The sequence below is a fragment of the Halomonas salipaludis genome (assembly GCF_002286975.1).
Lineage (GTDB): Bacteria > Pseudomonadota > Gammaproteobacteria > Pseudomonadales > Halomonadaceae > Franzmannia > Franzmannia salipaludis.
Genome location: NZ_NSKB01000008.1, coordinates 113,643 through 168,996, shown reverse-complemented (window position 1 = coordinate 168,996; position 55,354 = coordinate 113,643). Strand labels below are relative to the sequence as shown.

Annotated in this window: 57 protein-coding genes (2 of these 57 only partly in view); 44 read left to right on the top strand and 13 right to left on the bottom strand. The window is 63.1% G+C overall.

Going from position 1 to position 55,354, the window contains the following annotated elements:
- A protein-coding gene (locus tag CK498_RS20305; RefSeq protein ID WP_095622690.1) for a tripartite tricarboxylate transporter substrate binding protein crosses the window boundary here: on the bottom strand, window positions 1-1,007 show its 5' portion. It extends 1 nt beyond the left edge of the window; only the first 1,007 of its 1,008 coding nucleotides appear in the window; the start codon lies at window positions 1,005-1,007; the stop codon is cut by the window's left edge — 2 of its three bases fall inside, at window positions 1-2.
- A 248-nt stretch (window positions 1,008-1,255) separates the two neighbouring features.
- Here CK498_RS20305 and CK498_RS20300 point away from each other — a divergent pair, with 248 nt between their 5' ends.
- The 9 genes from CK498_RS20300 to CK498_RS20260 all read left to right on the top strand — a co-directional run bounded on the left by CK498_RS20300 (window position 1,256) and on the right by CK498_RS20260 (window position 9,289).
- Window positions 1,256-3,100 (top strand): bifunctional sugar phosphate isomerase/epimerase/4-hydroxyphenylpyruvate dioxygenase family protein, encoded by a 1,845-nt coding sequence (locus CK498_RS20300; protein ID WP_095622689.1) that lies wholly within the window; start codon window positions 1,256-1,258, stop codon window positions 3,098-3,100.
- A gap of 22 nt (window positions 3,101-3,122) precedes the next feature.
- Window positions 3,123-3,986 (top strand): shikimate dehydrogenase family protein, encoded by an 864-nt coding sequence (locus CK498_RS20295; RefSeq protein WP_095622688.1) that lies wholly within the window; start codon window positions 3,123-3,125, stop codon window positions 3,984-3,986.
- A complete protein-coding gene (gene aroQ, locus CK498_RS20290; protein ID WP_095622687.1) occupies window positions 3,986-4,432 on the top strand; it encodes a type II 3-dehydroquinate dehydratase in 447 nt (148 codons plus the stop codon). Before CK498_RS20295 ends, aroQ begins: the two co-directional genes overlap by 1 nt.
- A gap of 181 nt (window positions 4,433-4,613) precedes the next feature.
- Window positions 4,614-4,787, top strand: coding sequence for a periplasmic nitrate reductase, NapE protein (gene napE / locus CK498_RS20285; protein WP_095622686.1), 174 nt, complete (start codon window positions 4,614-4,616; stop codon window positions 4,785-4,787).
- Window positions 4,788-4,799: 12 nt separating this feature from the next.
- Window positions 4,800-5,318 carry a ferredoxin-type protein NapF gene (gene napF / locus CK498_RS20280; protein WP_095622685.1) on the top strand — a complete coding sequence of 173 codons (519 nt, stop codon included), beginning with the start codon at window positions 4,800-4,802 and terminating at the stop codon, window positions 5,316-5,318.
- Entirely contained in the window at window positions 5,315-5,593 is a 279-nt protein-coding gene (locus CK498_RS20275) for a chaperone NapD (RefSeq protein WP_095622684.1), read from the top strand. The genes napF and CK498_RS20275 overlap by 4 nt, the downstream gene beginning before the upstream one ends.
- On the top strand, window positions 5,593-8,097 hold the full coding sequence (napA, locus tag CK498_RS20270) for a nitrate reductase catalytic subunit NapA (protein WP_095622683.1): 2,505 nt from the start codon (window positions 5,593-5,595) through the stop codon (window positions 8,095-8,097). The genes CK498_RS20275 and napA overlap by 1 nt, the downstream gene beginning before the upstream one ends.
- Window positions 8,098-8,120: 23 nt before the next feature.
- Window positions 8,121-8,609, top strand: a complete 489-nt coding sequence (locus tag CK498_RS20265) for a nitrate reductase cytochrome c-type subunit (RefSeq protein ID WP_095622682.1) — start codon at window positions 8,121-8,123, stop codon at window positions 8,607-8,609.
- Window positions 8,606-9,289: a NapC/NirT family cytochrome c gene (locus CK498_RS20260; RefSeq protein ID WP_095622681.1), complete on the top strand. Its 684-nt coding sequence runs from the start codon at window positions 8,606-8,608 to the stop codon at window positions 9,287-9,289. Before CK498_RS20265 ends, CK498_RS20260 begins: the two co-directional genes overlap by 4 nt.
- A gap of 7 nt (window positions 9,290-9,296) precedes the next feature.
- On the opposite strand, the gene CK498_RS20255 is transcribed toward CK498_RS20260, so the two are convergent.
- The 4 genes from CK498_RS20255 to CK498_RS20240 form a co-directional block, all read right to left on the bottom strand.
- Window positions 9,297-10,187, bottom strand: a complete 891-nt coding sequence (locus CK498_RS20255) for a DMT family transporter (protein ID WP_095622680.1) — start codon at window positions 10,185-10,187, stop codon at window positions 9,297-9,299.
- 190 nt (window positions 10,188-10,377) lie between these two features.
- Complete coding sequence (locus CK498_RS20250) at window positions 10,378-11,328, bottom strand: AEC family transporter (protein WP_095622679.1); 951 nt, start codon at window positions 11,326-11,328, stop codon at window positions 10,378-10,380.
- Window positions 11,329-11,351: 23 nt separating this feature from the next.
- Window positions 11,352-12,131 carry an IclR family transcriptional regulator gene (locus tag CK498_RS20245; protein WP_095622678.1) on the bottom strand — a complete coding sequence of 260 codons (780 nt, stop codon included), beginning with the start codon at window positions 12,129-12,131 and terminating at the stop codon, window positions 11,352-11,354.
- A 34-nt stretch (window positions 12,132-12,165) separates the two neighbouring features.
- Window positions 12,166-12,957 carry an IclR family transcriptional regulator domain-containing protein gene (locus tag CK498_RS20240; protein ID WP_176475853.1) on the bottom strand — a complete coding sequence of 264 codons (792 nt, stop codon included), beginning with the start codon at window positions 12,955-12,957 and terminating at the stop codon, window positions 12,166-12,168.
- Between the two features lie 122 nt (window positions 12,958-13,079).
- On the opposite strand from CK498_RS20240, the gene CK498_RS20235 reads away from it, so the two are divergent.
- The 9 genes from CK498_RS20235 to CK498_RS25905 all read left to right on the top strand — a co-directional run bounded on the left by CK498_RS20235 (window position 13,080) and on the right by CK498_RS25905 (window position 22,106).
- Window positions 13,080-14,423, top strand: coding sequence for a lyase family protein (locus CK498_RS20235; protein ID WP_095622677.1), 1,344 nt, complete (start codon window positions 13,080-13,082; stop codon window positions 14,421-14,423).
- Window positions 14,424-14,596: 173 nt separating this feature from the next.
- Window positions 14,597-15,415 (top strand): CoA transferase subunit A, encoded by an 819-nt coding sequence (locus CK498_RS20230; protein WP_095622676.1) that lies wholly within the window; start codon window positions 14,597-14,599, stop codon window positions 15,413-15,415.
- Window positions 15,415-16,188 (top strand): CoA-transferase subunit beta, encoded by a 774-nt coding sequence (locus CK498_RS20225; protein ID WP_095622675.1) that lies wholly within the window; start codon window positions 15,415-15,417, stop codon window positions 16,186-16,188. Before CK498_RS20230 ends, CK498_RS20225 begins: the two co-directional genes overlap by 1 nt.
- 22 nt (window positions 16,189-16,210) lie before the next feature.
- Window positions 16,211-17,413, top strand: coding sequence for a 3-oxoadipyl-CoA thiolase (gene pcaF, locus CK498_RS20220; RefSeq protein WP_095622674.1), 1,203 nt, complete (start codon window positions 16,211-16,213; stop codon window positions 17,411-17,413).
- 162 nt (window positions 17,414-17,575) lie between these two features.
- Entirely contained in the window at window positions 17,576-18,769 is a 1,194-nt protein-coding gene (locus CK498_RS20215; RefSeq protein WP_095622673.1) for an alpha/beta fold hydrolase, read from the top strand.
- 172 nt (window positions 18,770-18,941) lie between these two features.
- Window positions 18,942-19,568, top strand: a complete 627-nt coding sequence (locus tag CK498_RS20210) for a glutathione S-transferase family protein (RefSeq protein WP_095622672.1) — start codon at window positions 18,942-18,944, stop codon at window positions 19,566-19,568.
- A gap of 458 nt (window positions 19,569-20,026) precedes the next feature.
- On the top strand, window positions 20,027-20,287 hold the full coding sequence (locus tag CK498_RS20205) for a hypothetical protein (RefSeq protein ID WP_095622671.1): 261 nt from the start codon (window positions 20,027-20,029) through the stop codon (window positions 20,285-20,287).
- Between the two features lie 249 nt (window positions 20,288-20,536).
- Entirely contained in the window at window positions 20,537-20,785 is a 249-nt protein-coding gene (locus CK498_RS25910) for a hypothetical protein (RefSeq protein WP_141246986.1), read from the top strand.
- 235 nt (window positions 20,786-21,020) lie between these two features.
- Window positions 21,021-22,106, top strand: a complete 1,086-nt coding sequence (locus CK498_RS25905) for a hypothetical protein (protein ID WP_141246985.1) — start codon at window positions 21,021-21,023, stop codon at window positions 22,104-22,106.
- A gap of 149 nt (window positions 22,107-22,255) precedes the next feature.
- Here the strand turns inward: CK498_RS25905 and CK498_RS20200 are convergent, their stop codons facing one another.
- Together CK498_RS20200 and CK498_RS20195 are read right to left on the bottom strand one after the other, a co-directional pair.
- Window positions 22,256-22,645, bottom strand: a complete 390-nt coding sequence (locus CK498_RS20200; RefSeq protein WP_095622670.1) for an ester cyclase — start codon at window positions 22,643-22,645, stop codon at window positions 22,256-22,258.
- Between the two features lie 185 nt (window positions 22,646-22,830).
- Window positions 22,831-23,733, bottom strand: coding sequence for a LysR substrate-binding domain-containing protein (locus CK498_RS20195; protein ID WP_095622669.1), 903 nt, complete (start codon window positions 23,731-23,733; stop codon window positions 22,831-22,833).
- A 111-nt stretch (window positions 23,734-23,844) separates the two neighbouring features.
- Here CK498_RS20195 and CK498_RS20190 point away from each other — a divergent pair, with 111 nt between their 5' ends.
- From CK498_RS20190 to CK498_RS20160, 7 genes are all read left to right on the top strand, one after another.
- Window positions 23,845-24,603 (top strand): 5-oxoprolinase subunit PxpA, encoded by a 759-nt coding sequence (locus tag CK498_RS20190; protein WP_095622668.1) that lies wholly within the window; start codon window positions 23,845-23,847, stop codon window positions 24,601-24,603.
- A gap of 73 nt (window positions 24,604-24,676) precedes the next feature.
- Entirely contained in the window at window positions 24,677-24,925 is a 249-nt protein-coding gene (locus CK498_RS20185) for an acetyl-CoA carboxylase (protein ID WP_095622667.1), read from the top strand.
- The gene (locus CK498_RS20180; protein WP_095622666.1) at window positions 24,922-26,310 is read left to right on the top strand and encodes an acetyl-CoA carboxylase biotin carboxylase subunit; all 1,389 of its coding nucleotides are present in this window, start codon (window positions 24,922-24,924) and stop codon (window positions 26,308-26,310) included. Before CK498_RS20185 ends, CK498_RS20180 begins: the two co-directional genes overlap by 4 nt.
- On the top strand, window positions 26,300-27,196 hold the full coding sequence (locus tag CK498_RS20175) for a 5-oxoprolinase subunit B family protein (RefSeq protein ID WP_095622665.1): 897 nt from the start codon (window positions 26,300-26,302) through the stop codon (window positions 27,194-27,196). The genes CK498_RS20180 and CK498_RS20175 overlap by 11 nt, the downstream gene beginning before the upstream one ends.
- Entirely contained in the window at window positions 27,186-28,157 is a 972-nt protein-coding gene (locus tag CK498_RS20170) for a 5-oxoprolinase subunit C family protein (protein ID WP_095622664.1), read from the top strand. The genes CK498_RS20175 and CK498_RS20170 overlap by 11 nt, the downstream gene beginning before the upstream one ends.
- A gap of 243 nt (window positions 28,158-28,400) precedes the next feature.
- The gene (locus CK498_RS20165; RefSeq protein WP_095622663.1) at window positions 28,401-29,753 is read left to right on the top strand and encodes a purine-cytosine permease family protein; all 1,353 of its coding nucleotides are present in this window, start codon (window positions 28,401-28,403) and stop codon (window positions 29,751-29,753) included.
- Window positions 29,754-30,122: 369 nt separating this feature from the next.
- A complete protein-coding gene (locus CK498_RS20160; RefSeq protein ID WP_095622662.1) occupies window positions 30,123-30,407 on the top strand; it encodes a cupin domain-containing protein in 285 nt (94 codons plus the stop codon).
- Between the two features lie 75 nt (window positions 30,408-30,482).
- On the opposite strand, the gene CK498_RS20155 is transcribed toward CK498_RS20160, so the two are convergent.
- Window positions 30,483-30,980 carry a type II toxin-antitoxin system YhaV family toxin gene (locus CK498_RS20155; protein ID WP_095622661.1) on the bottom strand — a complete coding sequence of 166 codons (498 nt, stop codon included), beginning with the start codon at window positions 30,978-30,980 and terminating at the stop codon, window positions 30,483-30,485.
- The gene (locus CK498_RS20150; protein WP_095622660.1) at window positions 30,977-31,312 is read right to left on the bottom strand and encodes a type II toxin-antitoxin system PrlF family antitoxin; all 336 of its coding nucleotides are present in this window, start codon (window positions 31,310-31,312) and stop codon (window positions 30,977-30,979) included. The genes CK498_RS20155 and CK498_RS20150 overlap by 4 nt, the downstream gene beginning before the upstream one ends.
- Window positions 31,313-31,552: 240 nt before the next feature.
- Between CK498_RS20150 and CK498_RS20145 the strand changes: the two genes are divergently transcribed.
- A complete protein-coding gene (locus CK498_RS20145) occupies window positions 31,553-32,179 on the top strand; it encodes a glutathione S-transferase family protein (protein ID WP_095622659.1) in 627 nt (208 codons plus the stop codon).
- A gap of 99 nt (window positions 32,180-32,278) precedes the next feature.
- Here the strand turns inward: CK498_RS20145 and CK498_RS26995 are convergent, their stop codons facing one another.
- Entirely contained in the window at window positions 32,279-32,389 is a 111-nt protein-coding gene (locus tag CK498_RS26995; RefSeq protein WP_456064531.1) for a JAB domain-containing protein, read from the bottom strand.
- 245 nt (window positions 32,390-32,634) lie between these two features.
- Here CK498_RS26995 and CK498_RS20135 point away from each other — a divergent pair, with 245 nt between their 5' ends.
- Together CK498_RS20135 and CK498_RS20130 are read left to right on the top strand one after the other, a co-directional pair.
- On the top strand, window positions 32,635-33,048 hold the full coding sequence (locus CK498_RS20135) for a phasin family protein (protein ID WP_095622658.1): 414 nt from the start codon (window positions 32,635-32,637) through the stop codon (window positions 33,046-33,048).
- 173 nt (window positions 33,049-33,221) lie between these two features.
- Window positions 33,222-35,072 carry a sensor domain-containing diguanylate cyclase gene (locus tag CK498_RS20130; protein ID WP_217987819.1) on the top strand — a complete coding sequence of 617 codons (1,851 nt, stop codon included), beginning with the start codon at window positions 33,222-33,224 and terminating at the stop codon, window positions 35,070-35,072.
- Window positions 35,073-35,307: 235 nt separating this feature from the next.
- On the opposite strand, the gene CK498_RS20125 is transcribed toward CK498_RS20130, so the two are convergent.
- Window positions 35,308-36,246 carry a LysR family transcriptional regulator gene (locus CK498_RS20125; protein ID WP_095622799.1) on the bottom strand — a complete coding sequence of 313 codons (939 nt, stop codon included), beginning with the start codon at window positions 36,244-36,246 and terminating at the stop codon, window positions 35,308-35,310.
- 144 nt (window positions 36,247-36,390) lie between these two features.
- Here CK498_RS20125 and CK498_RS20120 point away from each other — a divergent pair, with 144 nt between their 5' ends.
- Window positions 36,391-37,449, top strand: coding sequence for an SDR family oxidoreductase (locus tag CK498_RS20120; RefSeq protein WP_095622656.1), 1,059 nt, complete (start codon window positions 36,391-36,393; stop codon window positions 37,447-37,449).
- 19 nt (window positions 37,450-37,468) lie between these two features.
- On the opposite strand, the gene CK498_RS20115 is transcribed toward CK498_RS20120, so the two are convergent.
- Window positions 37,469-38,368: a LysR family transcriptional regulator gene (locus CK498_RS20115; RefSeq protein WP_095622655.1), complete on the bottom strand. Its 900-nt coding sequence runs from the start codon at window positions 38,366-38,368 to the stop codon at window positions 37,469-37,471.
- Window positions 38,369-38,494: 126 nt separating this feature from the next.
- Between CK498_RS20115 and mdlC the strand changes: the two genes are divergently transcribed.
- The 12 genes from mdlC (at window position 38,495) to ilvD (ending at window position 50,878) form a co-directional block, all read left to right on the top strand.
- Window positions 38,495-40,075 (top strand): benzoylformate decarboxylase, encoded by a 1,581-nt coding sequence (mdlC, locus tag CK498_RS20110; RefSeq protein ID WP_095622654.1) that lies wholly within the window; start codon window positions 38,495-38,497, stop codon window positions 40,073-40,075.
- A 70-nt stretch (window positions 40,076-40,145) separates the two neighbouring features.
- Window positions 40,146-41,162, top strand: a complete 1,017-nt coding sequence (locus CK498_RS20105) for a TRAP transporter substrate-binding protein (protein ID WP_095622653.1) — start codon at window positions 40,146-40,148, stop codon at window positions 41,160-41,162.
- A 141-nt stretch (window positions 41,163-41,303) separates the two neighbouring features.
- Complete coding sequence (locus CK498_RS20100; RefSeq protein WP_095622652.1) at window positions 41,304-41,561, top strand: type II toxin-antitoxin system Phd/YefM family antitoxin; 258 nt, start codon at window positions 41,304-41,306, stop codon at window positions 41,559-41,561.
- Window positions 41,549-41,851: a type II toxin-antitoxin system RelE/ParE family toxin gene (locus CK498_RS20095; protein ID WP_095622651.1), complete on the top strand. Its 303-nt coding sequence runs from the start codon at window positions 41,549-41,551 to the stop codon at window positions 41,849-41,851. Before CK498_RS20100 ends, CK498_RS20095 begins: the two co-directional genes overlap by 13 nt.
- Window positions 41,852-42,161: 310 nt before the next feature.
- Window positions 42,162-43,079, top strand: coding sequence for a pca operon transcription factor PcaQ (gene pcaQ / locus CK498_RS20090; protein ID WP_095622650.1), 918 nt, complete (start codon window positions 42,162-42,164; stop codon window positions 43,077-43,079).
- Window positions 43,080-43,247: 168 nt separating this feature from the next.
- Window positions 43,248-44,312, top strand: a complete 1,065-nt coding sequence (locus CK498_RS20085; protein ID WP_095622649.1) for an XRE family transcriptional regulator — start codon at window positions 43,248-43,250, stop codon at window positions 44,310-44,312.
- Window positions 44,296-44,790: a PIN domain-containing protein gene (locus tag CK498_RS20080; RefSeq protein ID WP_095622648.1), complete on the top strand. Its 495-nt coding sequence runs from the start codon at window positions 44,296-44,298 to the stop codon at window positions 44,788-44,790. Before CK498_RS20085 ends, CK498_RS20080 begins: the two co-directional genes overlap by 17 nt.
- A 109-nt stretch (window positions 44,791-44,899) precedes the next feature.
- Window positions 44,900-45,625 (top strand): protocatechuate 3,4-dioxygenase subunit beta, encoded by a 726-nt coding sequence (gene pcaH, locus CK498_RS20075; protein WP_095622647.1) that lies wholly within the window; start codon window positions 44,900-44,902, stop codon window positions 45,623-45,625.
- A 14-nt stretch (window positions 45,626-45,639) separates the two neighbouring features.
- Window positions 45,640-46,272, top strand: a complete 633-nt coding sequence (gene pcaG, locus CK498_RS20070) for a protocatechuate 3,4-dioxygenase subunit alpha (RefSeq protein WP_095622646.1) — start codon at window positions 45,640-45,642, stop codon at window positions 46,270-46,272.
- A gap of 217 nt (window positions 46,273-46,489) precedes the next feature.
- The gene (locus CK498_RS20065) at window positions 46,490-47,836 is read left to right on the top strand and encodes an FAD-dependent oxidoreductase (protein WP_095622645.1); all 1,347 of its coding nucleotides are present in this window, start codon (window positions 46,490-46,492) and stop codon (window positions 47,834-47,836) included.
- 69 nt (window positions 47,837-47,905) lie between these two features.
- Entirely contained in the window at window positions 47,906-49,129 is a 1,224-nt protein-coding gene (locus tag CK498_RS20060) for a TAXI family TRAP transporter solute-binding subunit (RefSeq protein WP_176475852.1), read from the top strand.
- A 51-nt stretch (window positions 49,130-49,180) separates the two neighbouring features.
- On the top strand, window positions 49,181-50,878 hold the full coding sequence (gene ilvD / locus CK498_RS20055) for a dihydroxy-acid dehydratase (RefSeq protein WP_095622643.1): 1,698 nt from the start codon (window positions 49,181-49,183) through the stop codon (window positions 50,876-50,878).
- A gap of 51 nt (window positions 50,879-50,929) precedes the next feature.
- Here the strand turns inward: ilvD and CK498_RS20050 are convergent, their stop codons facing one another.
- A complete protein-coding gene (locus tag CK498_RS20050) occupies window positions 50,930-51,862 on the bottom strand; it encodes a LysR family transcriptional regulator (RefSeq protein WP_095622642.1) in 933 nt (310 codons plus the stop codon).
- Between the two features lie 167 nt (window positions 51,863-52,029).
- Here CK498_RS20050 and CK498_RS20045 point away from each other — a divergent pair, with 167 nt between their 5' ends.
- The 3 genes in view from CK498_RS20045 to CK498_RS20035 are tightly spaced (at most 47 nt apart) and all read left to right on the top strand, a layout consistent with a single transcriptional unit that may run on beyond the window.
- Entirely contained in the window at window positions 52,030-53,301 is a 1,272-nt protein-coding gene (locus CK498_RS20045; RefSeq protein ID WP_095622641.1) for an aconitase X, read from the top strand.
- A 1-nt stretch (window position 53,302) separates the two neighbouring features.
- Entirely contained in the window at window positions 53,303-53,749 is a 447-nt protein-coding gene (locus tag CK498_RS20040; RefSeq protein ID WP_095622640.1) for an aconitase X swivel domain-containing protein, read from the top strand.
- 47 nt (window positions 53,750-53,796) lie between these two features.
- Window positions 53,797-55,354: the 5' portion of a TRAP transporter permease gene (locus CK498_RS20035; protein WP_095622639.1), read on the top strand. It continues 416 nt past the right edge of the window; the window shows 1,558 of its 1,974 coding nt (coding positions 1-1,558); the start codon lies at window positions 53,797-53,799; its stop codon lies beyond the right edge, outside the window.

The following is a 55,354-nucleotide window of genomic DNA, read 5'->3' as shown; positions in this document are numbered from 1 at the left end:
TACGGGTGCGGGATACCGAGCTCCTCCGGAGAGACCTCGATGGTTTCCGCTTCGGCGTCGTACATCGACCAGGCGGTCACCGACTGCCAATTGTCGAGGTACTGCAGGGCTTCATCGCCTGACAGGTTGAGTGGGGCGCCGCCGAAGTCGTCGAGGAACTGCTGGAACTCGTCCGAGGCCACGGCATTGTAGTAGGCATCCTCGAGCACTGCCTTGATGTCATCCGGTGTGTCCTGGTGGACGAACACGCCCCAGAACGGCCCCCACGGCAGGAACGACTCGATCCCCGGCAGCGCCGCGGTGATTGGCGGTACGCCCGGCAGGTCCTCGACCTCCTGGTCGGAGAGCACCGCGAGGCCTTTGAGGCGACCGCCGCGGATCTGCTCGGCCACCGCCGACAGGCTCAGCGGCATGAAGTCGATATGCTCGCCGAGCAGCGCCGTGACACCGGGGCCATCGCCGCCGAAGGTCACGTCGCGGATATCGAGTTCGTCTACCGCATTGATCATGGCGTGTACGGTGCTCGGCAGGCCGCCGGCGCCGGTGCCGCCCATGCGCAGCTCGCCGGGATTCTCCTTGGCGTACTCGAGCAGCTCGCCGAAGTCCTCGAAGGGGCTGTCGGGGTGGGTGGCGATCACTACCAGGCCCTGGCCGATGATATTGACGGCGTGCATGTCGTCATAGGTGAAGTCGGCCAGGCCCATCAGCGGGTAGAGCTGCGGGTTCTCGGCGCCGAACAGCAGGTTATAGCCGTCCGGGCGCTGGTTCATGACGTGGTTCATGCCGATCACGCCGGTGCCGCCGGCGCGGTTGGTCAGCACGATGGTGGTGCCCAGCGCCTCCTCGACGTGGGGCGTGAGGCTGCGGATCACGTTGTCGGTGGCGCCACCTGCGCCCCACTGGATGGTGCCCTGGATATTGCGTTCGGGGTAGTCGGCGATGGCGGCAGCGGCGATGCCGAGGGTGCCGATGGCAACGGCGAGGGCGCTAAGCGTAGGTCTGAACATGGTGTCCTCCGGATACATCTGTTTGTTGTGTTGATGTGTCGAGTTGTTCGGTTGTCGAACTTGCGTGCTAATAGCGAACAAACTAGAATTCCTTTCCAGAACTGTCAATGCATGATGAGGGCGATGCGACTAAGGTCTTAGGCCGGCAAATGGCCACGCCGGGTTCGTGTCGCCCTGCCAAGAGTGCCATATCGACAATCGCCGCAGGGGATGGGCAGTGCTCCGCCACCCGCGGCCCGGAGGACAGCATGCGCGCCATTGCCACCGTCTGCCTTAGCGGCGACCTGAGAACCAAGCTGGAAGCCATTGCCCGCGCCGGCTTCGAGGGCGTGGAGATCTTCGAGAACGATCTGCTCTCCTTCGACGGCTCCCCTGCCGAGCTGCGCGGGCTGTGTACGTCGCTGGGGCTGGTGATCGTCGCCTTCCAGCCATTTCGCGATTTCGAGGCCATGCCCGAGCCGCAGCGCAGCCGCAACATGCAGCGCGCTGAGCGCAAGTTCGACCTGATGGAAGAACTCGGCACCGACTTCCTACTGGTCTGCAGCAACGTCTCGCCGCAGTGCCAGGACGACCTCGGCCAGGCCGCGGCCGACCTGCGCGAGCTGGCCGAGCGGGCCGCCAAGCGCGGCATCCGCATCGGCTTCGAGGCACTCGCCTGGGGGCGCCATATCTCCGACTACCGCGACGCCTGGGAGGTGGTACGCCGCGCCGATCATCCGGCGCTGGGTATCGTGCTCGACAGCTTCCACATCCTCTCCCGCGGCCACGATCTCGCGGCCATCGCGCGTATTCCCCGCGACAAGATCTTCTTCGTGCAGGTGGCCGATGCGCCCCAGCTGGACATGGACGTGCTGCAGTGGAGCCGTCACTTCCGCTGCTTCCCCGGCCAGGGCCGCCTGCCGCTGCGCGACTTCATGGCCGTGCTGGCCAAGACCGGCTACGCCGGCCCGCTATCGCTGGAGATCTTCAACGACGCCTTCCGCGCCGGGCCCACCGAGGCCACCGCCCGCGATGGTCTGCGCTCGCTGATCCTGCTCGAGAACCTGGTCGAGGAGGGCCCCTGGGCCAGTCGCATCCCGCCGGCGCCACAGTATAACGGCATTCATTTCATCGAGTTCACCCTCGACGAGGAAAGCGCCGCGCCGCTCGGCGAGTTTATCGATGCGTTGGGTTTTCGCCACGTGGGACGCCACCGTTCGAAGAACGTCGAACTGTGGAAGCAGGGCGATATGCATCTGGTGCTCAACTTCGAGACCGACAGTTTTGCCCACACCTTTCGCCTGCTGCACGGCACCGCGGTGTGTGCGGTGGGCTTCCGGGTCGACGATGTGGAAAAGGCGCTGGCGCGGGCCAAGGCCTTCCAGGCCCAGACCTTCCGCAGCCAGGTCGGCGAAGGCGAGATGGAGATTCCCGCGCTGCGCGGCATCGAGGGTAGCCTGGTGTATCTGGTCGACGACCAGGCCGCCAGCGACCTGCAGTGGCGCACCGACTTCGAACTGTTCGACCAGGACAGCCGAGATGAAGCCGGCCTGACCCGGGTCGACCACCTCTCCTACGTGCTACCGGCGACCCAACTGCTCGGCTGGCAGCTATTCTATCGCACCGTGTTCGGCTTCGACGCCGAGACCGAGCACGAGATCGTCGACCCCCATGGGTTGATGCTCAGCCAGGCGGTGACCAGCCCCGAGGGCTCGATCCGCCTGCCGCTGACCGTCTCCCAGGCCAGCGAGACACTGCCGGGACGCTTCCTGAGTCAGTTCCAGGGTGGCGTGCAGCAGATCGCCTTCGCCAGTCGCGATATTTTCGCCAGCGTCGATGCGCTCAAGGCGCGCGGCCTGCCGCTGCTGCGCATCCCGCAGAACTACTATGACGACCTCGAGGCCCGCTACGACCTCGATGCGGCGCTGCTCGAGGCCATGCAGTCGCGCAATATCCTCTACGACCGCAGCGACGAGGGCGAATTCTTCCACGCCTATACCGAGACCTTCTCGGGACGCTTCTTCTTCGAGATCGTCGAGCGCCGCGGCGGCTATCACCAGTTCGGTGCCGCCAATGCCGGTATCCGGCTCGCCGCTCAATCCGCCCAGCGCTAGCGCTGCTATCAGGAGATCAGCTATGAAACTGGGTTTGATCGGCAAGGCCATCATGAACTCCAGCTCGCCGGACCTGCACGTACGACTCGGCCAGCTGACCGGGATTCCCGCCAGCTATGACTTGTTCGACGCCAACGAGCAACCCATCGACTCCCTGGCCAGCCAGGTCGACGAGGTGCGCGCCGCCGGCTACCGCGGGGTCAACGTCACCTTCCCCTGGAAAGAGGAGGCAGTGCGCCTGGCCACTCGCCCGACTGAGGGGGCACGCATGATCGGCGCGGCCAATACTCTGGTCTTCGATGCCGGTGAGATCGTCGCCGAAAATACCGACTTCACCGGCTTTATCAGCGGCTACCGCGCTACCCTCGGCGAGCGGGCGCCGGGGCGGGTGCTGCTGCTGGGCACCGGCGGGGTGGGCAAGGCGGCGGCCTTTGCGCTGGGCAAGCTCGGCGCCAGCGAGGTGATCCTGATGGACCTCGACGCGGCCAAGTCGCGCCAGCTCGCCGACGAACTCGCTGCCCAGGGCTTCAACGCCTCGATCATCGGTCGCGATGAGCTCGCTGCCACCGTGCCGCGCTGCGATGGGCTGGTCAACTGCACCCCCATCGGCCACGAGAAGAGCCCCGGCTGCCCGCTGCCCAAGGCGCTGGTGGCGGCGCACCACTGGATCTTCGATGCGGTCTACGTGCCGGCGGTGACCGAGTTCGTCGCCGCCGCCCAGGCCGCCGGTGCCAGCGTAATGAGCGGCGTCAGCCTGTTCGTGTTCCAGGGCGTCGACGCCTTCAAGCTGTTCTGCGAGGATGAAGCCAAGCGCGCCGCCGCCGACGCCCAGGCGCTGACCCTTTTCGCCCACTATCGGCGTGAACTGCTCAAGGAGAGCGACTGATGAGCCAAGCCAAGGTGCTGGTGCTGCATGGCCCCAACCTCAACCTGCTGGGCACTCGCGAGCCGGAGATCTACGGCCACGAGACCCTCGACGATATCAACAACAGCCTGTATGAGAAGGCCGCCTTCAACGGCTGGGAGGTCAAGGCGCTGCAGAGCAACCACGAGGGCGCGCTGATCGATGCCATCCACGCTGCCAGGCTCGACGGCACCGCGGCGATCATCATCAACCCCGCCGCCTTCACCCACACCTCGGTGGCGATCCTCGACGCCCTCAACGCCTTCGACGGCAAGGTCATCGAGGTGCATCTCTCCAACGTCCACAAGCGCGAGAGCTTCCGCCACCACTCCTACGTCTCGCTGCGTGCCGACGGGGTGATCGCCGGCCTCGGCAGCCAGGGCTACCTGGCCGCCCTGGACGCGCTGATCAAGGCCGCCGACGCCTGAATCCAGGCTAGCTTGATGCCCGACCGCGAGCCCGCCCTATGGCGGGCTCGCGGCGTTTCAGGCTGTCTGATAAAAGCTTGATCTGCGTCAACTGGCATAGGGGGCTGTCTTCGCTAGGCTGACAAGGGTATGCGGTGGTTTGTCACATCCGGCCAGGCCCACACCCAGCGAGGAAAGTGCCATGAGCGACCCCGACAGCGCCGCGCCGTCGGTGCGCAAGCGACAAGAGCTGAAGCTGTTTCTGTTCATCTGCGTGTTGCTGTTCCCGATCCTCGCCGTGGCGGTGGTCGGCAGCTACGGCTTCGCGGTGTGGATCTACCAGATGATCGCCGGCCCACCCGGCCCTCCCGGTTGAGTCGGTGACGTCATGACCCATAACAACAAGGCTCACCGCCATTCGGATCGCCGCCAGTTCTTCCGCACCTTGAGCGGCCGCCCCTCTGTGCGCCGGCCACCATGGACTGCCGATGACCTGACCCAGCGCTGCACCGGCTGCGATGCCTGCATCGACGCCTGCCCGGAGGGCGTGCTGGTACGCGGCGGCGGCGGTTTCCCCGAGATCCGCTTCGATACCGACGGCTGCTCGCTGTGCGGCGACTGCGCTGCGGTGTGCGAAGCGGACGTCTTCGATACCCAGCGCCAGGCGTTTGCCTGGCACGCGCAGCTCGAGGCCAACTGCCTGGCGCTGGCACAGATTCACTGCCAGGCCTGCCAGGACGCCTGCGAGTGGCGCGCCATCCGCTTTCCGCCGGCGCTGGGTCGTCCGCCGCAGCCGCATATCGACAGCGAGGCCTGCCGCGGCTGTGGGGCCTGCCTGGCGGTGTGCCCTAACGATGCCATCACCCTGGCCGACAACGGCCCAGTGCAACCCGGAGCGCGCCGATGAGCCAAGAGACGCTGCATATCGCCAGTTTCATCGTCCATGTCCGGCCGCCGCGGCTGGCGGAGGTGGCCGCCTGGCTGAATGCCGCCGGCGGCTGCGAGGTCCGTGGCGAGGACGCTGCGGGCAAGCTGGTGGCGGTGGTGGAGAGTCTTCAGGAGAGTCGTGCGCTCGACCTGATCGATGCCGTACAGACACGGCCCGGCGTGCTCGGCGCGGCGCTGGTCTACCACCAGCTGCTCGACCCGGCCAGTGCCGATGAACCGCATGAGGGGGCATGATGAAACTGACACGTCGCGAATTCGTAAAGGCCAATGCGGCCGCCGTGGCCGCCGCCAGCGCGGGGATCGCGATCCCCGCCGGGGCCACCAACCTGATCACCAACGCCGAGCTGACCCGGCTCAACTGGAACAAGGCGCCGTGCCGCTTCTGCGGGGTCGGCTGCAGCGTCATGGTCGCCACCCAGAACGACCGCATCGTCGCCACCCACGGCGATATCCACTCCGAGGTCAACCGCGGGCTGAACTGCGTCAAGGGCTACTTTCTGTCGAAGATCCTCTACGGCGAGGACCGCCTGACCCAGCCGCTGCTGCGCAAGCGCAACGGCGCCTATGCCAAGGACGGTGACTTCGAGGCGGTGTCCTGGGACGAGGCGCTGGACGTGATGGCCGACAAGTTCAAGCAGGCGATCCGCGAGCACGGTCCGGATAGCGTGGCGATGTTCGGCTCCGGGCAGTGGACGATCTGGGAAGGCTATGCCGCCAGCAAGCTGTTCAAGGCCGGCCTGCGCACCAACAACATCGATCCCAACGCCCGCCACTGCATGGCCTCGGCGGTGTTCGGCTTCATGCGCAGCTTCGGCTCCGACGAGCCGATGGGCGTCTACGACGATATCGAGCATGCCGACGCCTTCGTGCTGTGGGGCTCGAACATGGCCGAGATGCACCCGGTGCTGTGGACCCGGGTCACCGACCGCCGGCTCTCCTACCCGGATACCCGGGTGGCGGTGCTCTCGACCTATGAGCATCGCAGCTTCGACCTGGCCGACATCCCCATGGTGATGACGCCCAACGCCGATATCGTGATCCTCAACTACATCGCCAACCACATCATCCAGAGCGGCAACGTCGATCGCGACTTCGTCGCTAGCCACGTCGGCTTCGCCCGGGGGGTGGACGACATCGGCTACGGCCTGCGCGACGAGCATCCGCTGCAGCAGGCCGCGGCCAACGCCGACAATGCCAACTCCTGGTCGGAGATGAGCTTCGATGAGTTCGCCGACTACGTCGCCGACTACACCCTCGAGCGCGCCGCGCGGGAGTCCGGCGTGTCGGAGAATCGCCTGCAGCAGCTCGCCGAGCTCTACGCCGACCCCGACACCAAGGTCATGACCTTCTGGACCATGGGCGTCAACCAGCACACCCGCGGGGTGTGGGTGAACAATCTGATCTACAACCTGCACCTGCTCACCGGCAAGATCTCCGAGCCCGGCAACAGCCCCTTCTCGCTCACCGGCCAGCCCTCGGCCTGCGGCACCGCCCGCGAAGTGGGCACCTTTGCCCACCGCCTGCCCGCCGACCGCGTGGTCACCAACCCCGAGCATCGCCGCGACGCCGAGGAGATCTGGCTGCTGCCCGAGGGCACCATCCCCGAGCGGGTCGGCTTTCATGCCGTGGAGCAGAGCCGCAAGCTCAAGGACGGCGAGATCAAGGTCTACTGGACCCAGGTATGCAACAACATGCACGCCGGCCCCAACACCATGCAGGAGATCCTGCCTGGCTGGCGCAACCCCGAGGCCTTCGTGATCGTCTCGGACATCTATCCCACCGCCTCGGCGCAGTCCGCCGACCTGATCCTGCCGGCCGCCAGCTGGGTCGAGAAGGAGGGCGCCTTCGGCAACTCCGAGCGACGCACCCAGTTCTTCCACCAGCTGGTCAACGCCCCCGGCGAGGCGCGCTCCGACCTGTGGCAGACCCTGGCGCTGGCCAAGCGCATCCGCGTCGACGAGGTGTGGCCGGAGGAGCTGCTTGAAGCGGCCCCCGAGCTGCGCGACAAGACGCTGTTCGAGCTGCTCTACGCCAACGGCCAGGTCGACCGCTACCCGCTCTCCGACATGGAGGAGGGCTACGCCAACCAGGAGGCCGAGGAGCTGGGCTTCTACGTCCAGAAGGGACTGTTCGAGGAGTATGCCCGCTTCGGGCGCGGCAAGGGCAAGGACCTCGACGACTTCGACGTCTACCACCAGACCCGCGGCAAGCGCTGGCCGGTAGTCGGCGGCCAGGAGACCCTGTGGCGCTACCGCGAGGGCTACGACCCCTACGTCGAGGAGGGCCGCGGCGTGCAGTTCTACGCCAAGCCCGACGACCGCGCGCTGATCTTCGCGGTGCCCGACGAGCCGGCCCCGGAGCGCCCCGACGACGACTTCCCCTACTGGCTGTGCACCGGTCGGGTGCTGGAGCACTGGCACACCGGCTCGATGACCCGCCGGGTGCCGGAGCTGCACCGCGCGGTGCCCGAGGCGCTGCTCTATATGCACCCCGAGGACGCTCGCGCCGAGGGTGTGCGGCGCGGCAGCGAGGTCAAGGTCACCAGCCGCCGTGGCGAGATCCGCCTGCGGGTCGAGACGCGCGGCCGGGTGCGGCCGCCCCAGGGGCTGGTCTATGTACCGTTCTTCGACGCCAACCGGCTGATCAACAAGCTGGTGCTGGACGCCACCGACCCGATCTCCAAGCAGACCGACTTCAAGAAGTGTGCGGTGCGCCTGGAGCTGCTCAACCTGGCCTGAGGCCGCCAGCAAGGAGACATGCGATGAAAAGGCTTACCGCTCTATGCCTCTCCGCCACCTTGGCTTGGGCAGGCGTGACACTCGCCGAGGAGCACTATCGGGCCTCGGCACCGGACGGCCTGCGCCAGGGCGGCACGGTGGCCGAGACCCAGCCGGCGCCGCCGATGGCCGGCCAGTCCCGCGAGTCGGGGCGCGAGGTGCTCAACTACCCCGAGCAGCCGCCGGTGGTGCCGCACAATATTCGCGACTACCAGGTCGACCTGCGCCACAACCAGTGTCTGACCTGCCACAGCCGCGAGAACGCGGTGAGCGCCGGGGCGCCGATGGTCAGCGTCACCCACTTTATGGACCGCCACAAGCAGGTGCTGGCGGCGGTTTCCCCCGACCGCTACTTCTGCACCCAGTGCCACGTGCCCCAGACCGACGCCGCGCCGCTGGTAGAAAACCGCTTCCAGACCGTCGACCAGGTGCTCGGTGAGATGCTCCGCGAAAGCCAGGGAGGTGAGCCATGAAGCGCTGGCTGGGCCGCTACTGGCGGCTGCTCACCCGCCCCAGCGTGCACTTCAGCCTGGGGTTCCTGACCCTGGGCGGCTTTATCGCCGGGATCATCTTCTGGGGCGGCTTCAACACCGCCATGGAGGCCACCAATACCCAGCAGTTCTGCGTGGCGTGCCACGAGATGGAGCGCAATCCGCTGCGCGAGATGCAGGACACCATCCACTACACCAACCGCTCCGGGGTCAGGGCGCAGTGTGCCGACTGCCATGTGCCCCACGGCTGGACCCACAAGATCGCGCGCAAGATGGAGGCCTCCAAGGAGGTGTGGGGCTGGGTGTTCGGCAGCATCCGCACCGAGGAGCAGTTCGAGGAGAAACGCCTGGAGCTGGCCCAGCGCGAATGGGCGCGGCTCGAGGCCAACGACTCGCTGGAGTGCCGCAACTGTCATGAGTTCGAGCACATGGACTTCACCGCCCAGAGCAGCCGCGCGGCCCGCGCCCACTCCACCTCGTTGGCCAGCGGCGAAGCGACCTGCATCGACTGTCACAAGGGCATCGCCCACGACCTGCCCGCCGGGCATCACGGCGGCTACGAGGCGGCCGCCCTGGAAGCGGGCATTCCCGACGTGATCTCCTGGGTGACGCATCTGGGTCGCGCCGAGGCGGCCAAGCCCAGTCAACTGACAGCGCCTTAGGCTTCGCTCAAGTCCGCCGCGTAGCGAGAAATATCCCGGCGCCGATGATCAGCACGGCGCCGAGGTAGACCTGCAGTAGCGGCACGTCGCCGAACACCAGGTAGCCGAACAGCGAGGCCCATACGATCTGGGTGTAGAGGAACGGCGAGACCAGCGAGGCCGGCGCGCAGCGCATGGCCAGGATCAGCGCCAGCTGGCTGACCGCGCCGAGCAGCCCGACCATCAGGAACAGCGGCAGGTCGCCCAGCGCGATGGGCGTCCAGAACAGCGGCACCACGGCGCTGCTGACCAGGGCGCCGGCCAGGCCGGCGTAGAACAGCGAGGTCAGCGGGTGGTCGTGGCGGCCGAAGCGCCGTGTGGTCAGCTGGTAGAGCGCGAAGCACAGCGTCATGCCGAACGGCAGCAGTGCCGCGGGCTGGGCGCGCCAGTCGACAGGCCCCACGGCGATGATCACACCGATGAAGCCCACCACCACCGCTGCGCCCCGAGCGAGCGTCACGCGCTCCTTGAGCAGCGGAATCGCCAGCAGGGTCACCAGCAGCGGCGCGCTGAAATTGACCACATAGACCTGCAACAGCGGCAGGTCGCGCAGCGCCAGGTAGGCGAAGGTGCTGGCGCCGAACAGCAGCAGGCCGCGCAGCACCTGCCCGAGTAGCGACTCGGTGTGCATCAGCGCGCGGCAGCGCGGCCACCCCAGCCAGATGAGATAGCCGCCCAGCACCAGCATGTGTCCGGCGTAGCGTGCCCACACCACTTGGATAGGCGAGTAGTCCTGGCCGAGCAGCTTGACGCCGGTATCGAGCAGCACGAACAGCAGCCCGGCGGCGAGCATAAAGCCGATGCCGCGTAGCGGGCGGTCGCCGGGCAGTTGTACGGTGAGGCTGGGGGGTGTCGCCATGGGGCTCCCGGATCGTGATGAACCATTATGTTAGCAGGCTATCTTGATCAGCGCTGAGCATGGCCCGATGCAGCGGTGAGAACACGCGCCAATAAAAATACTGGAACTTGGTTCCAGTAGGCTAAGCTAGCCATGCGGTGTTTGCAAGGCGCACAAAAGTTCGCAAGCTGGCAATGAAGTGGTCGCTGCCCTAGCCAGGCAGCAGGCCCGCCAGGCTTAGCAGCCAGATCGCCAGGCTGAGGGTAATAAAGGAAGCCAGGGTGGTGACCATCATCGCCGCGGCGGTGATATCGCCGACCCCGTAGCGCTGGCCGAACAGCGGATAGACGCTGATCATCGGCGCGCAGGCGAACAACAGGGCGCCGGCCATCAGCAGCGGGTCCATGGGCGGCAGCAGCAGGATCATTGCCAGCACCGCCAGCGGATGCAGGACCAGCTTGCCGAGCACGATCTGGCCGATGTCGCGGCCCATGCCCTTGGGCTTGAGGCCGTAGAGGGCGCCGCCGATCACGAACAGCGCCGCCGGTGCCGCCGCAGTGGCCAGCATGTCAACCACGCGGTAGAGCGGGCCGGGTAGCGACGCTCCGCTGGCCGAAAGCATGACACCCAGGGCCAGGCCGATCAGGATCGGGTTGCGCACCAGGCGCTGGGCGGTCTGGCGCAGCGCGGCACCCAGGCTGGCGCCGCGCTGGCTGCCCAGTTCGGCGAGGATCAGCGCGGCGGGGATCACCAGCAAATTCTCGATCAGCATGTTCAGCGCCAGGAACACCGCCGCCGGCGAGCCGAGCACCATCAGCGCCACCGGGAAACCGATGAAGCCGCTGTTGGAGGCGGTCATGCCCAGCGCATGCAAGGCACTGGTGGTCAGCGGCTGGCGCTGCCAGCGCCACGTCAGCAGCAGGGCGAACAGGAAGATCAGCGCCGAGCCGAGGCCGTAGGCCAGCAGGTAGCCGAGATGCACCACCTCCTCCAGCGGATACTCGGTGAGCGCGCGGATCACCAGCGCCGGCAGCGCGAAGTAGAGTACGAAGGTGCTCACGCCCTGCATCTGCTCGCGGCTGGTGATGCGCAGGCGCATGGCCAGGTAGCCGAGGCCGATGAGCAGGAAGATCGGTGTGGTGATACCCAGGATCGCGAGCATTCAGGCCTCCTTGCCAGCGAGCGTTAACTGAAGACGTTGGACGCCTGACTGGTCTGCGACAGCTCCTCGGCGGCCTTGAGCAGCTTGGGCGCCAGGGCGTGCATCTGCGACTCGGTGAGGCGCACGCTGGGGCCGGCGATGCTCAGCACGCCGATCACGTGGCCGTCGCGGGGGTGGCGCACCACGGCCGCCAGCGCCGAGGTGCCGGCGCCGGCGTTGTCGACCTGCCAGCTGTAGCCGCTGGCGCGGGCGCGCTCGAGCCGCTCGAGCAGCTCGGCGTGGCTACGCGGGGCGTTGGGGCCGTAGTCGTCGGGGTTGCCGATGCCCTGGGCCTCGACCAGGGCGATGGCGTCCTCGTCGCTGAGGCTGGCCAGCCAGGCGTGACCCGAGGCGGTGTAGTAGAGCGGCGCCTCGCGGCCCATGTCGGGGTCGTAGCGCAGCCCGCTGCGGGCGCCCTGGGCCTTGGCGATCCAGATCTGGCGCTGGCCCTCGACCACCCCCAGGCGCACCATCTCGCCGGACTCGGCGGCGAGGTGGTCGAGGATCGGCTGGACGATGTCGCTGGTGCCGCTGATCGCCATGTAGTGGAAGCCCATCGCCATCAGCCGCGTCGACAGCAGGTAGTAGTGGCTGGCGGGGTCCTGGCGGACATAGCCGAGGCGAATCAGTTCGGAGCAGATGCGGTGGACGGCGCTCTTGGGAATCTCGAGCTGTTCGGCGATGCTCTGCAGGGGCAGGCCGCGGGCATCACGAGACAGTGTTTCCAGTACACCCAGGGTGCGCTCGATCAGGCTGAGAGCCATGGTCTGGATCCTTCGATGACGACGAGTGAGTGGCTCAGCTGACGTGGGTGCGGATCAGCCGTGCCTTCTTCTGCAGCAGCGGCAGGAAATGGCCGGTCAGGGTCTCGAGGTCGATGCGTGCGGCGTTGGTGCTGATGTTGATCGCGCCCAGCAACCGGCCGTTGGCATCGAAGGCCGGTATCGCCAGCGAACGCAGGCCGGAATCCAGTTCCTGGTCGGAGACCGCATAGCCCTGCTTGCGCACCTTGAGCACACAAGCCTTGAGTTCGTCCTTGTCGGTGATGGTCTTGTCGGTGTAGCGCTCCAGCACCACGCGCTCGAGGTAGGCGTCAAGCTCGGCATCGGGTAGCTGAGCCAGCAACACCCGGCCCATGGACGTGTGCGCGGCGGGCAGCCGGGTGCCCACCGAGAGGGTGATCGCCATCAGGCGATGCTTGGCCGCTGAGCGCGCCACATAGATCACCTCGTCGCCATCCAGCACGCCCAACGAGGAGGACTCGCCGATCTCGGCGGTGATATCCTCGAGATACTGCTGGATCACGCTGCGGTAGTTGTTGGCCGACAGGAACGAGTAGCCAAGCTGCAGCACCTTGGGCGCCAGCTCGAAGTAGCGCTGCTGTTTGCGCACATAGCCCAGCGAGTGCAGGGTGAGCAGGAAACGCCGCGCGCGGGCGCGGTTCATGCCGGTGCGGGCGGCCACTTCGCTGAGGGTCATGCGCGGGTTGGCGCCGTCGAAGGCGAGGATGACTTCCAGGCCGCTGGCTAGCGCCGTCACGAAGTCGCGGTCGTCCGGCTGCAGCGTATCCTGTTGGATGGGGGCGTTCATGCCGTCGTTATCCTTATCGATGTTGCTGTTGGGGCAGCCTTCAATCTAGCATATTGTTCGAAGTGCGAACAGTTGTTCGAATGATGCGTAAGTAAAGTGCTGCCCTGTCCACGGAGATTCCCATGCCCGCCGCCCTGATCCAACACCCTTTCATGAGCGCCGACGGCCTGGCCGCTTGCCACGGCCAGGCCATGGTTAAGGCCATGTTGGCCTTCGAACTGGCCCTGGCCGAGGCCCAGGAGGCCGAGGCCGCGCTGCCCGCCGGCACCAGTCAACGGCTGCGCGAGCGCCTCGCGGGCCACCCTTTCGATCTCGACGCTCTGGCTGCCGGCGTGGCCAGCGGCGGCAACGTGGCGATTCCCTTCGTCAAGCAGGCCCGCGCGGCGCTGCCCGATGAGCTCAAGCGCTACTTCCACCAGGGGGCGACCAGCCAGGACGTGGTCGACAGCGCCCTGATGCTGCTGCTCAAGTCGCGCCTGGCGCGGCTCGATGCGCTGCTGGTGCGCTGCCGGGTAGCGGGCATCGCACTGATGCAGGTCCATGACCAGACCGTGATGGTGGGGCGCACCCTGATGCAGCAGGCGCTGCCGACCACCTTCGGGGTGCGGGTGGCGCAATGGACGCTGGGCCTCGAGCAGGCCCGCCGTCGCCTGGCCGGGGTCGCGCTGCCGGTACAGTTCGGCGGCGCGGTGGGCGTGCACTCTGGTTTAGACGGGCCGGGCTGGGATGACCTGGGTCTGACGTTGATGGACAGCATCGCCGAGCGCCTTGGCCTGGCCGCTCCGGTGCTGCCCTGGCACACCGACCGCCAGCCGATCCATGCGCTGGGCACGGCGCTGGATGCCGCGGCCGGGGCGGCGGAGAAGCTGGCCCTCGACGTGGCGCTGCTGACCCAGACCGAGTTTGGCGAGGTCGCCGAACCCGCTGGCGAGGGCATGGGTGAGTCGTCGTCGATGCCGCACAAGCGCAACCCGGTGCGCTGTGCGCTGATCCGCGGCGCGGCGCGCCAGGTGCACGGCCACACCACGGTGCTGCTCAACGCCGCCGCCCAGCCGCTTGAGCGCGGCCTCGGCGAGTGGCACGCCGAGTGGTCGCCGCTGATCGACAGCGCGCTGCTGCTGGAGGGCGCCCTGGAGCAGGCGGCGGTACTGCTCGAAGGCCTGGAGGTGAACGCCGAGGCGATGCAGCGGAACCTGGCGGTGACTGGCGGCGCGATCATGGCCGAGCCGGTGGCCAAGCTGCTGGCGCCGGCGCTGGGTCAGGACGCCGCCAAGCGCATTGCCGCCGAAGCCGCCGAGACGGCCCGACGAGAAGGGCGCGGCTATGCCGAGGTGCTGGCCGAGCACGCCGAGATCAGCGGCAAGGTCGCTGCCGATGAGCTCGCCCGAGCCTGCGACCCGAGGTTATACATTGGTAGTAGCCAGCAGCAGGTCAAGCGCGCCGTCAGTTGGCTAGAGGGAAGCTAGTTAATTGTAAATAAAGTGGTTTTCATAAAACCAAAAGGGGAAGGCCGCGGCCTTCCCTTTTTCGTGGTTTGACGGTCGTGGGTGAAGGGATTATTTTGTTCGTATCACAAACCTAAGTTCGCAATGCGCACAAAGCAGGGCGAACCCGAGCCGAGCACCGAGAGGCAAACATCATGGCCGAGTTCCTCAGCTTGCATGACGCGGTAGCCCGCTACGTCGAAGACGGCGCCACCGTGGCCATGGAAGGCTTTACCCACCTGATTCCCTTCGCCGCGGGCCACGAAGTGATCCGCCAGGGCAAGCGCGACCTGACCCTGATCCGCCTGACCCCGGACCTGGTCTACGACCAGCTAATCGGCGCCGGCTGCGCCAAGAAGGTGATCTTCTCGTGGGGCGGCAACCCCGGGGTGGGCTCGCTGCACCGCCTGCGCGACGCCGTCGAGAAGGGCTGGCCGCACCAGATCGAAATCCTCGAGCACAGCCATGCCGCCATGGCCTGCGCCTTCGAGGCCGGCGCGGCGGGCCTGCCGCTGGCGGTGCTGCGCGGCTACGTGGGCAGCGAGCTGCCCAGCGTCAACGACCAGATCAAGTTCATCGAATGCCCGTTCACCGGTGAACGCTTGGCCGCGGTGCCCTCGGTGCGCCCGGACGTCTCCATCGTCCACGCCCAGCGCGCCGACCGTGCCGGCAACGTGCTGGTGGAAGGCATCGTCGGGGTACAGAAGGAGGCGGTACTGGCCGCCAAGCACAGCATCGTCACCGTCGAGGAGATCGTCGACGACCTCGGCGCCACGCCCAACGCCTGCGTGATCCCCGGCTGGGCGATCAGCGCCGTGGCGGTGGCCAAGAAGGGCGCCTACCCCTCCTACACCCACGGTTACTACGACCGCGACAACCGCTTCTACAAGGAGTGGGACGCCATCGCCCGCGACCGAGACGCCTTTACCCAGTGGCTCGATGACAACGTCTACAACGCCGGAGGCGCCGCCTGATGAGCAATGACTACACTTCCTCGGAAATGATGACAGTGACCGCGGCCCGCGCCCTGGAAAACGGCATGACCTGCTTCGTCGGCATCGGCCTGCCCTCCGAGGCCGCCAACCTGGCGCGCCTGACCCACGCCCCGGACGTGGTGCTGATCTACGAGTCCGGCACCCTGCAGACCAAGCCCGAGGTGCTGCCGCTCTCCATCGGCGACGGCGAGCTGGCCGAGACCGCGCTGACCACCGTCTCGGTGCCGGAGATGTTTCGCTACTGGCTGCAGGGCGGCAAGGTCGACGTGGGCTTCCTGGGCACCGCCCAGATCGACCGCTTCGCCAACCTCAACACCACCCTGATCGGCGACTACCGCGAGCCCAAGGTACGCCTGCCGGGTGGCGGCGGGGCGCCGGAGATCGCCACCAATGCGGGAGAGGTGTTCATCACCCTCAAGCACTCCAAGCGCGCCTTCGTCGACCGGGTCGACTTCGTCACCACCCTGGGCTTCGGCCGCGACGGCAAGGGTCGCGACGGCGTGCCCAATATCGGCAAGGGGCCGACCCGGGTGATCACCGACCTGTGCGTGATGAAGCCCGACCCCGAGACCAAGGAGTTGGTGGTCGTCTCGCTGCACCCGGGGGTGAGCCGCGAGGACGTGATCGAGGCCACCGGCTGGGAGATCCGCTTCGCCGAGAGCCTCGAGAGCACGCCGCAGCCGAGCGCGAAAGAGCTCGAGATCCTGCGCGAACTCAAGGACCGCACCGACCGCAAGCACGCCGGGCAGTGAGCCGAACAGGAGAACCGTACCAATGAGCGACGTCTATCTGTGTCATCCGCGGCGCAGCGCCGTGGGCCGCTTCGGCGGCACCCTCGCCAGCGTGCGCCCCGACGACCTGGCGGCCAGCATCTTCAAGGCGGTGCTCGCCGAGGCCCCACAGCTCGATCCGGCGGCCATCGAGGAGGTGTTCATGGGCTGTGCCAACCAGGCCGGTGAAGACAACCGCAGCGTGGCGCGCATGTCGCTGCTGCTGGCCGGCATGCCGACCTCGGTGCCCGGCACCACCCTCAACCGCCTGTGCGGTTCGGGCATGGACGCCGTGGGCACCGCCTTCCGCGCCATCAAGGCCGGCGAGATGGACCTGGCCCTGGCCGGCGGCGTGGAGTCGATGTCTCGCGCGCCCTACGTGATGGGCAAGGCCGACAGCGCCTTCTCCCGCGGCCAGAAGATCGAGGACACCACCATCGGCTGGCGCTTCATCAACCCGCAGATGAAGAAGGCCTACGGCGTCGACTCGATGCCCGAGACCGCCGAGAACGTCGCCGAGCAGTTCAAGATCGCCCGCGAGGACCAGGACGCCTTCGCCCTGCGCTCCCAGCAGAAGGCCGCCGCCGCCCAGCAGGCCGGCCGCTTTGCCGAGGAGATCACGCCCATCGAGATCCCGCGGCGCAAGCAGGAGCCGCTGATCTTCGACCGGGACGAGCACCCGCGGGAGACTACCCTGGAGAAGCTCGCCGGCCTGTCGACGCCGTTCCGCGACGGCGGCAGCGTCACCGCCGGCAATGCCTCTGGAGTCAACGACGGCGCCGCCGCCATGCTGGTCGCCAGCCAGGCCGCGGTGGACAAGCACGGTCTCACGCCGATGGCCAAGATCCTCGGCATGGCCACCGCCGGCGTCGAGCCGCGTATCATGGGCTACGGCCCGGTGCCCGCGGTCAACAAGCTGCTCGAGCGCTGCGGCGTGTCGATCGACGAGATCGACATCATCGAGCTCAACGAGGCCTTCGCCGCCCAGGCGCTGGCCTGCATGCGCGACCTGGGCATCAAAGACGACGACCCGCGGGTCAATCCCAACGGCGGCGCCATCGCCCTCGGCCACCCGCTGGGCATGTCTGGCGCACGGCTACTGCTGACCGCTGCCCATGAGCTGCACAAGAGCGGCAAGCGCTATGCCCTGTGCACCATGTGCGTGGGCGTGGGGCAGGGCATCGCCACGCTGATAGAGAAGGCGTAAGAAATAAGAAAGTAAGAGGGAAGAAGGAAGAGAGAAGAGAGAAGAAGGATGAATCAGGGTTTCTTCCCTCTTCCAGGTGCAAAGCACCGATCTTCCGTCTTACAGCTATTTCCAATCAGGCACCGAGCGATAATTCGATGCCTGGGGATGGGAGAGTGTTTTATGGCATTTCTAACGATCAACGGCCGCAGCGTGGCCTACCGCCTACTCGGCGCCGAGGCCCACCCGCTGGTGGTGCTGGCCCATCCGCTGGGCATGACCCAGGCGGTGTGGGACGACATCCTGCCCATGCTGCTGCCGCGCTACCGGGTACTGACCTGGGACCTGCCCGGCCACGGCGCCAGCCAGGCATGGGGCGAGGCTGCCATCACCCCGGCCGACCTGGCCGCCGAGGCGCTGGCGCTGGCCGAGCACGCCCAGGCCTCGCGCTTCCACTTCGTCGGCACCTCCATCGGCGGGGTCGTCGGCCAGCAGCTGATCAGTGAACACGCCGAACGGCTCTACTCCGCCACCCTGACCAACACCGGCGCGGTGATCGGCAACGCCGAGATGTGGAACACCCGCGCCGGCCGCGTGCGCAGCGAGGGCCTGGCGGCGATGAGCGGCGAGATCGTGCCGCGCTGGTTCGCGCCGGCCCGCGTCGAGGCCAACCCAGCGCTCAAGACTGGTTGGATGACCCAGATGGGCCGCAACGATGCCGAAGGCTACGCCAAGCTGTGCGAGATGCTCGGCAGCCACGTCTTTACCGGCAAGCTCTCTGGCCCTCTGTCACAACATCCTGGCGTCAAGGTGCAGCTACTGGGCGGCAGCGAGGACCTGGCCACGCCGCCGGCGACCCTCGAGGCCCTGGCCGCCGAACTCGACGGTGCCCCCCTGACGATCTTCGAGGGCGTGGGCCATGTGCCCTCGGTCGAAGTGCCGGCACAGTTCGCCGAGGCGCTGCTGAAGGCGATGGCCGTCGACCTCGGCGACGTAGCCAGCCACGGCGTGGGCTACGCCACCGGCCTGGAGACCCGCAAGCAGGTGCTCGGCGAGGAGCATGTGGCGCGCTCCACCGCCAACGCCACCAGCCTCGATGCCCCCTTCCAGCAGATGATCACCCGCCTGGCCTGGGGCGAGCTGTGGAGCAACGACGACCTGACCCGTCGCGAACGCAGCATGATCACCACCGGCATCCTCGCCGCCCTCGGCCGTGAGGAGCTCACCCTGCACCTCAAGACCGCCAAGCGCATCGGCCTCAGCGAAGCCGAACTGCGCCAGGTGCTGATGCACGTGGCGATCTACGGCGGCGTACCGGCCGCCAACCATGCCTTCGCGCTGGCCAAGCAGCTGGGCTGGGGGGATGGCGAAGGCTAGCCCCCCGATGAGTGAGCGACGACAGCCCCGCCTCGGCGGGGCTTTTTCATCGTTGAGCCAGCGCCTTGCGCTGGCTCTTGTTGTTATAGGGGTGTCGATTCCACCGGCACCCATTCGATTGAATCAGGAGACAACACAATCAGCGGGTATCTGACAGCCGAAGGAGCCGCACATGCTTACACTATATGGAGCACCCCCAACCCGTGCCTTGCGCGTCGTCTGGTTGCTCAACGAGCTAGGCCTGGAGTACGAGCTGCACCCGGTGAAGCTGTTGGCAGGCGAGCATTACCAGCCCGACTTCCTCGCGATTAACCCCGCCGCCCGGGTGCCCGTACTGGTCGACGGCAGCCAGGTCATCACCGAGTCGGCCGCGATCCAACTCTACCTGGCCGAGAAGTATCCAGAAGCGGGCTTTATCCCCACGACGGTGGAGGAGCGATCCCAGATGTATCGCTGGATATTCTTCCTGGTGACCGAGATCGAGCAGCCGCTGTGGCGTATCGCTCGTCACACCTTCCTTTATCCACTGGAGAAGCGCCTGCCCCAGGACGTCGACCTGGCGGTGCAGGAGTGTATGGAGATGGTGGCCGTGCTGGAGCGTCACATGACCGCGCGGGAGTTCATTGTCGGCGACCGACTCAGCGTCGCCGACTTCAACGCCGCCTATACCCTGGACTGGGCCAACGAGGAGGAAATGCTCGGCGACGCACCCAGGCTAAGAGAGTACCTGGCCTCGATGTACGCCCGCCCCACGGCACCGCCCACCATCGCCGAGGCCTTCGCGGCGATGGAGAGTTAGGCCGCCTCCGCTCCACCCCTTGCCCCCTTCCGGCCGCGACCGATGCTGGCCTGCGGCCAATTCCTCCTCACACCTCATCCTTTCGGCTTGCGTTGACTGATTTTCTGGCACGGGTCAGCACTGGCGTATAGGCTGAAAATGAGTGCTTGTTTATAAGCCTACAGCGGTAGATGTCGCCGTATGTCATTGGATTTTCCGGAGCGGCAACCTGAAGCTTGGCATATGAGGCATCGCGCTGTGATTAAGGTTGAAGTTGACCCAAAGCGACCATGCCGGCAAAGGTAGCAGTCACGTTCATCAGTGTTATATATACTTGATTTATCGGTTTTTCAATGGGGTGTGAGTATTGTTGTGTGTGGTGTGATATTGTTGAATGCGCGTGCTCGTTAAAGTGGGATATCGAGTATTCTATATAATATTGCTGTTACGTTTCTGCATGTAGCTAGATAGGAGTTACTATGAAATTTCAAGGCGCAGTGATCAAAGAGCAGGGTGTTACTTTCGCGATCGTGGTAGTGAAGAAACATATCGTAGACTCTCAGCACCAAAGTGATGAAGCAATCTCCTCTTTCATGCCTATGTTCCCAGGGATGCCAGTAGCGTTAATGGCTCAAGATTCTCGTGGCATTCCTAAGTATAGAGGTCGTAGAGACATCGTTAATTTTCTTGCCAACGTACATCCATCCCAGATTCCGTGGCAAGAGTATACATACAGATAAAACATAACAAGACAATGCACGCGACGAGCTCGTGATTATGGCGTTAGAAGTTGGAAGCTCTCATGAGTACAGGTATCTACATTGAAAATAGTAGGAATGTAACGCTAACAAATAATCGGTTCCATAACATTGATAGGCCGATAGTAGCGAGGGGAACGAAGGGCTTAGTCGCAAAGGGAAACGTCGCAACGTATGGTGAGAGTCGATATGGACTAAAACCGTTGGTCTTGGCAATTAGGAGAGTTATTTATGGCCGATAAAGGTCCAATGTTTGACCTTGAAGACTGCGAGGATGTTGATCTTGAGGCGAACAAAACTACCTCAAAAACGTTGGTCCAGGCAAAAAAGACAAAACGTCTGAGAGGTAGGGGAAACGAAGCGGGTACATCTGCAACAGATTCGAAAACAAAGTCGTGGCATGAAACTGCATGGGGCAAAGTTGTTATCGGATTAATTATTGGCGGTGTCTTAATTGCAGCCAGGGTTATATTTGGGTGATTCTTATAATAATGGCGGTTGTACAGTGATGCTGAGTCCCCGTGAAATTGCCGGACTGATTTGGCTAGGACTCCTGGTCTTTGGCGCGCTCAGCTATGGTCCGACACGCAAGTCGCTTCCCAGGATTCTGCGAAGCTTCATCCAACCAATAGTTCTTACGGCACTTGGCATGTATGTCGCCTGGATCGGAGGAGGGGTGTATCTTGCGTATCTGGCTGGGGCATGGAAGCCATCCATGCTGGGTCCGACTGTCGTATGGACCCTTCTCATCGGTATACCGCTCATCTTCGGCATAACAAAGGCTGCCACGGACCCACGATGGCTGCTTCACCAACTTCGTGCTCTTATTTCGGTGACGGTTCTACTCGGATTCATGGTCAACGTTCGGACCTTTCATCTAGTAGTTGAGTTTTTGTTGCAAGGGCTAATCGGTTTCTTGGTTGTCTTGGCCGCTGTAGCGTCAATCCGACCTGAACACCGGGTTGTGGAAAGGGCATTCAATTCACTGCTTGGAATCATAGGTCTGCTTCTAGTTAGCTTTGGCACCATATATCTGGTTTCAGGCTGGACGTACATTGATTGGCATCAACTCACACGTGACCTTCTGATGCCTTTTTGGCTTGGTACTTGGGGTTCAGTATTCGTAGCTGTTTTGGGGGTTTATTCCAACCTAGAAAAAATTTTCCGACACATGGCCCGAGAGAATCCATCTTGGATTGACCGTTTCTGTAGAATCTTACCTCTTGCGCTCCGGGCCGGTCATAATCCACGCACGATTCGCAATTGTCATGGATATTGGTACAATAAAATCGTAAACGCCTTCAGCCTCCGGGAGGCGAGGCAAGTCGTTAAGGAGTTCCTCCAATTTTGCGCCGACAGAGAGGCGGCCAAATCGGAAGCGGCTCAGAAGCTCATAGATAATGCTGGCCTAAAAGGCGTCGATGAAGAAGGTGCACAGCTTGACCAACGGGAATTCAAAGAAACATGGAATGCTCTAGAAACAATAATGCTGTGGTTTCATGGGTGGTACGGCAAGAACGCCAAAGGATATGACCTCGCTAAAATTAAACGAATCATGGAGTTACACGATTTTAAGGGTCTGCCTGAAGATCATGGAATCACTACCCATGTATCGCAGGACGGTGAATCCTGTTACTCAATGCGGAAAACTGTGAGCGGGCGAATTCTTGCCGTAGGGATGCACGGACACAATTTTCGGCGCTGGTATTGGGATGGAAACCACGAGCCGACTGGCTACCCTGGGAAAGGAGGTGACTGGGGTACAGATTGGTTCACCCTAGCTTTCAACCCTAACCGATAAAGACCAGTAGGTACAAATCGTTCCACTCGACCGCTCTCTCGGCGCGTCAGCTCTACCGTTGAGTATCAGGAAAATCTCAAGGTCCGCCCCTGGCATAAAGGGAAATTTGACTCTAAAAGCACCCAGCACTGCAGCGTGTCCACCAATGATCATATCTGTTCGGCGATTGCGCTTTTGTCGATAATCGACCAGACGGTCTGGATCTTCCCATCACCATTAAATTCATAGAAGACATTCTCTTCGAATTTCACGGGTTTGCCGTTGACCGGTAGCCCGAACAGCATGCCAACGGGAGTGCAGTTGAACTGTAGGCGGCTGGCGATATGCGGGGGCTGTGAGATCAGAAGGGCGACGTTAAAGTAGAGATCTGGAATTGCTTCAAAATCGCCCTCCAGCATGGCGCGATAGCCACTCAGCCCTATGACGTTGCCATTGTGGCTGACGTTCTGGCTGACATAACGTCCCAGGTTGCCCCAGTCCTGTTGGTTAAGGCATGCGATATAATCGAGATAGATGGCAGGTAACTCGTCGCTGTGCATGGCGTTTCCTGGTCATATGGCATCCGCTTAATGTAGTCAGGCGGAGGCATCTTGCAAGTCGGCTCTCACCTTGTCCTGCATTCAACGTCATTGAAAGCACGCTGCCGGCTGTTACCGGAATGCCCCCCGCACGCTTGCAGACACTCAATGGCGTTCCACCGACGGGCGTAAAGTGCCAAAGCAGGCTAGATCGAGAACCCCTGGGCTAGCTCGCAGAAAGCCTTGGCGGCGGGGCTGAGCGGGCGATTGCGGGGCCAGGAGAGGCCCAGTTCCATAGGCGGGATCGGGTTGTTCAACTCGATATGCTCGATGCGTTTGCCGTCCAGCGACCAGGGACGATAGACCATATCGGAGAGGATGGTCACCCCGGTGCCGTTGGCGACCATGCTGCGCACCGCCTCGACCGATGAGGTGCGGAACAGGATATTGGGCGATATACCCTCGGGTTTCCAGTACTTCAGGGCCGACTGGTCCGCTTCATCCACGGTCAGCATGATGTAGGGGTAATGGGCAATATCTTGAAGGGTAATGTGATCCCGTTTCAGCAGTTCATGCTGGCCGTTGACCCAGAGCCGCCGTCGGGACTGGGTCAGCGTCAGTTTTTCCAGCCATTGGTGATGTTCGATATTGGAGGTCAGCAGGATGGCCAAATCGAATTCGCCTGAGGTGAGACCCTCCTCTATCTCCGGGCGCGACACTTCGTACAGTTCGACTTTGACCCAGGGGTAGCGGCGCTGAAACTGCGCCAGCAGGGGAGGCATGTAGTAGCCGGCCACGGTGTAGGTCATCGCCAGCCGCAGCGTGCCTTTCAAGGTGGGGTGGCTGTCCTGAAGGCCGTCGAAGGCGTCGTCGAGCGCCTGAAACGCGTAGTTAACCCGCTGCAGAAAACGGCTGCCTTCGCGGGTCAGCGTCATGCCGCGACTGGTGCGCCTGAACAGTGCCACCCCTACCTGCTCTTCGATCTCCTTCACACCGGTGGTGATGGACGACTGCGACACATTCAGGTCAATCGCGGCCTGGGTGACTCGGCCGCTTTTGGCCACCGCCATGAAGTAGCGCAATTTGCGTAGCGACAGATCTCGTGACATGGCGGCCTCTGGCTCGGCGTTCGGATTTTTTGAAAACGCTCTACAATAATTAATATTATCAATGTCGCTGCTTGGCTGCCATAACTACGTGTGGTGACCAAGGAGTGACGTATGACAACAAAGATTGATCTGAACGCCGACATGGGAGAAGGCTTTGGTGCCTGGTCGATTGGTGACGGTGTCGATGCCGATATCATGCCGTTGATCAGCTCCGCCAATATTGCCGCGGGCTTTCATGCCGGTGACCCAACCACCATGCAGCAGACCCTCCGCCTGGCGGCGCGTCATGGTGTTGGCGTCGGGGTTCACCCGGGGTTTGGGGATCTGGTGGGCTTCGGCCGCCGGGCAATTGCTGCGCCTGCAGAGGAGCTGGTGTGCGACGCCCTCTATCAGTTGGGCGCACTGCGCGAGCTTGCTCACCTCGAAGGTCTCCACATGCACCATTTCAAACTGCATGGTGCCCTGTTCATGCACGCGGCCAAGGATGCCGACTTCGCTCAGCAGCTGAGTGCTGCGTTGGCCAAGGTGGCGCCTGAGCTACCCGTCTATTGCCTGGCAGGCTCTGCGCTGGATCAGGCCGCCAAAAGCGAGGGCCTGCACAGAGTGCATGAGTTCTACGCCGACCGTGATTACAACGACGAGGGCAGCATCGTCTTCGTCCGCAAGGTGCAGCGCCTGGACCCGCAACAGGTGGCGAAAAAAGTGCTGCGTGCCTGCCAGCAGGGCACGGTCGAGTCGGTCAGCGGCAAGTCGGTGGCGGTTTCCTTCCAGTCGATATGTGTTCACAGCGATACGCCCGGGGCGTTAGCGCTGGTAAAAGCCGTGCGCAGTGCATTGGATAACGCTGGCATAGAGGTTGCCGCTCCCTGAGAGCAGGCGGCCGGTAACGCTGGGGTAATGCGTTGCTAAAGATGGAAAAGTCATGAATGACAGGAGACAGATAATGACAACACAGCAGATTCAAGCGCCGTTTCCGGGTGTTTTCTACCGCACGCCCTCACCGGATGAGCCGGTATACGTAGAGGAGGGGCAGGCGGTACAAGCCGGCGATGTCATCGGCTTGATCGAGGTGATGAAGCAGTTCGTCGAACTCAAGGCGGAAGCCTCCGGCACGCTGGTCAGCTTCAGCGCTGACAACGAGAGCGTACTGGAGGCCGGCGACGTCATTGGCACGCTGGAGGTCAACGAATGATACGTCGCCTGCTGATCGTCAATCGTGGCGAGATAGCACTGAGAATCGTGCGGGCAGCGCGCGAGCTTGGCCTGGTCAGCATCGTCGCTCATAGCGAGGCCGATGCCGACACGCTGGCCGTGCAGCACGCCGATGAGGCGGTGTGCATTGGCCCTGCCCAGGCGTCGAAGAGCTATCTCAATATTCCCGCGGTCATCGAGGCTGCCCGCAGCTGTCAGGCGGATGCCGTGCATCCGGGCTACGGTTTTCTTTCCGAAAGTGCCGACTTCGCTCGTGCCGTCAAGGAGGCGGGGCTGATCTTTATCGGCCCGGATGCCGACATCATCGCCCGTATGGGGGATAAGGCCATGGCACGTCAGACGGCGATAGAAGCCGGCGTGCCGGTGGTGCCCGGCTCTCCACGCGCCGTCGAAGGGCTGGAAGAAGCACTGGCTGTTGCCGAAGACGTGGGCTACCCGCTGTTGATCAAGGCCGCCGCCGGCGGCGGTGGGCGCGGCATTCGTGTGGCTGAAGATAGTGACATGCTGGCCAAGCAGCTGCCTCAGGCACAGGCCGAAGCCCAGGCGGCGTTCGGTGACGGACGGGTCTATCTGGAACGGTTTATTGCCCGCGCCCGACATATAGAAGTGCAGATACTGGCGGATGGTAAGCGCGCCCTGCACTTCTTCGAGCGTGAGTGCTCGCTGCAGCGTCGACGTCAGAAGGTGCTGGAGGAGGCGCCGTCGCCGGCGGTCGATAGCGCGACGCGAAAAAGGCTGTGCGACTCTGCGGTGGCGCTGGCCGAGCATGTCGGCTACCTGGGCGCGGGCACCCTGGAGTACCTGTTTGATGACACCACCGGCGAGTTCTTCTTTATCGAGATGAACACCCGGATCCAGGTCGAGCATCCGGTCACCGAGATGGTCACCGGCTTCGACCTGGTCAGGGCCATGATCCAGATCGCCGCGGGTGAACCGCTCGGCATCGCTCAGGACGAGATTAGCTTGAAGGGCTGGGCGATCGAGATGCGTATCAACGCCGAAGACCCGGACCGCGACTTTTTCCCCTCCTTGGGAACGGTAGAAAAGCTGGTGTGGCCCACCGGGCCGGGGGTGCGTATCGATAGTGGCCTGTATGAAGGCTACAAGATGCCGCCGTTCTACGACTCGCTGGTGGCCAAGCTGATTGTCTGGGATGACAGCCGCGAGAACGCGTTAATTCGCGCTGGCCGGGCGCTGGATGAATTCCATCTGCAGGGCTTTACCACCACCGCCGGGCTGCACCGTCGCTTGATCGAGGATCCTGCCGTCAAGGCGGGGGCGTTCGATACGGCCTTTCTGGAGCGCTGGCTGAGCGAGCCTGCGTCCGACCATGCCAATAAGAAGGAGGTCATCAATGAGCAATGAGGTGGCAGCCACAACCCGTTATAGCCAGGCGGGTGATGAATTTCTGTTCGTTGAGCTCAACGAAGAGATGACCCTGGAGGCGTTCTTCCTTTCCATCTCCATTACCCAACGGCTGCGTGAGATTGCCTTGCCGGGGATCATCGAGATATGCCCCGCCAACGCGTCCTATCAGGTGCGCTATAACCCCGACATGATCTCCGCCGGCCAGCTTCAGGAAAGGCTGGAAGCCTTGGAAGAGGAAGTGTCCAACCAGCAGGTCCGCACCCTGGAAACGCGGGTGGTGGAAGTGCCGGTGCTTTACAACGATCCGTGGACCTACGAAACCCTGATGCGCTTCCGCGAGCACCATCAGGATCCCTCCTCGACAGACCTGGAATACGCGGCCCGCATCAACGGCTATGCGAGCGTTGACGCCTTTATCGAGGCGCACAGTGCCACACCCTGGTTCGTGTCGATGGTGGGCTTTGTGGCGGGGCTGCCGTTCATGTATCAGATGGTGCCGAGAGAACGCCAGATTCAGGTGCCCAAGTACCTGCGGCCGCGCACCGATACTCCAAAGCAGACGGTGGGTATCGGCGGGTGTTTCAGCGTGATCTATTCCGTGCGTGGCGCGGGTGGTTATCAGATGTTCGGCGTGACGCCCATGCCCATCTACGATCCCGCCGGCGAGCAGCCGCATATCGATGACTCGATGATCTACTTCCGCCCGGGCGACATCGTCAAGCATCGCGCCGTTGATCGTGAGGAGTACGACGCGCTGCTGGCGGCGGCTGAAAAGGGCCAGTTCAAGCCCAAGATCACGCCGTTCACCTTCGACCTGGATGCGTTCAATCAGGATCCGGATGGCTATGCACGCCGCGTTAAGGAGGCACTTTATGAGCATTGATGTCATCAAGCCCGGCCTGGCATCGTCGATTCAGGATAAGGGACGCGAGGGGCACTACCACCTCGGGATTCCCCCTTCCGGGGGAATGGACCAGCGCTCGCTGATAGCGGCCAATCTGCTGCTGGCCAATCACGAGGGGGCCGCCGTCCTCGAGTGCGCGCTGATGGGGCCAGAACTGCGCTTCAGCGAAGCACGCAAGGTTGCCGCCTGTGGCGCCGAGATGACCCCGCGGGTTAACGGTGAGGTGCGGCCGCTCAATGAGGTGTTCGAAGTCCCCGCAGGGGCGACCCTTAGTTTCGACTTCGTCAAGGCGGGGGCGCGGCTCTATCTGGCGATAGAGGGCGGGATCGACGTTCCCGAACGCCTGGGCAGCCGCAGTACTTACGCGCTTGGCTCGTTGGGAGGCATGCAGGGCCGCAACCTCCAGGCTGGCGATACCTTGGCGCTACTGCCGGCCCACGGTCGGGCGAGCGTCGGCCGTCGTTTGCCGTCCTCACTGGTGCCAGCTTTCTCCAAGCAGTACCAGTTACGCGTGGTGCCAGGCCTGTATGCCCATCGCTTGACGTCGGAAAGCCAAGCGCAATTCTACGCCGAAGATTGGACGGTGGCCTCGGAGGCTGACCGCATCGGCTACCGGATGAAAGGCGGCACCCGGCTCTCTTTCATCGATCGCGAACCACCGTTCGGTGCGGGAGACGATCCTTCCAATATCGTTGATGCCTGCTACCCGATTGGTTCCATTCAGGTGCCAAGCGGCAGCGAGCCGATCATTCTGCATCGCGATGCCGTATCCGGTGGCGGTTACGCAATGATCGGCACGGTGATCAGTGCGGATATGGACACGGTAGGCCAAATCCAGCCCCACCAGAAGGTACGCTTCGTTCAAGTGACCCTGGAGGAGGCCCTTGCCGCCCGAGCCCGTTACCAGGAGGTGCTGGAACAGTTGCGGCAAATGGCGTAACGCGGCAACTACCTAAAGAGAGCGCCCTGTGGTGCACGTCAGGCAAATTGACAGTGCACCTCAGGCCAAACACCTATTCGATGAAAGGACTATTGTAGAGGTGTATCAGCGCTCTCTCACTGGATAAAAACAATCGAGCCTGTAGCAACTATTGATTTACAAGTGACGGTTTCTGCAAATCCAGTGGGATTTGTCGGGATAACTATTGCTTCCACATCAAATGAAATAATAAAGGAAAATGTGATGAGTGCCAAAAATCATAGTGAGGCGTCTGATCTGGACTTTTCAGAACGGCCCGTACCGCCAGAAGGACGAATGCCTAAGATCAATCTCATGATGGCATGGTGGGCTGTCTGTAGTGCCATTTTTTATATGGTCGTGGCCGCCGCGATGGCGCGCGCCTATGGTACTACCAATGCGCTGATCGGTATTGTACTGACGATGGTTGCGTATAGCATAATCAATGGGGTGATTAGTCGCTATTCAATTAAAACTGGTTTGACCGTCGCGCTCTTTTCCAAGATATTGTTCGGTCATTTCGGGGCCGTCGTGGCCACGCTGATATTTTTCGCTACTGCCCTCTATTATGCTGTATTCGAAGGCTACGTCATGGCGCTGGTACTATCCGAGTGGAGTGGCGTGCTGCCCATGGCGGTATCCACCGCCATTGTAGCGATATTGGGTGTGGCGCTTATTTTCGGCAGTGTCCAGCACTGGCTGGATAAGTTCAACGGCGTCCTCTTGCCGGTTTACGTGGTCGGTATGCTGATAGCGGTAGGGATGGCCATCGCCGAGTTCGGCTACCCCAGTGGCTGGTTGACCCGTGTGCCGGAGGGCGGTGCCTCTTCCTTTGGCTGGCTACAGACCTTTGCCTACTACATGGGCGTATGGGTGCTGATGATGTTCACCTTCGACTATGCTCGCTTTGGTCGCAAGGAGGACGCTAAATTCCATGCCCGGGTCACCTTCGGGATCCCCTTCTACGCCATGACCTTCCTGTTCAGCGGCATCGTAGGCATTCTGCTGGATTCCATGATCCCTACCGATGGCTTGTCGGAAGCCTCGGTGGTGCTGGGCTTGCTGGAGTTGATGGGCTTTGGTGGCCTGCTGCTGGTATGGGTGACGCAGAGCCGCATCAATACTGCCAACTTCTATCTGGCAACGGTTAACTTTGAGTCATTCATTCGCAAGGTAACCGGCATCCATATGTCCAAGGTGGTCGCTGTCTGTGCCATCGGTGTCATCGCTTATGTGCTGATGATGGCCGATGTATTCTCGTACATTCTGCAGGCGTTGGCGTATCAGGGGGTCTTTGTGGTGGCCTGGGTCGGGGTGGCGCTCGCACATATTCTGTCCAGAACCTATCAGGACCGCTTCAATGGCCATGTTGAGTTGGATAATACCTATATACCCGCCATCAACCCCTGTGGCCTTGTCGCCTGGTGCGGCGCGACACTGACCGGCATCGTTATCATGCACATCCCCGCGATTTCAGGATTCTCTGCGCCCGCGACCTTCGTGTTCGCCTATGTGGTTTATGAGCTCGGCCTCAGGTTTGCACGAGAAGAGTGGTATGTCGCGAGCCTTAAGTCATAAGGTGTAATTAACCGCAGGTGCGTTTTTTGAACGATGTATGGCGTGGGTGGTGGCAGTCGACCGCCGTTTTATGTTGAAGCCGCCCATGCCAGCTTTAAGATCTTGGCGTTCAAGGAATGAGAATAAGTCCTGATCCTGGCTGCCGTTGCTATAGGCTAATGGGCAGAGTATGACGACACTATTGCCACTCAGTATAGCGATAAGAAGCGCATGAGTTTTCAGAGGAGCCGTAGCATCATCATTATTGCCGTGCTTCCCATTATTTCTTATGCTAGCGTCTGCGGAGTTCCGCCCATTCGGCAGCCGCTCGAAAAGAGGTTGCCAGTGGTGCCTTCCTAATATGCAGTTTAACGTATGCAAGGAAATATCATGACTAGACCACAGGCAAGCAGCCAGGAGCAGATCAATAACGACCAGGTCATCGTTACCCGTTGGGATTTTCCGCCAGGCGCGGAAACAGGGTGGCATCGGCACGCTCACGACTATGTGATTGTGCCGATCCATGATGGCGTGATGTTGCTGGAAACGCCTGATGGAAATCGTGAAGTGACGCTTCAAGCTGGTGTGTGCTACAACCGGTTAGAAGGCACCGAACATAATGTGATTAATAATGGTGAGACACCTTTCTCCTTTGTCGAAGTCGAGCTGAAATAAATTCTGTAGAGTTGCCATAAAGGGGTGGCGAGTTTGGAGCGTCATAAACGAGGTGCCGTGCCCGGAATGTCGAAATTAGGGCTTATCCTCCTCCGCACCCAGAAGCGCGTTGATGCGTTCACGATCGCTGATGGCTGCTCTCCATAGATCATTCCAGCTATCCGGTGGGTTACCTTTGTTGAGCATCTTACGGAAGACGGCGTAAGCATCGTGCTTGCCGTCATAAGCGCGCTTGGTGGATTCGTCGTTGACCCACGCATAGATGAGGGTCTTGCTCGCCAGGTCGTAGCGAAAGAACAGCCGGTACTGCTGATAGAACTTGGCCCGGCACCAATGGGTGTGGTCAGCACCGAGCGTGTTGCCTTGTCGATACTGAGGACTTGCCGGGTCCTGCGGGATGTCGTTTGTAGCCAGCTTCACAATCGCCGCAAGGCGCTTGGTGGCCGGCTTGTTGCGATATCCGAGAGGATCCTTCGCCTGAAGCCGCTTCACCTTATCGGTGAGCGCATCGACCTGCTCCAGGAACAGCGGATGTGCGTATATCGTCCATCCATTTATCTCCAGAGGCTTCATGCGTCATCATCGTCCTCTGGCAGTGCTTCATCCAGGTCTACCTCGATTCCTGATGTCAGGCGTTCGGCCTCGGCAAACGTGCTGGCAGTGACCGGGCGAATGTTCTCCGGCTGCTGCTGCATATCGCGCTCCAGGAATGCCAGGAAGTTGGCTACTACGGGGTCCTGGCTGGACTCATCGCGAGCGCGAGTGAGCACCACTTCACCATTGGGGCGAATCGTGTAGTGAATACGATCACGGCGCTTCAGGTTCAGTGCACGGCGAACCGATGCCGGAACGGTCGTTTGGTAGCGGTCGGTCAGGGTGGAGTCATCCTCAATGGCCGAGCTCATGATTGGCCTCCGTTTGATAACAATGCAAAGGTAATGCATTGATGGTAATGCAGGTGCATTGCCTCGTCAATGGCATGTTGCCTGCTCTCGCGCCTATTGATCGCAAATTGCCGCTACGCTGCCCTCACAGAACCAGCGCTGGCTCTTGCCGTGATCGGTGTGTCGACTCCACTGGCCCCCATTCGAGTAAATCAGGAGCCAATACAATGAGCGGGTAACTGACAGCCGATGGAGCCACCAATGCTTAAGCTATACGGAGCGCCCCCGACCCGCGCCCTGCGCGTCCTCTGGTTACTCAACGAGCTAGGTCTGGAGTACGAGCTGCACCCGGTGAAGCTCATGGCAGGCGAGCATTACCAGCCCGACTTCCTCGCGATTAACCCCGCCGCCCGGGTGCCTGTACTGGTCGACGGTAGCCAGGTCATCACCGAGTCGGCCGCGATCCAGCTTTACCTGGCCGAGAAGCACCCAGAAGCGGGCTTTATCCCCACGGCGCTGGAGGAGCGATCCCAGATGTATCGCTGGATCTTCTTCCTGGTAACCGAGATTGAGCAGCCGCTGTGGCGTATCGCTCGTCACACCTTCCTTTATCCACTGGAGAAGCGCTTGCCCCAGGACGTCGACCTGGCGGTGCAGGAGTGCATGGAGATGGTGGCCGTTCTGGAGCGTCACATGACAGCGCGGGAGTTCATGGTCGGCGACCGGCTCAGCGTCGCCGATTTCAACGCCGCCTATACCCTGGACTGGGCCAACGAGGAGGAAATGCTCGGCGACGCACCCAGGCTAAGAGAGTACCTGGCCTCGATGTACGCACGCCCCACGGCCCCGCCCACTATCGCCGAGGCCTTTGCAGTGATGGAGCGCTAGGTCTGCCCCTGCAGGGTCAGCACCGGGGCTATACGCTGGCCAGCTCTACAGATATCCCCGCTCAGCAAACGACTCACCCCATTCCCCACCACGATCTGGTCAGTGACGAGGTCCTCCACCAGTCCAGCGCTTCCTCAGCCGCTGGGTAATGCGCCGAACGGCCTCGCTGGGGGCTGGATCTCCGCTTGGGTGGCGGTGGACCAGGATCACCGCCGCGGCGTTGTGTGGCAGGGCCTGCTTGTCCACCTCGCGGGGGAGACGCTGGCCGTGTCGATGGTGCCGCGGCACAGCTCCTCGCAGCAGATCACGCGGTGCCGGTAGTCGAAGGCCATCGACCGGTCCTCTGTAGTGAGGCCGCTACGGAGGGTTATGTTGCACTGCACAAATTCTACTGCTACTGTGTATGTCATCAGAGCGGGGAACTCCCGTTCGTTCAGAACCCGGAGGTTCTTAAGATGAGTAACTTTAACTTTGACACCAAGCAGTTCGAGACCATGATGTTCGGCCCGGCGCGTGCCTTCGCGGCCCTGTCCGTCGACTTCACCGAGAAGCTGGTTAACACACAGCTCGAGGCCGCTAAGGCTTATACCGACACCGGCGTGGCGCAGCTGCGCAGCCTGGTGGAAGTCAAGGATGCTGAGGGCCTTAAGAGCTATATGGAAGGCCAGCAGAATGTCGCTACGGAATTCACCGAGCGGCTCAAGGCAGACGCCGGTAAGGTCGTCGCCCTGCAGCAGGACTTCGCCAAGGACAGCCAGAAGCTGACCGAAGAGAATGTCCAGAAAGCCCAGGAAGTCGTCAAGGAAAGCACCGAGACTGCCACCAAGGCTTCCAAGGAAGCGGCTCCCAAGGCCGCCAAGGCTTCCTAATACGCCTCCCCTACCGGCCTGCGCCGGTTTAAAGTTCCGCTGAAGGCCGCCGATATAAAATCAGCGGCCTTTTGTATGCGCGGCTGTCGGCGACAAAAGGCGTTTGTCATGCCTTAGGGATAGAGGTGGGCGAGCAGGTATCCACCGGGCATCCCAGTAGGAAACTCATGCACATGAGGCCGCAAATACAGCAACCGGGATGGCTCACCGGCCTGGCCATCATGGTCGTGGTCGGGCTGGGCTATTTCGCCGGGGCCTGGCTGGGTGTGACCCAGACCATCTCACCCGACGGCAAGGCCATCATCTGGCCCCCCAATGCCGTGGCGCTGGCAGCACTGTTACTGCTGCCCGTGCGCCGCTGGGCGTGGATTATTCCGGTAGTGATGGCCGCGGAGATCATCGCAGACATCCCCTCCTTTCCGTTGTGGGCGGCAGTATCCTTCGGCTTGATCAACCTGTTCGAGGTCTTCCTCGCAGCCTCGCTGATCCGCTGGTTCACAGGTCCACGTTTCAATTTCGACAGCCTCTCCCGCGGAGGCTATTTCCTACTGTTCGGCCCATTGTTGGCGGCCGGGGCCGCTGCGCTATTCGGAGCCGGGGTGTATCGCGAGCTCGCCGGAGAGCGGTTCGAGTACCTTGCCCACTGGCAGATGTGGTGGTTCGGCGATGCCCTGGGGCTAGTTCTGCTTACGCCGCTGCTGGTCATCTTCGCACGCCAGTACCAGGGAATGCTCCAGACCTGGACCCGCAAGCGTCTGCTCGAGCTTGGTGCGTTGCTTCTCCTGCTTGGTGTCATGGGCATGGTGCTCATGGTAACGATGGGGCAGAAGGATAGCGGTCATCCGCTGTCGCTGGTGTTGTTGCTACCGCCGGTGCTGTGGGCAGCGGCGCGCTTTGGCGTGGCCGGTGCGGCGGCGCTGGTGGCGCTGGTGGCCGCCACTTCCATTGCCTGGACCGTGCATGGATCCTGGGCGCTGCATGACGAGGACCCGGAAGGCGCCATCCTTGCCCTGCAGCAATTTCTTGCGGTCACGGCGACCGTGGGGATCGGCGTCGGCCTTCTGATGGGCGAGATCGAGGCCCAGCGCATGCGGCTGCGGTTATTCGAACGCACGATGGAATCCATCTACGATGCGGTCATCATTACCGATGCGCGTCGCCTCGACGACCCCATCATCTGGGTCAACGATACCTTCGAAACCCTGTTCGGATATTCGCGCGACGAGGTTATTGGCCGGCATTGCCGCTTCCTGCAGCACGGCGAAGAGGATCAGAAAGGCGTAAGGGAAATCCACGACGCCTTACGCTGCAAGCAGCCGGTACAGACCTTGGTGCGCAACTACCGACGCGACGGCCAGCCGCTGTGGATTCAGCTGAGTCTGGCCCCGGTATCCGATTCTCATGGCCGGGTTACTCACTTCGTGGGCGTGCAGCATGACCTGACCGAACTCAAGCGCTCCAAAGATGAACTGGAACGCCGTGTGGCCGAACGAACGAAAGCTTTGCAGAAGGCCAACGCCCGATTGACCCAGCAGGCCGCCACCGACTGGCTTACCGGCGCGGCCAATCGACGCCAGTTGATGAGACGGGCCAGGCGGGAACTTGCCCGTGCGCAGCTCAACGGCACGCCGCTGTCACTCTTGTGCCTGGATCTCGATCACTTCAAGACGGTCAACGACGTCCATGGGCACCAGGTCGGGGACCAGGTGCTCAAGCACGTGGCCTACACGATTGAAGAGAACCTGAGGCCCACTGATCTGCTGGCCCGGGTGGGCGGTGAAGAATTCCAGGTCCTGCTACCGGATACCGATATCGAGCAGGCGGGCGAGATCGCCGAGCGTATCCGCTCTACCCTTTATGACCTGGAGATCAGGCTGAACGACAAAGTGGTGAAGATCACCGTCAGCGTGGGCTGCGCCCAGACGGGGCGCGACGGCGAGGACATCGATTCGCTCATGCGTATCGGGGATCAACGCCTCTACGAGGTCAAGGCATTGGGGCGAGATCGATGGGTGACCGGGTGAGGGTCTCAGTCGTCACCAGGCCTTCTGGTCGGTCTGATCAGAGCTGAGCGCCGGGTCCGAATTTCAGGGACCACTTCAAGTGCATTGTCTCGACAGTCGCGTTTTGCCCAGTCTCACCCTTCGTCGCTACTTAGTGCCGCAATAATGCTCTCGCAGCACCAGCGCTGGGCGGGCGTGCCACTGTGGCAGCAGCGACATCTCTCCCGGGTAGCATGGAGCGGTTGCGCCCTGTCGCTCAGGCAGTGTGTCGTTCCCGCCAGCGATCCCAGGGCGGGCAGGGCGACATCGCCTCGAACAGATACTCCATGAAGGCGCGCAGCTTGGGTATTCTGAGTTGGCGCTCACGCGTCAGCACGTAGAGCTTGCGGCGGCCGGGCATCACTTCGCCGCGCCATGACTCGAGCAGTGCCATTAGGCTGCCCTGGGCCAGTTCCTCAGCGATCAACCAGGTGGGGAACATGACTAGCCCCTGGCCAAGCAGGGCCGCCCTTACCAGGCTCTCGGCGTCGTTGCTGGCCAGGCTGCCGTCGACCTCGTAGGCGACTTCCTTCGGCGCCTCGCCGTGCTGAAAATACCAGCGCTGACGGCCCAGCTCGCCCTGGTAGGTCAGGCAGTCGTGTTCGCTGAGGGCCTCGGGGGTTTGCGGCGTGCCCTGTCTGGCCAGGTAGTCGGGGGAGGCGGCGACGATGTAGTTCATCGGCGCCAGCTGCCGTGCGACCAGCGATGAGTCGGCTAGGTGCCCCACCCGGAAGGTGATGTCGTGCCCTTCGCGCACCGGATCGACGACCCGATCATTCAACTGCAGCTCCACCTTGATGCCGGGAAAGCGGCGCTGAAAGCGATGCAGCAGCGGCACGACCTGGCGCTGGCCGAAGGCCACCGGCGCATTGATGCGTAGCACGCCGCTGGGCTCTGCCTGGGGTTGCGTTAGCGCTTCGGTGGCCATGTCGAGGCGTTCGAGAATGTCGCGCACCTCTTCGTAGTAGCGCCAGCCTGACTCGGTCAGGGTGACGGCCCGGGTGTGGCGGTAGAACAGCGGCTGTCCCAACGACTCCTCCAACCCGCGAATCTGTCGCGACACCGACGATACCGCGCGGTGGAAGTGGTGCGCGGCGGCGGTGAAGCTGCCGGTGGCGGCGACACGTTCGAACATGCGCAAGGCGTTGAGGTCCATGGCGTTCGGGTTCATTGAGTTGCGCTCTATGCAATAAAGTTTTGCGTTGCTTCCGATTGTAGCAACGATTGCCCTCCACCAGACTGCGCTCATCGATCTGGCGTGAGGCCGGGTCTTCTCGCACTTTCCAGAAGGGCATCGATCATGCGTAAAGGCATAGCGCTCGTTGTTGGCGCCACCGGTATTACCGGCGGCAATCTCGCGTCTTATCTGGTGGCCAGCGGCTGGACGGTCTACGGTCTGTCGCGCCACGCCACCGAGCAGAGCGGGGTGATTCCGGTCGCCGCCGATCTGCTGGACAAGTCGGCCACCGCGCAGGCGCTTGCGGGCCTGCCGATTACCCACGTCTTCTACTGCACCTGGGTGCGTCGCGACAACGAGAAGGCCAACGTCGAGGCCAACAGCGCGATGATGCGCCACCTGTTCGAGGCCCTTGATAGCGACAACCTGGAACACGCCTCGCTGGTGACCGGCACCAAGCAGTATCTGGGCTCGTTCGAGGCCTACGGCAGCGGGCGCATCGAGACCCCGTTCCGCGAGTCCGAGCCGCGGGTGCCAGGCGATAACTTCTACTACGCCTTGGAAGACGTGCTGTTCGATGCCGCCGCGCGGCATGGGTTTGCCTGGAACGTGCACCGTCCGCACACCGTGATCGGCTATGCCCGAGGCAATGCAATGAACATGGGCACGACGCTTGCCGTCTACGCGTCGATCTGCAAGGCGAGCGGCCAGCCCTTCGTGTTCCCGGGGTCACAGGTGCAGTGGAACGCTTTGACCGACATGACCGATGCGCTGGTGCTGGCGCGGCAGATGGAGTGGGCGGCGACCACGCCGGGCGCGGCCAATCAGGCCTTTAATACCGTCAACGGCGACGTTTTCCGCTGGCGCCGCATGTGGCGCGAGATCGGCGACTACTTTGGCCTCGAGGTGGCGGAGTGCCCGGAAACGCCGCAGCCGCTGGAGACGCAGATGGCCGATGCGGCAGCGACCTGGCGCGAGCTGGCCAGCAAGCACGATCTGGTCGAGCCGGACGTCGGCAAACTGGCTTCGTGGTGGCACACCGATGCCGACCTGGGCCGCGATCAGGAGTGCGTCAACGACACCACCAAGTCCCGCGACTTCGGCTTCGACCATTTCCGTGAGACACGCGGTGCCTTTTGCGACCTGTTCGATCGCCTGCGCGCCGAGAAGCTCATCCCCTGACAGGCATCGGTGCTCGGCGTCACGCCTCGTGATCGCCAATCGCTGCGATGATGCTCTCGCAGAACCAGCGCTGGGCGGGCGCGCTCGTGGCACCGGCCTGGTAGTAGAGCGTCACGTCGAAGGGCGGTACCGGGAAGGGGAGTTCGCTGACCACCAGCGGTGTGCGTGCGGCGAAGTCGCTGGCGATCTGTGCCGGCAGGATCGCCAGCAGGTCGCTGCCCTGGAGGATCTGCGGTAGCACCGAGAAGTGCGGAATCTCCAGGCTGACCTTGCGCTCGATGCCGTCGCGCCGCATCACCTCGTCGGCCAGGTCGTGGCCGGAGGCCGAGGCCACGACCACATGCCGTCCGGCGCTGAAGCGTGCCAGGTCGAGGGGCTCGCCGCCCAGCGCCTGTGGGTCGCTGAGGCATACGTAGCGATCCTCGAAGAGTGCGCGTCGGTCGACGTCGGCGGCGTTCAGCGGGCGGCTGCAGATCACCGCATTAACCTTGCCGCTGGCCAGCCAGTCGCTGGCGCGGTCGATCTCCAGCGCCACCACCTCGAGCTCCATGCCTGGCGCTTCGGCGTGTAGCCGCGGCAGGATCCTGGGCAGCAGCGACATCTCCCCCAGGTCGGTGAGCGCCAGGCGAAAACGCCGCGTGCAGCTGGCCGGGTCGAAGTCGCGCCCGCTGGCCAGGGTCGCCTCGAGCTGCTGCAGGCCGTCGCGCAGGGCAGGGTAGAGCTGGCGGGCGGTCACCGTGGGCTCCATGCCATTGCGGCCGCGCACGAACAGGCGGTCGTCGAATTGTTCGCGCAGCCGGCTCAGGGCGTAGCTGACGGACGGCTGGGTGACGAACAGCCGCTGGGCGGTGAGGGTCACGCTGCGGGTCTCGTAGAGCAGCACGAAGGTGCGCACCAGGTTGAGATCGGCGTGGGCCATGGGCGCTCCCCGATAAGACATGGAATAGATACTTCTTATTCTAACTAGAAAAACTATCGATTTGCTCGATGTGGTGCTGGCGCCTAGCGTAAACGCAACCTTTCGTCATCCGCCTCAGGAGCCTTCATGCCGAGCGTTCACGCCGTCACCTATTCACTGCTGCGCCGCCAGGGCATCACCACCGTCTTCGGCAATCCCGGCTCCAACGAGCTGCCGTTCCTCAAGGGCTTTCCCGAGGATTTCCGCTACGTGCTGGGGCTGCATGAGGGCGTGGTGGCGGGGATGGCGGACGGCTATGCCCTGGCCAGCGGGCGGCCGGCATTCGTCAACCTGCACGCCGCGGCGGGCACCGGCAACGCCATGGGGGCGCTGACCAACGCCTGGTACTCGCATTCGCCGCTGGTGATCACCGCCGGCCAGCAGGCGCGCTCGATGATCGGCGTGGAGTCGATGCTGGCCAACGTGGAGGCGCCGCAGCTGCCCAAGCCGCTGGTCAAGTGGAGCTATGAGCCGGCCTGCCCGGAGGACGTGCCGCGGGCGCTGAGCCAGGCGATCCACAGCGCCTCGCTGCCGCCGCGCGGGCCGGTCTACGTGTCGATCCCGCATGACGACTGGGACCGCGAGGCCGGCGACGATGCCGAGCTGGTGGTGGCGCGCGAGATCGAACATGCCGGGGTGCCGTCCCCCACGCAGCTCGAGCGTCTGGCCGAGCGCTTGAACGGCGCCGAGAACCCGCTGCTGGTGCTGGGGCCCGAGGTCGATGCCCGCCAGGCCAACGGGCTGGCAGTCGAGCTGGCCGAGCGCCTGCGGCTGCCGGTGTGGGTGGCGCCTTCGGCGTCGCGCTGCCCGTTTCCCACGCGCCACCCCTGCTTTCGCGGCGTGCTGCCGGCGGCGGTTTCCGGCATTGCCGCTCACCTCGAGGGCCACGATCTGGTCGTGGTGGTGGGGGCGCCGGTGTTCCGCTACCACAAGTACGCGCCGGGGCGCTATTTGCCGGCCGGGGCGCAGCTGGTGCATGTCACCGGCGATGCCGGCGAGGCCGCCCGGGCGCCGATGGGCGATGCCCTGGTGGGCGACGTGCACGCCACCCTCGAGGCGCTGCTGCCGCACCTCGAGCAGAGCGAGCGCGAGCTGCCCGCCGCGCTGCCGACTCCGGCGGTCGCCGAGGATGGCGAGGGCCGGCTGGCCCCGGCCAATGTGTTCGACACCCTCGATGCCCTGGCGCCGGAAGACGCCATCTACGTTAAGGAGTCGACCTCGACGGTGGAGATCTTCTGGGAGCGGGTCGGCATGCGCCATCCCGGCAGCTACTTCTTCCCTGCCGCGGGCGGGCTCGGCTTCGGCTTGCCGGCGGCGCTCGGCGTGCAGCTTGCCCAGCCGCAGCGCCAGGTCATCGGGGTGATCGGCGACGGCTCGGCCAGCTACGCCATCACCGCCCTGTGGAGCGCCGCCCAGTACCGCATCCCGGCAGTGCTGATCATCCTCAACAACGGCACCTACGGCGCGCTGCGTGGCTTCGCCCACCATATGGCGGTGGACAACGCCCCGGGGCTCGACGTGCCGGGTATCGACTTCTGCGCCCTGGCGCAGGGCTACGGGGTGGAGGCGCGCCTGGCCGACTCCCGTGAGGCCCTGGCCAGCGCGTTGCAAGAGGGCCTCGCCATGGATCGCCCGCTGCTGATCGAGGTACCGACCCTGCCCACCTGACGCCTGTCAGGAGCAACAACACGCCACTCGCATCACGACACTCACGATAAGCACAACAGAGGTCACTACCATGAAACACGCCATCTCCCGCTGCCTGCTGGCCACCTGCGTGGCCGCCGCGGCGACCGCCGCCCACGCCGACACCCTGCGCATGGCGCACTTCTGGCCCTCCGGCTCGGAGGTCAATCAGGAGATCTTCGAGGCCTGGGCGGCGAGCCTCGAGGAAGCCACCAACGGCGCGGTCACGGTCGAGAACTACCCCTCCCAGACCCTGGGGCCGTCGGACCAGGCCTACCAGGGCGCGGTCAACGGCATTTCGGATATCGCCATCACCATGCAGGGCTACACCTCGGGGCGCTTCCCGCTCTCGGAGATCGTCCAGCTGCCGGGCGTCTCGTCCAGCTCCTCCCAGGGCTCCTGTGTGCTGCAGTCGCTGTATGACGAAGGCCTGATCAGCGACGAGTACGACGACGTCAAGGTGCTCTACATGTTCGCCACCGGGCCGGCCTACCTGCACACCCGCGGCGACGAACTGCAGACCCCCGACGACCTGCGCGGCCTGCGCATTCGCCGCCCCAGCGATGTCGCCGGCGAGATGCTCGAACGCCTCGGCGCCCAGCCCATGGGCATGCCGGCGCCGGACATCTACACCTCGATGCAGCGCGGCGTGATGGACGGCCTGAGCTTCCCGTGGCAGGCGATGAAGACTTTCGGCATCAACGAGCTGGCCGAGTATCACCTCGAGGTGCCCTACTACACCGGGGTGGCCATGGCGGTGATGAACCTCGACAGCTACGAGCGGCTGGCCCCCGAGGTGCAGGAGGCCATCGACGCCCACACAGGGATGGAGTGGGCGGCGCGTGCCGGCGATGTCTACGACCGCCTCGACCGCGAAGGGCGCGAGGAGGCCGTGGCCCAGGGCGGCACCATCCACAGCGTGGAGGATCCGCTTAACGACCCGGAGTGGGCCGAGGCGCTGCAGGAGGGCACCGAGGGTTACCTGACCCGCCTCGAGGAGCGCGGCATCGACAACGCCCGCGAGGTGCATGCACGAGCCCTGGAACTGAGCGAGGCGTGCCGATCTTAAGAGCTGACCCATCTTCGCCACAGCGAGGCAGATTAGACGCTCCGCAGCATTGCCGCGCCTTTGTGTGCGGGACGGCTGTGATAGCAGCAGCAGGCGGGTGATACTATAGTGGCACTATCACTCTCGTTCAGAGGTAAGCCGATGAAAGTTGAGCTTGTGACGAACCTCAAGCGCCAGGCCACGCGGATTCTGGCGGAGCTGCGCGCGTCGAAGGAGCCGATAATGATCACCGAGCATGGCCAGCCCTCCGCCTATCTTGTTGACGTGCAGTATTACGAGTTCATGCAGCGCCGGCTTGAGCTTTTGGAGGGGCTGTCACGCGGGGAGCGTGCGGTGCTCGAGGAGAGAACCTTCAGCCAAGGTGAGGCCAAGGAGAAAATGCGTAAATGGCTGAAGTGATCTGGACGGAACCAGCGCTTCAGGATCTGGACGCCATCGCCGAGTACATCGCGTTGGATAACCCTACAGCGGCAAGCCAGTTGGTCGAACGGATTTTCGCTGGCACCGAGCGCCTGGCAGATTTTCCCCAGTCCGGGCGGGCTCCTCCAGAGCTTCCCAACTCGGTGTATAGAGATGTCGTGGTGCCACCGTGTCGCGTTTTTTATCGTGAAGATGAGAGACGGATTTTTATCCTCCATGTCATGAGGGAGGAGCGGCAGCTTAGAGCCTATATGCTGGGTCCCAGTTAATCAGGCAAGGCACTCGGATGCTGATATGTCGCTGCTCGGTAGGGAGCTTAAGGCTCGGCTCGGTGGCGGGTGGCACAGGCTAGATAGCAGGCAATAAAAAACCCGCGCGATTTAAGCGTGACTGCCGGAGCAATCATAGGCTTGGCGGGTGTGTTGCAAAGGACTATAGGCGCGCCGATATCGGCGTGCAAGTCCGCCGTCGCTTGCGGCGTTACGGAGCCGATCTAGAAGTGTGCGCAATAGGTGGCGGTTCCGTTTTGGCGCCTGATCGGCGAAGGTAACGCTTTTACGCCATCGCCGGTCGTTTGCCATGCTCAATCCGCGTATCAAGCTGCGCCATCTGCAGGCCTTTCTCGAGGTCGCCAAGCGGCGCAGCTTTGCGCGTGCCGCCGAGAGCCTGGCGATCACCCAGCCGGGCATCTCCAAGGCCATCCGCGAGCTCGAGGAGAGCGTCGCCGTGCCGCTGTTCGAGCGCACCGCCAAGGGCGTGGCGCTGACCCAGGCCGGCCTCACCCTGCTGCGCCACGCAGGGCCCGCGCTGCGCGCGCTGGAGGAGGGCGTCGGCGCGGTGAGTGCCGCCCAGGGCAGCGGCGAGTGGCTGCGGGTCGGGGCGCTCTCTACGGTGGAGAGCCAGCTGCTGCCGCGGGCGATCCTGCGTTGGCAGGCCGCTCTCGAGGCGCCCGACAGCGGCGTCAAGGTGGTCACCGGGGCCAGCGCCTACCTGCTCTCGCAGCTGCGCGCCGGCGAACTCGACCTGGTGGTGGGGCGCATGACCGAGGCCCGCGAGATCCGCGACCTGACCTTCGAACACCTCTACTACGAGCCGCTGCTGCTGGTGGTGCGCGGTGGCCATCCGCTGGCCGGCATCACCCCCTTGCCCGCCGAGCGCTTGAGCGAACTGGCCTGGGTGCTGCCACCGCCGCAGACCACCCTGCGCCAGCGGGTCGACAGCTTCTGCGTGCGCCATGGCCTGGGCCTGCCCGGCCGCCGTCTAGAGACTTTGTCGCTGCCGATCAGCCGCCGCTACACCCTCGACAGCGACGCGCTGTGGGTCGCCCCGCGCGAGGCGGTGGCCGACGACATCGCTGCCGGGCTACTGGTCGAGCTGGCGCTGCCGCTGGAGGACCAGGGCGGCTCGGTGGGCTTCTGCCGTAACGCCAGCCTGCAGCCCTCGCTGGGGCTCGAGGCGTTCTGCGAGGCACTGCGCGAGGCGGCGGCTGCGTATTAGCGCTTGTGCAATGACTCACTCGATATCCACGGGACAGGCAACGCTGGCGATGATGTTGGATGCTTCCTAATTAGAACATTCCATGTGCTCTTTCAGTGGTGGTTTGCTAGGCTGTATGGTTTACGTCTACCATGAATTTATATGATTCATAAACCTTGAGAGGCCAGCATGATTGGAGAGCGAATCAAGCGTGCACGCGCGGCCGCTGGCTTATCCATGCAGGCCTTGGGGCAGCAGGTTGGCGTGAGTGCCAACATGATCAAGAAGTACGAGCATGACCAGTGCATGCCCAGCTCAGGCGTACTGATCAAGCTGTCCAAGTCACTGGGCGTACGTAGCGAATACTTCTTCCGCCCTGTACAGGTCGAACTCGGTGAGGTGGAGTATCGCAAGCGATCGACGTTGCCGGCAGGCATCCTCAAGCGTATCCATGCGGATGTGCTCGATCAGGCAGAGCGTTGGCACGAACTAACCAACCTTTGGCCGAACTTCCCGCTCGCCGACTTCAAGAAGCCAGACGACTTGCCAGAGCGGGTCGAGACATTGGACGAGGTGGACGCAGTTGCCGACGGCCTGCGGTCGAGCTGGCAGCTGGGACAGAATCCTATCCCAGACTTGGTCGATGAGCTCGAAGCCCGCGGTATCCTCGTGATCATGACGGACGTCGATGAGCAGTCCAAGTTTGATGGCCTGCAAGCACAGATAGCAGGATTGCCCGTCATCGTCGTATCGTCCAATTGGCCTGGGGACCGCCAGCGATTCACACTGGCTCATGAGCTTGGGCACCTATTGTTGCAGGGACGACTGGCTGCCACATTGGATGAAGAGCAAGCCTGTAACCGCTTTGCTGGCGCTTTTTTGTTGCCGGCCGGATCGATGCGTCAACAGCTCGGCCCATCACGCCAGCATCTTGAGCCGAAAGAGCTCTACCTGATGAAGATGGAGTACGGGCTGAGCATGAAGGCTTGTCTCTATCGTGCCAAGGATCTCGGTATCATCACGTCGGCTGAACATCGTGGGATGATGATCAAGTTCTCGAAAAACCGCTGGCACAAAGTGGAGCCAGGGAACGCTTACCCTGCGGAAGTCACCCTGACATTCCAGCAACTGGTGTATCGAGCACTCGGTGAGGGGATTGTTAGCGAATCCAAGGCCGCAGAGCTGCTGGGGATTCCCCTAATGCAGTTCCACCAGGAACGGAAGCTGGAGCAGCTGGATGCAGTTGCTCATTAGCGATACCAATATTCTGATTGACCTTGAAGAAGGCAAGCTCATGGACGAGCTATTTCGGCTTCCCTATGAGTTCGCCGTTCCCGATATTCTGTTTGCAGAAGAATTGGAAGCCCAGCATAGACACCTTCTGGATATGGGGCTGTCGCAGGGGGAGCTTACCTCGGCGACGCTCCATTATGCGGTGGCACTCATACAGCGCTGTTCCGGAGTGAGCAGAAACGACTGTTTCGCTCTGGCGCTGGCCAGGCAAGAGCAGTGCCCACTTCTGACGGGGGACCAGAGACTTCGGGCTGCTGCCGATAGGGAAGGTGTCGAAGTGATGGGGACCCTATGGATCGTTAATCAGCTCGTTTGCCATCAGATCATCACCAGGGAGGAGGCAAAGACTGCCTATGCACGGATGCGGGAAAATGGCAGACGCCTTCCTTGGCAGCTCGCCCTCAGTTCATTAGATCGCATCGATACCCATAACCCATAAGTTATGTCGGTGCCCCAAGTCGTCAATTGGCAGCCCTGCGACGACGCGCCACACTACTGGCCAACCCGCGGCATGGCCCGCGATCCACGCCAGCAGAGGGCTTTTCGCCATGCAAGACGACAACAAGCGCTACGTCGAGCGCGACCGTAACTGGCATCCGCCGGCCTATGCGCCGGGCTACAAGACCACCGTGGCACGTTCGCCCAACCAGGCGCTGGTCAGCCTGCAGCGGCCCAGCGTCTCCGAGCTAAGCGGGCCGGATTTCCGCGCCCTGCGCATGGGCCCCCACGACAATGACCTGCTGATGAACTACCGCGAGGGCCAGGATGCGCTGCCCATCGGCGAGCGCATCATCATGTTCGGGCGCGTGGTCGACCAGTACGGCAAGCCGGTGCCGCACACCCTGGTGGAGATGTGGCAGGCCAACGCCGGCGGCCGCTATCGCCACAAGAAAGACGCCTACCTGGCGCCCCTCGACCCCAGCTTCGGCGGCGTCGGCCGCTGCCTTACCGACGACGACGGCTGGTACCGCTTCCGTACCATCAAGCCCGGCCCCTATCCTTGGCCCAACGGCATCAATACCTGGCGCCCGGCGCATATCCACGTCTCGGTGATGGGCCCGTCGATCTCGACCCGCCTGATCACCCAGATGTACTTCGAGGGCGACCCGCTGATCCCGATCTGCCCCATCGTGCAGACGATCAACGACCCGGACGCCGTCGAGACCATGATCGGCCGCCTCGACATGGCGCGCAGCCGCCCCATGGACTGCCTGGCCTACCGCTTCGACCTGGTGGTACGCGGCGAGCTGCAGACCTACTTCGAAAACCAGTGACGGGAGAGACCGCCATGCAACAGCCCAATAGCGTCGGTACCCACGACCTGATGCTGCGCGAGACCGCCTCCCAGACCGCCGGCCCCTACGTGCACATCGGCCTGGCACTGGATGTCGCCGGCCTGCCCGAGCGCGATGAAGAGATCTGGAACCAGTTGGCCAAGCCCGAAGCCGACGGCGAGCATATCGAGGTGGTCGGCCAGGTGATCGACGGCAACGGTGACCTGGTGCGCGATGCGTTGATCGAGGCCTGGCAGGCCGATAGCCAGGGCCAGTATCAGCCGGCCTTCGATCTACAGAAGCCGTTCAACAGCTTCGGCCGCACCGCCACCACCGCGGTGGGCGACAGCGAGTGGACCTTGGCCACCATCAAGCCGGGGGCCATCACCCGCGGCGACGGCAAGACCATGGCGCCGCACATCAACCTGGCGATCTTCGCCCGCGGCGTGAATATCCAGCTGCAGACGCGCCTCTACTTCGAGGACGAAGCGGACGCCAATGCCGCCTGCCCGGTGCTCAGTGCCATCGAGTCGCCGGCGCGCCGCCAGACGCTGATCGCCAAACGCGAGGAGGCCGACGGTAAGGTGCGCTACCGCCTGGATATTCGCCTGCAGGGCGACGGCGAGACGGTGTTCTTCGACTTTTGAGGCGCGTCCAGCGTGCAGGATCCTACCCCCGCCATGGCGGGGGTTTGTGTCTGGATGGACCTGATCATGAGGGCGGGAGTCTCTCCCCCGGCTGGCCTGGTATCCCCGTGCAGACTCGCTTTTCGCATATGGCGAAAGCTGCTGTCTTGATAAGGCTATTTTTCCAAAAGACTCCCTTGTCTAGTCTCCAGGGAAACGACAACGGGAGATAGCTTACATGGCGGGTTCACCGAGCACCGAGACGCGCATCGTGCGGCGTGGCAATGCGCGTGCCACGCGACATCTCAAGGCCGATATCTGTGTCGTGGGCGCCGGTATCGCCGGCATGTCGGCGGCCCTGCAGGCGGCCAAGCTGGGACGCAGTGTCGTTCTGGTCGACAGCCAGCCGGCGTTGGGTGGGCAGGCGGTCAATTCGATCATTGCCACCTTTTGCGGGCTCTTCTCGAACGGCACCCATGGCTACCAGTTCACGCACGGCATCGCCGATGACATCCTGAGTTACCTCGAGGAGCAGGAGGGGGCGATTCACTATCGCAATGGCCCCAATACCACGGTGGTCTACTACGACGAGGTGGCGCTGGGACGCTGGAGCGAGAACAGTGTCCTCGAGGCCGACATCACGCCGCTACTGGGGGCCATGCTGCTCGATGCCCATGTCGAGGATGGCCGGATCGTACGTAGCGACTTCATGACCCGCTACGGGGTGGTGAGCATCGAGGCGCAGGGCTTCGTCGATGCCAGCGGCGATGCGGCGCTGACCTACCAGGCAGGGTTCGCCTGCCGTGAGCCGGCCAGACAGGGCGTCTTCGGTACCCAGATGGTGGTACTCGAACATATCGATGAGCGCCATCAGCCGACGAAGCAGGAGATCAGCCAGCGCATGAAGGAGAGAGGCGACGCCTATGGTCTGCTGCGTCGTGAGGGGCTCGGTTTCATCATCCCCGGCAGCGGTATCGCGGCGATGAACATGACCCATGTCGAGACTCCGCTGGACCCGGTTGAGGCATCGGCCAAGGCCTTGGAGGGCAAGGAGCAGGCCTCCCGGGGGGTGGAGTTCCTGCGCCAGGAGTTTCCCGAGTGCTTCGGTAAGGCGCGAATCAGATCCTTCGGCCTACCGGGGATTCGCCAGACGCGCTGGATCGTGGGGCGTCACCATCTCACCGTCGAGGAGCTGAAGAGCGGTTATCGGTTCGATGATGCCATCGGCCGAACTGCCTGGCCCATCGAACTGCACGACCATAGCGATGGCCACCACTGGATCACCTTCGATGAGGAGCATGTCCATTACATCCCCCTCGGCAGTCTGGTGCCGGAGGAGTGCCATAACCTGGTGGCCGCTGGGCGCTGCATCGATGCCGACGCGGCAGCCCTGTCGAGTGTCAGGGTGATGGGACCCTGTATCGCCATGGGTATGGCAGCAGCGCACGCCCTGGATCTGGCGGGGAGTGGCAGCGTGCACGCCATCGATACCGCGGCGATGCGCGAGCGAGTCAAGGAGAACGTCGAAAAAAGACACTATCGATGGAGCGAAGCAGACCTGGCGAATAAGGTCGCGACCTCCTGAACAGCCAGTATGGCGCGAGGCGCCGACACAACAACAACGCATGTTTCCTAATACATGGAGCGCACAGCAATGCACAAGATCCAGCTCAATGGCCTCAGGTGGGTAGCCGGTACCATGCTCGGCGCCAGCCTGGCAGTTGCCACTATCGGTCAGCAGGCGATAGCCGAAGATGACTACGAATGGCCTCGCTACTTCAATGTGATCACGCCTGCGGTGGGTACGGGCAATCACTCCCTGGCAGTGGCATGGACGACGGAACTCTCATCGCAGACACCCACGCGGGTGAGGGTGCTGCCGGCTCCCAACGGTTTTTCGCGGGCCTCCTGGTTGAATACCGATGAAGGGCGCATCGCCCTGATGCAGGCTTCCGAGTATTACGACCAGATGGATGCGGTGGATGGCTTCGCGTCGCGTGATGGAGGTCCGGCCGATACGCGTGCCATTGCCTTGGCCATGGTCACGCCATGGGGCTACATGGTACGTGGCGACTCGGACATAGAGAGCATCCACGACATAGGCCCGGGAACCCGTATTGCCTATGCAGGTAGTTCTGCCTTCCTGTTGGTGGGTATCGATGCGTTACTGGCTTATCTCGATCTCGACCATGATGAGGTGGAGCTGGTCGAGGTGGGCAGTTTCGGTGCCAATACCGCCGTGGTCACCGAAGGGCGTGCCGACGTGGCGATCACCGGGCCGGTTGCCGGGCCTAGCTACGAGGCGGAGGCCAGCCCCCACAGCATCCGCTGGTTGGAGCTGCCTGAACCGGCCGAGGACCCCGAGGCCTATGAGCGCTATCGGAATGTGAATTTGGGCTATGTGCCCATGGAAGTCAGTTCAGGTGCCGGCACCGCACATGGTTTGAACATGGACCATGCCTTCCAGATGTACCACGTGCGCGGCGACGACGATCCGGACTTCGTCTATCACCTGGTCAAGTGGATGGATGAAGCCTACGACAGCTTCAAGGGGGATTTCACGCATGCCCATATGATGAGCATGGATAACCTGAAGCTGTTCCTCGAGCACGGCGCCATGCAGCCCCTGCACGAAGGTGCCATCCGCTATCTGGAGGAAAAGGGGGGCTGGAACGAGGCTTTCCAGGAGCGTCAGGAGGCCCTGGTGGAGCTTGCCCAGTCGAGAGTGGCCAGTTATCAGGAAGCCATGGCCCTGGCCGCCGACCAAGGAATCAACGTCAGCCCCGGTAATGAGAGCTGGGTGAATTTCTGGCAGCAGTATCGCGAAGAGAATGGTATTGCGCAGCCCTACGGCGAGTTGGTTCGCGCCCTGGACTGAGGGGGCGAGCTGGCCGGAACTTAACATCACCATTACCTAAAGGGCGGACTCATGAAGCGTAAACTGCGCAGCAATTTTCCCCGCGGTTCCTATCTCTGGGCGGTGCGAAACGCCCACTGGCACGCCCTGGGCATTGCCGAGGAAGATTGCGAGAAACCCAAGATTGCCATCATCAACACCTCATCCGAACTGGCCGCCTGTTTCTCTCATCTCGACGGCGTCGCGGCCGAACTCAAGCAGGCCATTCGCGAGGCAGGGGGCGTGCCCTTCGAGGTTCGCACCACGGCCCCCAGCGACTTCATCACCGGCGCCGGCGCTCGCGGTGCCTATATCCTCGCGGCGCGGGATCTCGTCACCAATGACATCGAGGCCAGTGTCGAGGGCGCCATGCTCGATGGCATGGTCTGTCTGACCTCCTGCGACAAGACCGTGCCGGGTCAGTTGATGGCCGCCGCGCGACTCAACATTCCCAGCCTGATGGTGTCCTGCGGCTATCAGCCCAGTGGCGAATATCGGGGCCGGCATGTCGATATCGAGGATGTCTTCGTCGGGGCCATGCATGTGGTGACCGGTAACCTGGACCGTGACGAGCTCATCGGCATGAGTCGCGAGGCGGTCAAGGGGCCGGGTGTCTGCTCCGGCATGGGCACGGCGAACTCGATGCATATCGTCTGCGAGGCACTGGGCATGGCGCTGCCGGGCAGTACGCCGGTCGCTGCCAACAGTGCCAGGATGGGCGATACGGTGCGCCAGGCAGGCCAGCGCATCGTCGAGATGATCTGGGAGGATCTCAAGCCTCGCGACATCCTCACGCCTGGCAGTTTTGCCAACGCCGCGCGGGCGGTGTTGGCGGTGGGCGGCTCGATCAACTCGGTCAAGCATCTTCAGGCAGTGGCCGTGGAGGCGCACTGCGACGTCGACGTGTATGCGCTCTTCGAGCGACTGGCCGATCAGGTGCCGGTGCTCAGTGCGGTGCGCCCGGTGGGCGAACATACCATCGAGGCCTTCGATGCGGCCGGTGGCTGCCAGGCGGTGCTCAAACAGCTGGAACCGCTGTTGGATGCCGACGCGATCACGGTGACAGGGCGTTCCCTCGAGGCCGAGCTGGATGGCGTCACGGTGGCGGATGAGAGCGTGATCCGCCCGATGGCAAGGCCCGTCGCTTCGCGTCCGGCAATCGTCATACTGCGCGGCAGCCTGACGCTGGAGTCGGGGATCGTCAAGACCGGTATCGTGGAGCGCAAGGTACGTCGCTTCACCGGCCCTGCGCGCTGCTTCTCCAACTCGGACGATGCCTTGGCGGCCTTGGAACAGGGCGAGATCCGCCCCGGCGATGTGCTGGTCATGCGCGGGGCTGGGGTGTGCGGTGGGCCCGGCATGGGCGGAGGCGCTTCGCGGGTCGTCTTTGCCATCGACGGTGCCGGCCTGGGCGAGGAGGTGGCGATGCTCACCGATGGCCACCTTTCAGGGCTGGTCTGCAAGGGGCTGGTGGTGGCGGAGGTTTCTCCCGAGGGGGCCGTGGCCGGCCCTCTGGCGCTGGTGGAGGATGGCGACCGTATCGTCATCGACCTCGATACGCGGCGCTGCGACCTGGAGGTGGATGCCGATGAGCTGGAGCGGCGCCTGCAGCGCTGGCGCCCTCGCCAACCGCTGTTCGATACCGGCTGGCTGCAGCAATACCGGCGTACTGTGCAACCGTTGACGAAGGGGGCGGTGCTGGTACGCAGCGAGGGGAACGCCGTGGATTGAAGCGTCCATACCGTCGACGGCTTGTACCCGGGCCGAGCTCAGCGCAGGGCGTCAGGACGGTGCCTGGCGAGTGATCTTGCTGAGCGGGATCTGCTCCCAGGGGGGCGCCGGTTGACTGGCATTCTTGAGCCAGCTGATCACGGCTTCCACGGCCGCGTTGCCACGACGATTGCGAGGTACCAGTGCCTTCACCCACAGATCGGGCACGGGATAGTGGGAGAGTATCTCTGTCGCCAGGCCCTGCCGCAGGCTGGGCTCCGCGATGTGGCTGGCGACGATGGCGATGCCCAGGTGGTTCTCCACGGCATGCATGAGAACGTGGCTGTCGTTGACGCTGACCCGGGCCGTGACGTCCACGCTCACCGGCCCCTTGTCACCCTGGAACTGCCAGCGGTTACCAGCGGCAAGGAAGGTCAGGCAGTCGTGGTGAATCAGGTCGCTCGGATGCTTCGGCATGCCCTTCTCCTGGAGATAGGTGGGCGATGCCACGATGATCCGCGGCAGCGGGCACAGCGGGATGTCCTCGACGTTGGCATAAGAGGTCGGCAGGGCGCCGATGGCAATATCGAAGCTCTCCTCCACTGGATTCACCGAGCGGTCGATCAGCAGCAGTTCGAGCCGGATGCCGGGATAGCTGCGCTGGAAGTCGGTGAGGATATGGCCGTAGTACTGAATGGCCATGGTCGTGGGGCACTTGATGCGCAGCTTCTCTTCGATGCGATGCCGTGAACTGGTCACGTCCTGAAAGGCATCGTCGATCTCCCGGATGATGGTCATGAAGCGCGGATAGTAGCGCTCGCCGACCTCGGTCAGGTCCAGCTTGCGGGTGGTACGCGTGAAGAGGCTGACTTTGAGCTGGTGCTCCAGCTGGTCGACCCGCTTGGTGATCACCGAGGGCACGGTATCCAGGGTACGAGCGGCGGCTGAAAAGCTGCCGGCACGCACTACCGTGAGAAAGGTGCGGATGTTGGTCAGGGTATCCAAGACGACCTCCAGGTGAGGGCGGTACGGGCATGGGTGGGTTATTTTTTCGCGTTTAGCGAAAGCTCTTATCTTAAAACGACTATTTCTCCAAAAGATAGGCTTGGCTAATCTGCCTAAAACAATACAGGCCGGGCGTCGTGACACGCCGGCATGAGGAGGCACGCATCATGCAGTTGACGGATTATGAGAAAGCCATGCTGGACGGCGCCAACGGCCCCGCCAAGGCGCGGGCCATGGACCTGCTGCTGCGTTATGGCCAGGCCGTGGGGGCGGAGCGCCTGGTCGAGACGCGCAATGTGGCGGGGGCCTTCAATGCCTCGACCCCTTCGATACAGTCCATCGTCGACAAGGGTTTCGATGCCGTCTATTCAGAACTCAATCTCGACAGTGACGAGGTCGTCGAGATACCCCGCGTCGCCGTGCCGACGACCCAACTGATCACCGGCATCGACAACGACAATTGGCGCCTGCAGGGCGTCGACGAGTCGCTGGTGAAGATGCAGCGGGCGTCCGAGGCATTCCTGGGCGAGCGTGGCATCAACATGTGTGCCACCTGCACGCCCTATCAGGTGGGCAATGTACCGCTCATGGGCGAACACTGTGCCTGGATGGAGTCGTCCGCCGTCATCTACTGCAATTCCGTGCTTGGCGCGCGGACCAATGTCGAGGGCAAGGAGAGCACTGGGGCCGCGGCCCTTACCGGTCGTATTCCCTACTGGGGCTATCACTTGCCGGAGAACCGCTTCGGTACCCATGGTGTGAACGTGTCCATCGACGTCGACGACATGATGGATTGGGGGTTGCTGGGCTACTACGTCGGTGAAGTCGTCCAGGAGCACAAGCCGGTATTGAGCGGCCGCCTGCACCATCCCAACCTGATCAAGCTCAAGCACTTCGGCGCTGCAGCCGCCTCGTCAGGCGGTGTCGAGATGTATCACATCCCCGGCGTCACGCCGGAGGCGCGCACCTTGGAAGAGGCCTTCGGCTCCCATCGGCCGCAGCATGAACTGAACTTCGGCGAGGCCGAGCGGCGCGAGGCTTGGGAGAAACTGCAGAGTGCCACCGACCATCGCGTGGACTTCATCATGCTCGGCTGCCCCCACAATGCCATCGAGCAGGTCGAACTGGTGGCGCATCTGCTGCGTGGCCGCAAGATCCATCCCGATGTGGCGCTCTGGGTCCACACGCCGCGGGCCATCAAGGAGATCGCCCGGCGCGCCGGGTACCTGGAAACCATCGAGGCGGCGGGCGGCGTCATCATGAGCGATACCTGTCCGGCGATTTCTCGCCGGCTTCCCGAAGGCGTCAGGGTGATTGCCACGGACTCGGCCAAGCAGGCCCACTATCTGCCGGCCATCGCCAAGGTGCAGGGATGGTTCGGATCGGTGCGCCAGTGTGTCGATGCGGCACTGACCGGTGAGTGGAAGGGAGGGCTTTGAGATGACTGCTTTGGAGGCGCAGCAACGGGTGATTCACGGGCGCCGGGTCGTCGGTGGCAAGGCGGAGGGCGAGGCCCTGGTGACCCGGGAGACCATCTCCGGATGGGGAGGTATCAATGAGCGTGATGGCACCATCATCGAGCGACGTCATGAGCTCGTCGGCCAGTCGTTCGCCGGCAAGATCCTGGTCTTTCCCGGGGCGAAAGGCTCCTCTGGCTGGTCTGCCTTTTTCCATATGGCCCGGCTGAATGGCGTCTGCCCAAAGGCGATGATCTTCACGCGCATGACCACCAAGATGGCGTTGGGTGCGGTGGTGACGCGCGTGCCGGCGATGACCGACTGCGACCTGGATCCCATCGAGGTCATCGAGACAGGAGATTGGGTCAGCATCGACGCCGACGCCGGCACCATCACGGTTCACAAAGGCGGCGCCAGATCCTGTAGGTAACGATTCAATAATAAAGAAAAAAAGCCTCTCACACGGAGTCAACGACAATGACACAAGCAGCACGCCAGCCCGACCCCGCAAACATACCCGATGAATTCGTCGACCGTACTTACCAACGCTATCAGAGCATGCCGCTGCCGGTGCGCATCACCGTGCTGGCGATGTCCCTGGCGGGGGTCATGCTGGCCGTCGTCTATGTGTTCGGCGTCATTCCGCTGCTTGATATCACCTACTACTTCCTGTTGATGGCGATGTATCTGCCATTGGCTTACTTGTTGCTACCCGCCCACAAGCGAGAAGGCCGGGTCTCATGGCTCAGCTACTTTCCGGCCCTGGTGGTATTCGGGCTGGCGCTTTTCCTGGCCAGCCAAGGGCGCTCGATCGTCTACCAGACCTGGGTACCGGTCAGCGAGCCATGGCAGTTATGGGTGGCGGCGGCACTGTTCGTGATGATTCTCGAGGCTGCCCGGCGCTCGGGAGGCCTGATCTTCCTGTCGATCGTGGTGGCACTGGGGCTCTATCCGATATTCGCCGACCTCATGCCAGGCATGCTGTGGGGGCCACCTTCCAGCCTGGCGCGAACCATCGCCTTCAACGTCTACTCGGGCGACGCCATGCTCGGCATCGTCACGCGGGTGGTGGCCGAGACCATCATCGGCTTTCTGATCCTGGCTGCCTTGCTGGTCTCCACCGGCGCGGCCGACTTCTTCCTCAAGCTGGCGATGGCCCTGATGGGGCGTGCCCGGGGTGGGCCGGCCAAGGTCAGTGTGCTGGCCAGCGGCTTCTTCGGCAGCCTGAGCGGCTCGATCTTCGGCAACGTGGTGAGTACCGGCTCGGTGACGATTCCCAGCATGAAGCGTGCCGGTTTCCCTGGTTACTATGCCGGTGCTCTGGAGTCCTGCGCGTCCACTGGCGGGATGCTGATGCCGCCGGTCATGGGGGCATTGGCCTTCATCATGGCCGACTTCACCAACACCGAGTATGGCGTGATCGTCATCGCCGCCATCATTCCCAGCCTGCTCTATTTCTTCGGCCTCTATTGCCATGTGGACGGCTATGCGGCCAAGGCCGATCTCAAGGGCTTGCCCGAGGTAGAGCTGCCGCGTATTCGCCAGACCCTGCTGGAGGGGTGGCCCTTCCTGGTGGTGCTGGTCTTCCTGGTATGGGGGCTGGTCGTGATGCGCTGGGAGCGGCTGACGCCCTTCTATGCCTCGGGGCTGCTGATCCTGCTGACCTGCTTCAAGAAGGAGCTGATGCTTCGCCCCAGCAAGATTCCCGAGGTCCTGTTCCAGATCGGCAAGCTGCTGAGCCAGACCATGGGGCTGCTGCTACCCACCAGCTTCATCCTGGGCGGGCTGATGGCCACTGGCGTGGCGCCGGCGATTGCCTCGGAGCTGGTGCGCATGGGCGGGGGCAGTATCGTTCTGGTGCTGGCGATCGGCATCGGCGTGTGCTTGATCTTCGGCATGCTGGGCATGATCGTGGCCGCCTATCTGATGCTGGCGCTGACCCTGGCGCCGGCACTGGAGCAGATGGCAGGGCTGAATATCCTGGCCATTCACCTGTTCATCGCCTACTACGCGACCCTGGCGGCGATTACGCCTC

Bases quoted from the DNA above. Each gene is read 5' to 3' on its own strand.
- CK498_RS20300 (WP_095622689.1), top strand. From the start codon at position 1,256: ATGCGCGCCATTGCCACCGTCTGCCTTAGCGGCGACCTGAGAACCAAG.
- CK498_RS20295 (WP_095622688.1), top strand. From the start codon at position 3,123: ATGAAACTGGGTTTGATCGGCAAGGCCATCATGAACTCCAGCTCGCCG.
- aroQ (WP_095622687.1), top strand. From the start codon at position 3,986: ATGAGCCAAGCCAAGGTGCTGGTGCTGCATGGCCCCAACCTCAACCTG.
- napE (WP_095622686.1), top strand. From the start codon at position 4,614: ATGAGCGACCCCGACAGCGCCGCGCCGTCGGTGCGCAAGCGACAAGAG.
- napF (WP_095622685.1), top strand. From the start codon at position 4,800: ATGACCCATAACAACAAGGCTCACCGCCATTCGGATCGCCGCCAGTTC.
- CK498_RS20275 (WP_095622684.1), top strand. From the start codon at position 5,315: ATGAGCCAAGAGACGCTGCATATCGCCAGTTTCATCGTCCATGTCCGG.
- napA (WP_095622683.1), top strand. From the start codon at position 5,593: ATGAAACTGACACGTCGCGAATTCGTAAAGGCCAATGCGGCCGCCGTG.
- CK498_RS20265 (WP_095622682.1), top strand. From the start codon at position 8,121: ATGAAAAGGCTTACCGCTCTATGCCTCTCCGCCACCTTGGCTTGGGCA.
- CK498_RS20260 (WP_095622681.1), top strand. From the start codon at position 8,606: ATGAAGCGCTGGCTGGGCCGCTACTGGCGGCTGCTCACCCGCCCCAGC.
- CK498_RS20255 (WP_095622680.1), bottom strand. From the start codon at position 10,187: ATGGCGACACCCCCCAGCCTCACCGTACAACTGCCCGGCGACCGCCCG.
- CK498_RS20250 (WP_095622679.1), bottom strand. From the start codon at position 11,328: ATGCTCGCGATCCTGGGTATCACCACACCGATCTTCCTGCTCATCGGC.
- CK498_RS20245 (WP_095622678.1), bottom strand. From the start codon at position 12,131: ATGGCTCTCAGCCTGATCGAGCGCACCCTGGGTGTACTGGAAACACTG.
- CK498_RS20240 (WP_176475853.1), bottom strand. From the start codon at position 12,957: ATGAACGCCCCCATCCAACAGGATACGCTGCAGCCGGACGACCGCGAC.
- CK498_RS20235 (WP_095622677.1), top strand. From the start codon at position 13,080: ATGCCCGCCGCCCTGATCCAACACCCTTTCATGAGCGCCGACGGCCTG.
- CK498_RS20230 (WP_095622676.1), top strand. From the start codon at position 14,597: ATGGCCGAGTTCCTCAGCTTGCATGACGCGGTAGCCCGCTACGTCGAA.
- CK498_RS20225 (WP_095622675.1), top strand. From the start codon at position 15,415: ATGAGCAATGACTACACTTCCTCGGAAATGATGACAGTGACCGCGGCC.
- pcaF (WP_095622674.1), top strand. From the start codon at position 16,211: ATGAGCGACGTCTATCTGTGTCATCCGCGGCGCAGCGCCGTGGGCCGC.
- CK498_RS20215 (WP_095622673.1), top strand. From the start codon at position 17,576: ATGGCATTTCTAACGATCAACGGCCGCAGCGTGGCCTACCGCCTACTC.
- CK498_RS20210 (WP_095622672.1), top strand. From the start codon at position 18,942: ATGCTTACACTATATGGAGCACCCCCAACCCGTGCCTTGCGCGTCGTC.
- CK498_RS20205 (WP_095622671.1), top strand. From the start codon at position 20,027: ATGAAATTTCAAGGCGCAGTGATCAAAGAGCAGGGTGTTACTTTCGCG.
- CK498_RS25910 (WP_141246986.1), top strand. From the start codon at position 20,537: ATGGCCGATAAAGGTCCAATGTTTGACCTTGAAGACTGCGAGGATGTT.
- CK498_RS25905 (WP_141246985.1), top strand. From the start codon at position 21,021: ATGCTGGGTCCGACTGTCGTATGGACCCTTCTCATCGGTATACCGCTC.
- CK498_RS20200 (WP_095622670.1), bottom strand. From the start codon at position 22,645: ATGCACAGCGACGAGTTACCTGCCATCTATCTCGATTATATCGCATGC.
- CK498_RS20195 (WP_095622669.1), bottom strand. From the start codon at position 23,733: ATGTCACGAGATCTGTCGCTACGCAAATTGCGCTACTTCATGGCGGTG.
- CK498_RS20190 (WP_095622668.1), top strand. From the start codon at position 23,845: ATGACAACAAAGATTGATCTGAACGCCGACATGGGAGAAGGCTTTGGT.
- CK498_RS20185 (WP_095622667.1), top strand. From the start codon at position 24,677: ATGACAACACAGCAGATTCAAGCGCCGTTTCCGGGTGTTTTCTACCGC.
- CK498_RS20180 (WP_095622666.1), top strand. From the start codon at position 24,922: ATGATACGTCGCCTGCTGATCGTCAATCGTGGCGAGATAGCACTGAGA.
- CK498_RS20175 (WP_095622665.1), top strand. From the start codon at position 26,300: ATGAGCAATGAGGTGGCAGCCACAACCCGTTATAGCCAGGCGGGTGAT.
- CK498_RS20170 (WP_095622664.1), top strand. From the start codon at position 27,186: ATGAGCATTGATGTCATCAAGCCCGGCCTGGCATCGTCGATTCAGGAT.
- CK498_RS20165 (WP_095622663.1), top strand. From the start codon at position 28,401: ATGAGTGCCAAAAATCATAGTGAGGCGTCTGATCTGGACTTTTCAGAA.
- CK498_RS20160 (WP_095622662.1), top strand. From the start codon at position 30,123: ATGACTAGACCACAGGCAAGCAGCCAGGAGCAGATCAATAACGACCAG.
- CK498_RS20155 (WP_095622661.1), bottom strand. From the start codon at position 30,980: ATGAAGCCTCTGGAGATAAATGGATGGACGATATACGCACATCCGCTG.
- CK498_RS20150 (WP_095622660.1), bottom strand. From the start codon at position 31,312: ATGAGCTCGGCCATTGAGGATGACTCCACCCTGACCGACCGCTACCAA.
- CK498_RS20145 (WP_095622659.1), top strand. From the start codon at position 31,553: ATGCTTAAGCTATACGGAGCGCCCCCGACCCGCGCCCTGCGCGTCCTC.
- CK498_RS20135 (WP_095622658.1), top strand. From the start codon at position 32,635: ATGAGTAACTTTAACTTTGACACCAAGCAGTTCGAGACCATGATGTTC.
- CK498_RS20130 (WP_217987819.1), top strand. From the start codon at position 33,222: ATGAGGCCGCAAATACAGCAACCGGGATGGCTCACCGGCCTGGCCATC.
- CK498_RS20125 (WP_095622799.1), bottom strand. From the start codon at position 36,246: ATGGACCTCAACGCCTTGCGCATGTTCGAACGTGTCGCCGCCACCGGC.
- CK498_RS20120 (WP_095622656.1), top strand. From the start codon at position 36,391: ATGCGTAAAGGCATAGCGCTCGTTGTTGGCGCCACCGGTATTACCGGC.
- CK498_RS20115 (WP_095622655.1), bottom strand. From the start codon at position 38,368: ATGGCCCACGCCGATCTCAACCTGGTGCGCACCTTCGTGCTGCTCTAC.
- mdlC (WP_095622654.1), top strand. From the start codon at position 38,495: ATGCCGAGCGTTCACGCCGTCACCTATTCACTGCTGCGCCGCCAGGGC.
- CK498_RS20105 (WP_095622653.1), top strand. From the start codon at position 40,146: ATGAAACACGCCATCTCCCGCTGCCTGCTGGCCACCTGCGTGGCCGCC.
- CK498_RS20100 (WP_095622652.1), top strand. From the start codon at position 41,304: ATGAAAGTTGAGCTTGTGACGAACCTCAAGCGCCAGGCCACGCGGATT.
- CK498_RS20095 (WP_095622651.1), top strand. From the start codon at position 41,549: ATGGCTGAAGTGATCTGGACGGAACCAGCGCTTCAGGATCTGGACGCC.
- pcaQ (WP_095622650.1), top strand. From the start codon at position 42,162: ATGCTCAATCCGCGTATCAAGCTGCGCCATCTGCAGGCCTTTCTCGAG.
- CK498_RS20085 (WP_095622649.1), top strand. From the start codon at position 43,248: ATGATTGGAGAGCGAATCAAGCGTGCACGCGCGGCCGCTGGCTTATCC.
- CK498_RS20080 (WP_095622648.1), top strand. From the start codon at position 44,296: ATGCAGTTGCTCATTAGCGATACCAATATTCTGATTGACCTTGAAGAA.
- pcaH (WP_095622647.1), top strand. From the start codon at position 44,900: ATGCAAGACGACAACAAGCGCTACGTCGAGCGCGACCGTAACTGGCAT.
- pcaG (WP_095622646.1), top strand. From the start codon at position 45,640: ATGCAACAGCCCAATAGCGTCGGTACCCACGACCTGATGCTGCGCGAG.
- CK498_RS20065 (WP_095622645.1), top strand. From the start codon at position 46,490: ATGGCGGGTTCACCGAGCACCGAGACGCGCATCGTGCGGCGTGGCAAT.
- CK498_RS20060 (WP_176475852.1), top strand. From the start codon at position 47,906: ATGCACAAGATCCAGCTCAATGGCCTCAGGTGGGTAGCCGGTACCATG.
- ilvD (WP_095622643.1), top strand. From the start codon at position 49,181: ATGAAGCGTAAACTGCGCAGCAATTTTCCCCGCGGTTCCTATCTCTGG.
- CK498_RS20045 (WP_095622641.1), top strand. From the start codon at position 52,030: ATGCAGTTGACGGATTATGAGAAAGCCATGCTGGACGGCGCCAACGGC.
- CK498_RS20040 (WP_095622640.1), top strand. From the start codon at position 53,303: ATGACTGCTTTGGAGGCGCAGCAACGGGTGATTCACGGGCGCCGGGTC.